The following is a 57,671-nucleotide window of genomic DNA, read 5'->3' as shown; positions in this document are numbered from 1 at the left end:
GGCACTACCATGTCTAACGGCTTAGCCGCTTCCTTCAGGGAACCGACTGCAGAGGCCGAAATCAGATACTCAACTCCAACCGATTTCATTGCGTAGATGTTGGCACGGAAAGGCAACTCGGAAGGCATCAGCGTATGATTGCGCCCATGACGGGCTAGAAACGCCACCCGTGTCCCTTCTAAAGTGCCCATAATCAAGGCATCCGAAGGACTGCCAAAGGGAGTCTCTATCTGAACTTCTTCAATATCAGTGAGTGCCTCCATTTTGTAGAGACCACTGCCACCGATAATGCCGATCTTCGCCTGTTCTGTCATAGATGGTGATGTTGTTCAACCCCGTCGATTGTAGCGATATTTCTCATTCATAAAAGCAAGACATGAGAAATATCGCACAGTCGTCCTTCTAATATTGACTGCCCGATTTACGATGCTGCAGGGCTGGCATGCCGTCCGCTTCTAGCAGGTTGCCTGTGAGAACTTTGGCATAGATGAGTTGATGATCTCCAGTGGATGTGACCGATTCAACCGTACATTCCAGATAGGCGAGGGCATCGGCGATAATCAGACCGCCGTTTTCAGATGTTTGAGTCGCTAATGGGCAGTCAGTGAATTGAGTCGCTTGCTGGTGCGTAAAATGACGTCGAACAGTGCGTCCTTCTTTCAGAATGTTGAGGACCAAGGATTGACCTGGCTGCAAATTGCCAAATGCGGATTCGTGAGATGGTAGCGCTAGCATCAGACCCGGTGGGCTAAAGCTGGCTTGAGAAATCCAGGTGGTTAAGATGCCGCTGTAAATATTGTCCTGCTGAACTGTTGCGACACAAAGCGATCCGATAATGCGCCCTATTGCCTGAGCAGTCCGATCAGCTTGCGCGGTGGTTATCGCTTGGCGAGAGACCTGCTGTTTTAATCGCTTACGAAGTCGTTGAGCAAATTGCGTTCCAGCAGTTTCGCAGTCTGTTAAAGCAGTTTGATTTGGGGTAAAGCGCACACGGATAGGCTCAAACCCGAATCGATAGCCCGCATCTCGCAATTTCTGTTCCAACAGGTCGATCGCTTCTCCACTCCAACCATAGGAACCGAACACACCAGCGGGTTTTGTCTTGGAAACATTCGCCAAAATAGTACCTAAAGCCGTTTGAATTTGCACCGGAGCATGTCCTCCCAATGTAGGTGAACCGATGATGAAGCCATCGCAGGCTTTAACCGTTTGGGCAATTTCGTCAGGACTGGTGAATTCGCAGTTGATCGATTCGACTGCTAGATCAGCTGCAATCAGACCTTTCGCGATCGCATCAGCAACTTTAGCGGTGTTGCCATAAGCTGAGGTGTACAACAGCGCCACTCGCAGCGTCCGATGAATTTGCTGCTGGCACCATTGGCGATAATCCTGACACAACCGACTGAGGCTGTAGCGTACCAGTGGCCCATGACCAGGGGCAATACACTGTAGAGAAAACGGCTCTAAGCGATTCAACATCGTTTCAACTTGGCGAGCCTGAAGCGCGTGCAGACAATCAAAATAGTAGCGGCGATCTGCCTCTAGCTGACGCCAACTCTCATCCCACAGGGCTTCACTACAGATATGGGCACCAAACAGTTTATCGCTGTAGAGAATTTTTGTTGCTGCATCGTAAGTGCACAATCCATCTGGCCAGCGAGGTGTCGGGACGGTGATAAACTCCAGCCGATGGCCTTGTCCCAACTCTAAACTGTCGCCAGAGCGCACTGGGTATAGAGATTCCTCTGGGACGATCGCAGTATTTTTAAGCGTATTAGCAGCTGGCCGCGAACAGACAAAGATGGCCTGGGGAGCAAGTTCTCGCAATTGCTTCAGGGTCGCCATGCGGTTGGAATTGACATGGCTGGTGATGATGTAGCTGATGTCCTTGGGGTCGATTTGCTGTTGTAGTGCTTCTAGGTAAATCGTCGTGAAGGATTCGCCAGGCGGATCGAGAAGGGCCGTTTTGTTTCCACGAATGAGATAGGAGTTAGCCGTAGTGCCGTGGCGACGAGCATATTCAACTTCAAACTTGAGGCGTTCCCAGGCTCGCGATCGCAAGACCTGAGTCTGCTGTCCGATGTCAGCAACTTGAACATCTCGCGGGCGGGGTGCGGTAGGCAGAGAGACGGGGTTTGGCGCTGTGGAGTAAGTCATAGAATTGTCACGTGATGGGCAAAGAAGACAGGACGGCTGGCTGAATCAAGGCACTAAAAGCGAGCGGAAGCTATTGGAGACAAGCGTGAGGTCACTGGTCCGACCTGCTACTCACTTCATTCAAATCTTGAGCAAATCGCATTCGATGACGGCGAGAAATTTGTTGCTCTGGGTCGATACCATCAAAAGTTGGTGGAATCCACACACGAATCACCAATAAGGCTCCCAAAACCAGCAGAAAGGAACAGGCAGCAAGGACTTGAACCCAAGGAGTTTCAAGAATGCCGTGCACAATGATTTCTCGGAGCACAGAGACGATGGAGACTTCTACAGCGACTCCGATCGATACGCGATGCTCCTTCAAATAAATAATCAGCAAGCGAAAGAGCTCCACCATGATTAGCAGAAATAAGATATCTGCGGTGACATGAGGAAAGTTCAGAGGCGGTAGCAGCGATAGAAACATTTCTCGCAGCTGCATCACCATAAAGCTAAACAGACCAATGCAGAGCGAAATGACAATTAGATCTTGTACCAGTTCCAAAATACGAACGACGTGAGCGCCATTGAGCCAGTTGGTCCAACGGGAAGAAGGTGATGAGATGGGTTGCATGATATCAGTGGCTTAAACAGCGATAGGGTTAGCAGGTGAATGCCGCCGAAGTCCTAACGGCGTAACTGGTTATTCGCAGCGCTTCGACGAATTGATGGGTTGGGACTTATGCTGACTATCTACAGGCAACGTGGAGCAATGCCTACTCCTTGACGTTGGCTATACAGTCGAATAGCTTGCATCAGTCCTGTGGGTTCTAATAATGGCTTCCGACTCTGCGATGATGGACAGCAGTCAATCCATCCACGTTGGCGACTCGTCCAGCCTTAGCTGTGCAACATACAATCCAGTGGTCACTAGCGTCCAAACGATGGTTGACAGTGCATTCTAGATAGGCTAGAGCTTCAGCCAAGATAGGAGAGCCATTAGCGGCAGCATGAGTATCAATGCCAGCGAAACGGTCAGCACCGGGGGGAAATCGCTTGAGGAAATGTTTCATCAGATGCTGATAGTTACCTTCCTCCAAAGTGTTGAGGACGAAGGTGTCACCAACTTGTAGAAGCGATTCAATGGCTCGGTCTTTGGCGGCCGCGATCGCAACGCCCAAAGGTTGAAAACTAGCCTGCATGACCCAGGACGCTAGCATCGCCCCTGTAACATCTCCCTTGCGAACGGTTAACAGATACAGTCCGCTACTAAGGCGTCCTAAAGCTTGATCCATGCCAGCCTCAAGTGACTTACCCTGCTGCTTCGCGCGGCTTCGGTTCAGCCGTTGACCTAAATCAGTGCCAGATTCCTCACAGAGTTTGTCGGTCACTTCTGAGGGAATTGATTTGATGACGATAGGCGCAAAAGCTTCCGTTAGACCTAGTTCTCGGAATCGATTTCGCAAGGGATAAATCGGCTCGTCCTGTCCGCCACCTGTTTCAAACAGACCAATGACTTGCTTCTTGTTGGCGATCGCCAGCACAGAACTGAGGATAGTCTGTGAATGAGCGCTTGATTCTGTTTGGGGTGGCATTCCCACAACCAAACCAGCCGCCTCACTCACCAGTTCCCGGACTTCATGGGAATCCGCTTCCTGAATATCCATTAATTCGACGTCCGTACCCGTTTTGCGAATACCCTGGGCAATGGCACGACCCAGGCGATCACTATAGCCATAGCCACTTGCGTATAACACAGCAACGAAGGGGGCCGCTTTTGATTGGGCCTCACTCCACGTCCGATAACGGTGCAGCCAGTCTTCGCGATGGTGCTGCAATAGAGGGCCATGACCTGTGGCGACCAAACCAATGGTGAGTGGAGCCATACGCTTGAGTGCTCCTAGCACCGAGCGAGCATTAGGCTTCATCAAACAATCGTAGTAGTACTGAAAATCAGGCTCTAGCAGCTGAGGGACTTCATCGTAGAGAGCATCATCACAGTAATGCATGCCGAAGACATCACAGGTATAGAGAACTTGCGTGCCGTGGTCGTAGGTCAGGATAGTATCAGGCCAATGCAGATTGGGCGCTGAGATAAATTCCAACTCGTGACCTTGACCGAGATCTAGGCGATCGCCACTTTTCACTCGACGGGCATTGAAATCACAATGCACCTGAGTTTCTAAAAACTGAATGGCCACTTTGGATCCCACAACAGTTAAGTGAGGCGCTTGCTCCAGCAGCGATTGAATTAATCCACTGTGGTCAGGTTCGGTGTGGTTAACGACTAGATAATCAATATCGGCAAGATCAATTAGCCCCTTGAGGCGATCAAAATAGAGATTTTCGAACTTGCGATGAGACGTGTCGATCAATGCCGTTTGGCTGCCTTGAATTAGGAATGAATTGTAAGTGGTACCGTTCTGCAGCTCAAATTCAACATCGAAGCGGTCTCGGTCCCAGTCGAGGCAGCGAATTGCGGTGGAATTTTTGGCGATCGCTCCAGTCTGAAGCGTCAATCGGCTCTGCAAAGAAGCAGCTTGGGGTGAACTAATGAGTGCAACCATAAGTTTTATCTATCCTAAGCGGATGTTCGATAAGCATGCTCCTATGATTACTTCAAGGTTGGAATTCGTAAAATGCCAATCTTAAAACGAATTCATAAGCAAAATATATAGAAAGTTATTTTTTGTATTTGCTGTACAAATAAAAAATCAGTGTGAATACTGAGAGAAAAGTACGAATAGGACTTACATCAACTATTCATGGAAAAGGCTACGCCAAAGCTGAGAGTCAAATAGCCCGCTACATAAGTCGCTCGGAATGGGTAGCAATACTGCTGTAGATAGCTGCTGCAAATACACGACAAATTTCGACCCGTATCAACGCAATCCGCTAAGTCGTTTGCCACAAATCAGAACCAGGCATGTCTAGCTATCGTGCACCTCGCTCCAACGCTGATAGTCTCTCTTCGTGACTCAATGTTTGACCAACAAAACGTTCCACAAGTTGAGTCAATCTAGCTAGTCGTCTGTCGATCTCAGCCATGCGGCGATCATGGTCATCCATGCGGCGGTCATGCTCTTGAGTAGAAATGGTTAACTGCTCAGCAAAGGCAGCAATGGCTTGGGTGTTGGCTTCCTGCTGTGCTTCGATGCGGTCTAGTCTTTCGCTCATGCTCAAGTTACGTCAATCAAGTTATCGGTGGATAGGAAGGCAAAACAGATTTTATGCACAATCACAAAGAGGTTAGTCTGTTCGTCGTCTTTCCTTGCTAGCCTTCGATCCATAATACCCCCAGACTCCACTAACCTTCCGTTGCAATCAGCTTTGACTATTCCAGTCGACCCATCTTCTGTAATGCTCTGTGGCAATCACTTTTGGAGGCTCAGCCTTGATAGTGTTCGTTGCCCTTGCAGATTACTTCATGCGCTGAAAGAAACTGAATCCAACAAGCTGATATTGTTTTGGCAGCCAAAAGTTCAGGGGTCAAATCAACCTCACTCACTTCACAATGCCCTCCATACAGACTTTTATTGAATCGCTTCACCAGCAATATCGCGACCTGGATGCTGGTCAGCTTGCTTCATACATTCCTGAGTTAGCGAAGGTTGATCCTCACTATTTTGCGATCAGCGTCGTCACAACAGACGGCCAGGTCTTTCAGGTAGGAGACGTCGGGCAACCATTCACGATTCAGTCTATTTCAAAGGTGTTTGTGTATGGAATGGCCCTGGAAGACTGGGGTCGCGATCGCCTCCTTGAAAAAGTCGGCGTAGAACCCACAGGGGATCCCTTTAACTCCCTAATCCGGCTGGACGAAGATTCGCATCGGCCTGATAACCCCATGATTAATGCTGGGGCGATCGCAACCACAGGTCTCATCAAAGGGGACAATCCAACGGAGCGGTTAAATCGCCTACTCGCGATGTTTCGCCGCTATGTGGGGAAAGAAGTCTATGTGGATATCTCCACGTTTCTGTCAGAACGGGCAACTGGGCACCGCAACCGAGCAATGGCGCACCTCATGCTCAACTTCGGCATGATTGGCGACAACCTCGAAGAAGTCCTCGATCTGTATTTTCAGCAATGTGCCTTATTCGTCACCTGTCAAGATTTGGCAACAATGGCCGCAGCATTGGCAAATCAAGGCCGACATCCTTTAACCGGAGAACAGGTTGTTAAGCCAGAATATGTTCGCGACATCCTCAGCGTGATGTACACCTGCGGCATGTACAACTTTGCTGGGGAATGGGCTTACCGAGTCGGAATTCCGGCAAAGAGCGGTGTCTCGGGTGGCATTCTGGCAGTGGTTCCTAATCAAGCGGGCATTGCCGTCTTTTCGCCACCACTCGATCAGAATGGCAACAGCGTTCGTGGCCTCAAAGTATTTGAAGCGCTTTCCCAGGAATATGGGTTTCATCTCTTTGATCTATCTATGGGGCACTGTCGATTGAAGGACAGTTTATCCTCATGAAGGGACTCGAAATTCCGCAACAAAAAAGGGTGGGCAACTGCCCACCCTAGAAGACCTCTGACTAAACAAAGTGATCTCGCCCTTAGGGTAGAAGCAGCACTTCTCCAAGACCGTAGAAGGCTGCTTCAATGAGATCGATGAAAAAATCTACATCAGACCTAGCTGAGACAGGATGCCCTGACCAGTGACGTACTCAGTTGCTAGGCCAATGACGAAACCTAGCATAGCCAAGCGACCATTCCAGTTTTCTGCGAACCGAGTAAAACCAAACTTGCCTTGCTCTTCAGTCATGTCTAAACCTCTATCTAAGTTCAAGGGGACTACAATATTTGTGCTCTCCTCTGTAAATAAATATTAACCACTCTCTACAGGAATTGCAACATTTATTTAGACTTTGCAGCGCATGATACTAAAGTGCCCTATTTCAAAGCCATAGCGCTACCTCCACCTCGTCTATTGGGTTCAGCTACCGCTGTCAAAACGCCATCGGACTTGACAAAAATTCCTGTTGCGGCCCCAATCTCGGTGGCACTCAACAATAGATGGTCTTTAGCTAATAGAGCTTTGCCAATATCAGATTCTTCGAAACCTTGATCAACCAGTGTCGCCCCGCCGTTGCGCTGAGAGATACGAGGAGCCGCGATCGCCGCCTCTAAATCCATCTCGAAGTCAATTATGTTGACCGCAATGCCTAACACTGTGGTGATGATGGTTGACCCACCAGGAGAACCCCATGCAATGAATCCGCCATCTGGCGCAACGGCCATGGTCGGGGCCATACTGCTGCGAGGACGCTTACCTGGTTCTGGCACATTGGGATGAGGCACTTCAGTATTGAAATCGGTTAGCTCGTTGTTGAGAATAAACCCGTATCCAGGCACCACAATGCCAGATCCTCCAGTCGATTCCAGTGTCAAGGTGTAGGACACAGCCATCCCCGCATCATCGATAACGGTCAAATGGGTTGTTGATCTCCCTTCCAACTCCTCAACATTGGAGACCGTCGGCATCGTATTCAGGCTGGGACTAGGGTCTTGCTGGTAGGGTAGCGGATTTCCCGGTGTAGCTCGGTAATCTGCTGTTTCAGGAGGCTGAGACAGTAGATCAGCTCGCCGACTCGTCGCATAATCAGTACTCAACAGTCCTGGTGTTGGCACATCGACGTACTCTAAATCACCGAGATAGGCATTGCGATCGCTAAACGCTAGCCTCTCAGCCTCGATTAGCCAATGTAGCGCTGCCGCCCGCTCCATCGCGCTTAAGTTGTAGCCTGCCAACAAATTCAGCGTTTGCGCTACGGTGATGCCACCGCTGCTGGGCAATCCCATACCATAAAACCGATAGCCCCGATAGGTGCTTTCAACTGGAGGACGAATGCGGACTTCATAACGATCCAGATCGGCAGCGGTCAAGCGTCCAGGCCAAACCTTGAACGGGGGGTCAACTATGACGGGAGGAGCTTGAACAGTTTGAGCGATCGCCTGACCGATTTCGCCTCGGTAAAAAGCATTCACACCCTTCTCTGCCAGGAGGCGATAGGTCTTTGCAATATCTGGATTACGAAACAGACTGCCAACTTCAGGGACATCACCGTTTGGCAAATAGAGTGGCTGAGTACTTGTGAAAGCGGTAAAACGACCTTGATTTTGCGTAATTTGGTCTGCAAAAGTTTGATCTACTGTAAAACCGTCTTCGGCCAAAGCGATCGCAGGCTGTAAGACCTCCGACAGCGATAGCGTGCCATAACGCTCTAGCGCTGTCGCCCAGTTGAGCGGCGTTCCCGGAACGCCAACGGCCAGTCCACTGCTGATGCGATTTGGGAAAAAGGGTAGGGAATCACCTGTGGTACTGTCGGGATCGCGGAAGAGATCAGGAATCGTAGCAGCAGGGGCTTCTTCACGGCCATCCAAAGTAATTACGGTGTCACCTTCAGGCTGATAAATCATCATGAAGCCACCGCCGCCAATTCCCGCAGAAAAGGGATCGGTTACACCCAGCGCTGCCGCCGTTGCGATCGCGGCATCCACCGCATTACCCCCTGCCCTAAGAATATCAATGCCAATTTGAGTAGCGTCAACATCGACACTCGCTACTGCACCGCTTGTGCCTGTAGCGATATGGCTGGGCTGTTGCGATCGCGCGGGAAGGCTCAACCATACGCCCACAGTAATCCACACACAGAGACCCACGCCAACGAGAGCAGTCCTAATCGAACGACGATTCATTTTTTCTAATGGGATGATGATTGGAAAGCTGCTTCCGGTATGCCCGAGAATCACTGCCCATGAGAAGACCGCAATCCTCTATTCCGAAGCAACTCGTCTAACCATACTGCTTCTTCTTGAGCTAAAGCAGGCACGGGGTCTGGTCGGTAATCAAGCTTCAGGTCATAGCCGGAGCGATCATAAATCTCATTCAGCAAAGACTGCAAAAACACTAAAGGCTCCTCATCTTGAGGTCTCAGTGGTAAGGGGAAAACAGGTATTTCATCCGACAAGTTAAACGTGTAGAGATCAGCCTGAGGTCTGAGATGACTTCGGCTCACCAAAATTCTGTAGTGACTTTGGAAGTCCCCAAACATTGGCATAGGGTCTAAGGCTCTCAACAGATCAATTTCTACTAAATGAGTCGCACTGTTGAGGACTTGCACTCGCTTCGTTTCATAGGATTGTCGGCCCCGACCAGGACGCTTGTTAGCAATAGGTGAACACCCGGCCAAATCTCCGGATGCTCTAGATAGGGATCCACACCGGGAAAAGGCGACATTACCAGGTGGTGTCCTAAAAACCTTGAAATAATGATAAGTCCATGCGCTGAATCTGAAATCAGAACTGATCGCCTAAACTTAAAACTTCTTCATACCAAATACGGTTAGTTTTTCTTCGGCAATCCCATTGGTGGTTTCCCCTTACCCTTGCCGGCGATCGCTAACAATAGCCGAGTCATAATTCGTCCGTCGTCCAGCTTCTGCATACTAAATTGACCACCCAACTGATGGATAAGCGTTCGGCAAATGCTGAAATGTAGACCTGGTGGACCATCGAGTGGAGAAGGGACCAAAATGTCGTCAGGTCTGCCGTGCTTCAAATCTTTGAGTAGCTGACGCGGAACATCACCATCATCCGTAATCGAAAGTTCCATGAAGGAACGATCCAAGGGACGACACCAAATATCCAAACGGCCTTGTTCAGGCGATCGCTCACAGGCAGCAACGACTAGTTCAAACAAAACGAACTCAATTTTCTCCAAATCACCCGCAATGATGACGTTGCTGTCATTGTGAACCTTTGCCCACAAATGCCGTGCCTGAATGAGCGGATTGACACGCTCCATCAGACGATTCAATAAGCTAATGAGTGGTGTTGTCTGTTGGTGACTTTGTAGTTCCCAGGCTTCTTTGTGCAGTATCTCTTTCAAACCGTGGGTCAGCGTCCCTAATTGCCGGACGAGCTGCAGTTGTTGCTGATGGGTCAGATCTTTTTCTCCTGTCATTGGGTCGCTCAGCCGTTGCAAGTTGGCATCTAAGTGGCGATAGACCTCCGCCAACCGCTTGTGCTTGTACCAATTGAGCATTTCCAGGGACTCTTGGCGTGAAAGCAGTAGATTCACTACGCTTAGATGACGACGTGACCACGCTAACTGACTTGATAGCAGCGAGATAAGACTGAAGTCATGATCGGTCCATTTGCGATCAGGCCCTGCGGCTACAATCCAGACGCCATTAGGAACATGCCGATCTGCCGTCTTTAGAACCATCAGCAAGAACTTGCTTTCAGGGGGTGCAGAAATCCACTGACGGGTTTCAGGCGGAAAATCTTCCCAAGTAACTGACAGAGGTCCATCGGTCTGTTGTGCCCAGTTAATAATGGCGTCAGAGCCAATTGGAATATCGACCTCTTGATTGACTGTGAAATCCATACTGTGAGAAATGAGATGACTCACACGAGCAATGGGATCGCCTACGTGCCAGGTCACCAGCACAACTAGGGAAGCATGCAGCAAATCAATCAAATTCTGGCAGGCAGATTCTTCTAACTGTTCAAGCTGCGACGTTTGCTGTAGGGTTCTCAAGCCCCACTGAATCGAACCATACAGGTCTTCTTGCTGATCAGTCTGGCGCTGAAGTTGCCACTGCCGCAAAATGAGTCCGATCTGGTGTCCGATCTTCTGCAACAGTTGAGAATCTGCTGGAGACCATTGACGTGGTGCCCGACTAGCTAAGACAACAATGCCTTCTGGAGCATTGCCCGGAGCGACATTGCAGGCCAGCAAAGATTGAGCCTCCAATGTCTGAAAGTTTTCTCGCCAAGCCAGCAACTTGAGATCATTAGTGAGATCGTTGATCGCGATCGCCGATTCACTGCTCTCCAGCATTTGCCAATCCACCTCATCCAATGTCGGCCAGGTCAACGATAGCCGATTACGTAGAGGTCCCGTTTTGCGAAAAACGATGTTGTATCCGCCTCGCTCGGCATCATGCAAGAGCACTAAAAAATGCTGCGCGTCCGTGGCCTGACAAATATCTTCACCACACTTCTCTAGCGTTTGATGCCAATCGCTGTCGTTTTGAATACTGTGGACTAGCCCAGTCAGCAGTTGAACTTCTGCATCGGATTGTTGCCGAACTTCTTCAACCGACAAGCTCGGCATCATCAGTCCCGTTAAGCTAGCAACCGTTGTCAAGTAATCTCGATTGGCCTCATTCCAAACCTGAGGTTTCTTATTCTCAACGCTGATAAATCCCAACAGCATTTGATGCTCAAAAATAGGAGTAACCATCAAAGCACTAGCTTTCAACAGTTTCATGAACTGGTCAGGAACGCTGGCAGTGTGAGAACTTTGAGCTTCCCCCACAACCAAGAGCTGTTGATTGTGTAGAACTTGATAGACCCCTTTGATTTTGCTTGCGCTAATGGTTAATCCCGGTGCATCAGACGTGTACCGTTTTTGGTTTTTCGATGAGGGCGCTTGAATCGTCAACCGCTCCCAAAACTCAAAGTCTGTTGAATTAAGCCAAAAAATACGAACGCGGTCAGCATCAACAAACTGAAAAATGGACTGAGCCACGATTGAGAGTTGTTCGTCTCGATCAACTACCGTTCTGAGCTGTTCAATCAGACTGAAGACAGCCGTACCCGGATCTTTTCGCTTTTGAGTTTGAAGCGCCTGCTCACGTTTGTGGAGAACATCTGCTAGCGCGCCGCAAATAGTAGAGATGAAGGTGCGATCGCTATTGCTGATTGTCTGCCCCCACTGGTTGGATCCCATCAGCAGGACTCCGTAGCAAACCTCTCGCCGTCGCACAGGAAACATGAGAGCGCCCTGAATGTCCAGCTGTTCCGCCAAAGTGTTCCAGGCAGCAATACGAGATTCCACTTGCAAATCGTTGATAATGAGAGGCCGTTGCTGAACAACGACCTGCTCCATCAGATCGCCGGGTTCCAGCGAAAAGTTGCTCTTCAGCAGACGATGAGGTTTTGAAGCTACATAGCCCTGACTAACAACCTGTTGCTGAGTCCGCTGGTAGATTCCAAACCAGAGCAGCGTGTAGCCCAGTTCCTCCTTCAAATTCTCAAGCAAGGAGGAGACTAAATATTCAAAATCCTCAGTATCGCGTAACAGCTTTAGGATGCGTGCGAGTGCAACAAGACGTCTTTCAGGATTGGGATTAGGTAATGTCGAAACCATAGCGAGTCTGTGATTTTCTAAGCAGAAATCGAATTTCGCAGGAGTTCGTATAGGAAGTTATCAGCAGCATGTCGAATGCAATGCCGAAAATAGTTAACGAGAAGCACTAGATGGTTTGGAGGCAACTTTATAGCTGTTCGTGATTCATGAAATCAGCGAACAGCCCGATTTGAACAAGGTATAAGTACCCACAAGTCTATAACTCTTGTACCTTAAACGGTCATACAAACTTTTAGGCGTGTTGATACCAGAAAATCTTTGTGTGGGGTTCATGCAGAATGAGTAATACAGATGGGGGGTTATCCTGCGACTGCCTGTATCGTCGGACACTGAGTCCTCAAGTCCGTTGACAATTTTAGAAAGAAGCAAGATCGTTAGGTGTGATGAGCAGCAGCTTCAATGAGCAGTCTACCCAAACTTTACAGATGATCTGTGTTTGCCTTTTAGACAAAAGGCTTTGACGATTTTAGAGACGAAAAAATCGTTGATTTGTTCAATTGAAGACCATTACAATTTCCCAGCTACAGCAAACTCATCACCAGTAAGTGAACAAAAGCGCGATCGCACCGCCTTCATTCAATAGACTCAAGATAGGCGATCGCAAGGTTAAAGATCATGGTGGATTGGTATCAGCATGGGGTCAGGCCGCTGCTGTTTCAAGGTTTTAGAACAGATCCCGAATGGCTGCATCAGCAGACGCTGAACCTGCTCAAAATGCTGACAAATACTGCTGACGATACAAGCAACGCTCCCCAATGGATATCCACGGCCACTCGGAATTGGCTGCGCGATCGCTGTCAATTTTCTCATCCCTGCCTATCTCAATCTCTTTGGGGCTGTACGTTCCCAAATCCGCTAGGACTTGCCGCCGGATTTGATAAAGATGGCCTTGCAGCCCCTGCTTGGTCACTCTTGGGCTTCGGATTTGCTGAACTTGGGACAGTAACCTTTCATCCGCAATCCGGCAATCCTCAACCGCGCCTCTTTCGACTCCCCCGCGATCGTGCTGTAATCAACCGTATGGGGTTTAACAACCAGGGTGCAGCACAGCTTTCGCAACGGCTTAAGCTTTATTGGCAAGAGCAACCGTCGCTCATTCCCATCGGCATTAATTTGGGAAAATCAAAAGTTACGCCCTTAGATCAGGCTGTTGATGACTATGTCCAGAGTTTTCGACTGCTCAAAACGCTGGGTGATTATTTTGTCGTCAACGTCTCGTCCCCTAACACACCAGGCTTGCGATCGCTCCAGGCCAGCGAGAACCTTGCCCCTATCTTGGCTGCCCTACAAGTTGAGAATACGGACGGTAAGCTGCTGCTGGTCAAAATTGCTCCCGATTTGGATTGGGCAGCGATCGCTGACGTCCTAGAGTTAGCTCATGCACACAACCTAGCGGGCATCATCGCTACGAATACGACGATTCGTCGTGAAGGACTGCGAACGGATCGAATTTGGCCTACTGGGAATCGAGCTGCGGAGGAGACGGGTGGACTCAGCGGTGCACCTTTGCGCGATCGGGCCACAGAGGTCATTCAATTTCTCTATCGAAAAAGCCAAGGGCAAATTCCCATCTTGGGTGTTGGCGGCATCTTTACCGCCCAAGATGCTTGGAACAAGATCGGTGCTGGGGCAACGCTTTTACAGGTTTATACAGGCTGGGTCTATGGGGGACCTGAAATGGTGCGCCACGTTCTCACCGGATTAGCACAACAGCTAGAGCGACATCAAATTAAGCGAATAGACGAGGCGATCGGGCAGCAGCTACCGTTTATTGATTAATCGTTTTTGTACACGGTTTCGTCTTCAGCTCGCCAAGCCGGGTCGACGATACACACGAAAACGAGCGGTTCAGTCCCTATATTTTGAATAAACTGACGAGCATTGGGAGGAATGTAAATCGCATCCCCTGGCCCAACAGCCTGAGTCTCATCGTTGATGTGCATTTTGCCCTGCCCGCTGAGAATGTAGTACACCTCAGAGGTCGTTAGCGAGTGATCGACTGAGGTTTGCCCAACGGGAACGATCGCGTGGGCCAAACTGTATCTCAGATCAATGGGTTGCTTATCCGGGTGCAGAAGTTCTCGAAGCTGAGTGTTGTCTCCGGCGATAAACATCTCACAATCTTGCAAGGTCTTAACAAGCATGGCAACGGGGTCTCCAATAAGGCTGTAGACGTCATAGCGATTTCCCGTAGAGGCAGCAGAAAAGAAGAGTGAACGAACGTCTACCACCGCTTGCTATGACCAGCTAGCTCTCAGAAAGGGGACGTTCTAACCCAACGGATTCAAAATCTCGACAGGAAATAGCGGCTTCTGAAAGCGCTTCCCTTGGATGCAGCGGACATTTTAGTAAGTAGTTGCCTGAGAAGTATTGGCACCGAGAGCAAGGAATCTGGTGCATAAGCTTTGCTCGCTGCACACCATCTCGCAGCATTGCCCACAAACTCCACAGCATAAAGGCAAGCGTCGTCCACGCCAGCACGAAACAAATGGGGACTAAGAAAGGCTGTATTGCTTGGACTAAACGATAAGCAACAGCAAAAACGAGTTGCAGAAATACGGACATAACCTTGGCATCTAAATTGGAGCAGCAGTTCTTTTACTATACGGCAGTTCAATTACATCAATAGATTTAGTTCTATAACAAGCCGTACTACACACTTGTATTGACTACTATGCATGGGTCAGTCAGCTATCGGACAGTTTCCAAGATTTGGAAATTATCCTTCGTTTATCAATGCTTGGGCAAGGAAATACGAACAAGGCAAAACAAGCCCTTAAGCAAAAACTGATTGCCTGAGGAGACAGACAATCAGCTCTTTAAGTCATGTTAAACGTATCTAGTAGGCCAGACCCATGCTACGAGAAGTCTCAGCACCTAGATAAACTCGAATGCTAAGGAAATCAGTAGGACAGGCAGTTTCGCACCGCTTACAACCAACACAGTCTTCGGTGCGGGGGGAAGCAGCAATTTGACCAGCTTTGCAGCCGTCCCAAGGCACCATTTCTAGAACGTCAGTGGGGCAAGCTCGCACGCACTGAGTACAGCCGATACAAGTATCGTAAATTTTGACAGAGTGAGACATTGAAATGAAGGCTCCAATGTTAACGGGACATTCAAATATCGTTACAAAGACGCCACTGGTGTGAATACGCTCTGAAACGAACAAACGCTAAGGGTTCTCCTATCTTTTAGGTAGTCTAAGGGGTCGATTTTCCCGGTCTCAGTAGAACCCTTCAAAAATTTATAGAACGTAATACTACACCGCTTTCCCATAGAGGAAGTCTAGGGTCAGCCATAGTTTTCTTGATTACTGTGCTATCAGCAGCTTACTGGCCGCACTCAAATTATTACCACTTGCATTGCCACTTGTGATCAACTTCAAACAACTCACGATTGAATTGACATATTGCTAAGGCTTCAAAGTCGTTCAAAAATCCCCACGAAGCCAAGGCACGCTTTCCGATAAACTTTAGAAATGTCTAAAACCAAACTGTGTGGTGTTTGAAGCTGTATTGCGTTTCAATTTCCCACATCCCACTTGTGGTCTAGGGGTTTGGTGATGTTTATTGTGATAGCCGAGAAGGGTTTGAATTATGAGCCAGGAAGTGGTTTTTGAGAAAGTTCAAAAGATTGTCGCTGAGCAACTGGGTGTAGACGAAGCAGAAGTCAAACCAGAAGCAAGTTTTGCGAATGATTTGGGTGCGGATTCCTTGGATACTGTTGAGCTAGTCATGGCTTTGGAAGAGGAGTTTGATATCGAAATTCCAGATGAAGCTGCTGAAGGGATTGGTACTGTACAGGCAGCCGTCGATTTCATCAAAGATAAGAAGGCGGCATAGCGATCGCTTAGCCCGTGCAATGTTGTTATCGCAGATACTCAATAATTAATGACGTGTATCTGCTGCGTAGGTGAGCTATGAGAGAGTTGGAAAAAAAGCGAGTTGTCATTACCGGTTTAGGTGCAATAACGCCACTGGGTAATGATTTGGAAAGCTATTGGCAAGGTTTGCTAGCTGGGAAATCGGGAATTGGCCCTATTACCCATTTCGATGCTTCCCAGCACGTCACTCGAATTGCGGCTGAGGTAAAGGGTTTTGATCCCCACGACTACATGGATCGCAAAGATGCCAAGCGCATGGATCGCTTCGCCCAATTCGCTGTGGCAACCAGTCGGCAAGCGTTAGCAGACGCTCGATTAGAAATTACAGCGCTCAATGCTGAGCAAGTTGGCGTCATGATTGGGACCGGGGTCGGTGGTTTGAAGGTCATGGAGGAACAACAAACGGTCTTCCTGAATCGAGGCCCCAGTCGCTGCAGCCCATTCATGGTCCCCATGATGATTGCCAACATGGCTGCTGGTCTAACGGCCATTCATACCGGCGCGAAGGGTCCCAATTCTTGTCCTGTAACTGCCTGTGCTGCTGGCTCCAACGCGATTGGGGATGCTTTCCGGCTAGTGCAGCAGGGCTATGCCCAAGCCATGATCTGCGGAGGAACAGAAGCTGCTGTGACACCTCTATCAGTAGCCGGGTTTGCTTCTGCCCGGGCCTTATCGACCCGCAATGACGAGCCACAATTGGCCAGTCGGCCTTTTGACCGCGATCGCGATGGCTTTGTTATCGGCGAAGGCTGCGGCATCCTGATCTTGGAATCATTGGAGCATGCCCTAAGTCGGGGTGCCAAAATCTATGCTGAAATTGTTGGCTATGGCATGACCTGTGATGCTTACCACATGACAGCTCCCGTTCCAGGTGGTGAAGGTGCAGCTCGATGCATTCAACTGGCCTTGAAAGATGCCGACATCACGGCTGACAAGGTGAGCTACGTCAACGCCCATGGCACTAGTACGCCGGCCAATGATCCCACTGAAACTCAGGCAATCAAAACTGCTCTAGGGGATGTCGCGCAAAAAATTGCCGTCAGCTCAACCAAGTCCATGACGGGGCACTTACTGGGCGGCTCGGGGGGAATTGAAGGGGTGGCCTCAGCGATGGTTGTCAATCAGGACCACGTGCCGCCTACAATCAATCTCCAAAATCCAGATACGGGCTGCGATTTGGACTACGTTCCTAATCAATCGCGAAAACTGTCCGCAGATGTGGTGCTCTCTAACTCATTCGGGTTTGGCGGTCACAATGTCACCTTAGTTTTTCAGAAATACCGTAGTTGAGGCTACAAACTAATAGGTATAATGACTTACTACAAGGTGTTCAACGCTTAAATCCTGATACACATTCTGCAACTCATCCCGTTCTGTGCAGCCAACGCTTTGAATGGCCCCCTTTGACAGCTTGTTAGACGGCAGTGTCGATGGGATGATTAAGATCACCGGGCAGTCGTGCGATCGCGACTAGCCCGAGCAGGCACGAGTGTCAGGTATCTGCTGTCCCATCATTGAGTATTTAGGTCTATGGTTGTCGCATCCCAATCCTTAGAGGCGCTTTGCGTCAATTCGATTCGTTTTTTGGCTATTGATGCTGTTCAGAAGGCAAATTCTGGTCACCCTGGTCTACCGATGGGGGCGGCTCCCATGGCCTATGTGTTGTGGGATAAGTTTATGCGCTTCAATCCCAAAAATCCCAATTGGTTCAATCGCGATCGCTTCGTCTTGTCAGCAGGGCATGGTTGCATGTTGCAGTATGCGTTGCTTTATCTGACCGGATACGACAGCGTTTCTCTAGACGACATCAAACAGTTTCGTCAGTGGGGATCCACTACACCGGGTCACCCCGAAAACTTTGAAACCCCTGGTATTGAAGTCACAACTGGCCCTCTTGGGCAGGGCATCTGCAACGGCGTTGGTTTGGCGATGGCTGAAGCTCATCTAGCGGCTCGTTTCAACAAGCCCGACACTACGATTGTGGACCATTACACCTACGTCATTTTAGGTGATGGCTGCAATATGGAAGGCGTCTCTGGCGAAGCCTGTTCTCTAGCAGGACACCTAGGGCTAGGTAAGCTCATCGCACTGTATGACGACAACCATATCTCCATCGACGGCTCTACTGACATCGCTTTCACTGAGGACGTCTCGAAGCGCTTCGAGGCTTATGGCTGGCACGTTCTACACGTTGAGAACGGAAACACAGACTTGGATGCCGTTGCTCAGGCGATCGAAGAGGCTAAAGCCGTCACCGACAAGCCGACCATGATTAAGGTCACGACCACCATTGGCTATGGGTCTCCTAACATGGCAGATACGGCTGGTGTTCACGGCTCTCCCTTAGGCGGCGACGAAATCAATCTCACTCGTGAATCTTTGGGCTGGGGTTATGGCGATTTTGAAGTCCCTGAGGATGCGCTAAACCACATGAGAAAAGCTGTGGAGCGAGGCGCCAGCTATCAAGCTGAGTGGGAGGAGACGCTGGCAACCTACCGGACACAATATCCTGAAGAGTCTGCGCTGTTTGAGCGGATGCTGTCGGGCAAGCTGCCTGAGAACTGGGCCGAAGCGTTGCCCACTTACTCAACGGATGACAAGGCGATCGCGACCCGGAAAACCTCTGAAGCCACATTGAATGCTTTAGCACCCGCTTTGCCTGAGCTGATTGGGGGGTCTGCCGACCTCACCAAGTCCAACAATACCTTTATGAAGGTCTCCGGTGATTTCCAAAAAGGGGCTTACGAAAACCGCAACATTCGTTTTGGGGTCCGTGAGCACGGCATGGGTGCCATTTGTAACGGCATTGCACTGCATAGTTCAGGGCTTATTCCCTACTGCGCTACCTTCCTGGTATTTGCCGACTATATGCGGGCAGCAATTCGCCTATCAGCGCTGTCTCAAGCCGGTGTGATCTATGTTCTAACCCATGACTCTATTGGTTTGGGCGAAGATGGACCCACCCACCAGCCGGTAGAAACCATTGCCTCCCTGCGCGCTATTCCTAATTTGACGGTTATTCGCCCCGCAGATGGTAACGAGACTTCGGGAGCTTATAAGGTTGCCGTTGAAAATCGCCAGACGCCGACTCTGTTAGCCATGTCTCGCCAGGCGCTGCCTCAATTGGCAGGATCTTCGATTGAAGGAACCGCTAAGGGGGCGTATGCGGTTGTGGACTGCGACGGCACGCCTGACCTGATCCTGATTGGTACCGGTAGCGAAGTCCAGCTCTGTGTAGACGCCGCTGAGCAACTCACCACATCAGGTCAGAAAGTTCGCGTTGTTTCGATGCCGTCTTGGGAGCTTTTCGACGCCCAAGATGCCGACTATCAAGAGTCTGTTCTTCCCAAAGCGGTAACCAAACGTTTAGCTGTGGAAGCCGGTATTGGCATGGGCTGGTGCCGCTATGTGGGTGCTGAAGGCGATGTCATCAGCGTCGAGCGATTTGGTGCGTCAGCTCCGGGCAAAACGGTGCTGGAGAAGTTTGGCTATTCCGTTGAAAACGTCGTAGCACGGGCAAACGCGCTCTAATCGGTTTCGGAATCGCTGGAATAGGGTTCTAGCTCTCTAGGCTGAGGCACCAACCAGCACCCGAGTATTGGGTACATCGCCATCTGGATCGCTGTCTTGTTCTAACAGAACTGAACACGATGGCCATATCGGAAAAAGGGAGCTGTGCAGCTCCCTTTTTCCGATATTTTGTTGATATGGCGAGCTAGCTACGGGTAAAGAGACATCTAGAATCCAGGTAAGACAGCTTCACTTGTCCATCTTTTGAAGTGATCAAGCATTTTTCCTGGGGTTCGCTACGGTGATAGAGGCATATCAGATACCTTGTTTGAGAAAGGGAGCGATCGCATGGCAACTTATCTAGTGACCGGGACAAACCGAGGCATCGGTTATGAATACTGCAAGCAGCTCCAGCAGCAAGGTGAGAATGTAATTGCCGTTTGTCGCTCCAGTTCAGATGAGCTAGACAAGCTGGGGGTTCGCGTTGAAACCGATGTCGATATCACCTCTGATGAGTCTATTGCTCAGCTCGTCAGCAAGCTGGAAGGCATTACTCTAGACGTCCTGATTAACAATGCCGGTATCGTCGAGCGAGTGAGCTTGGATAATCTCGATATTGAAAGTATTCGTAAACAATTTGAGGTCAACGCGATCGGACCTCTGCGCCTGACCAAAGCACTGCTCCCGAATCTACAAACAGGTAGCAAAATCATTATGATGACCAGCCGCATGGGATCCATCGATGACAACACATCAGGTGGCTCCTATGGCTACCGTATGTCCAAAGTTGCGATGTCGATGGCAGGTAAATCTTTAGCGCAAGACCTTAAGTCACAGGGAATTGCTGTAGGTATTCTGCATCCTGGGCTGGTGAGTACCCGCATGACAGGATTCACGCAAAACGGCATCACCCCTGAAGAATCTGTGAAAGGGCTATTAATGCGAATCAAAGAGCTGAACTTGGATAACACCGGAACGTTTTGGCACAGCAATGGTGAAGTCCTGCCCTGGTAATCTAAGAAAGTTGCTTAAAGATTAAAGAATAGATGCCACCCGTGCTGTAATCTTGCGTGACTGTTATCTACTGCTGTCTGATTCTGTAGAGGCTTCCAAGAAATCGCAAAATTGCTGAATGTTGTTTGATAAATCCTCGTAGCAGTCAGCAAGCCCGTCCACAAGTTCTTTCAAGCGAGTTGGTTTGAGGTTGAAGGTGTAAACGTTTCTGACTACGTGACGAAAACCTCGATAGTTGTCCAAACATAGGCGAGTGTCATGCTGAATAACTAGCGGGCGGATCGTCTTCACCTCAGCCGACATCTGAATGAGCAAATTTCGATGCCAATCAGGACCTGTTGGAATGACACCATCAATTTCGCGAGCGATATCTTCCAAAATACGTTCAGCTCCTGTATAGAAGCTGTGCAAATTCAGGGCTACTCCATCTAGATAGTCTTCGTCTTGGGCGGCTTTGGCTAAAAGGCGTTGAGCACGTTCGATAATGATTTCGAGATCTGCTAGTTCAGCACGAACGCGAGTAGCTAAGACAATTGCTTCCGGATTCATAACGCTCTGCCTGCTTCAATGGCGCTGACCAAACGGGGTGGAATTGCTTCTCCTTCGATTAAATCAATTGCAAAACGAGAATCCAATCCCTGTAAACGGCCTACCGCGCGGTAATACTCGCTCGGATTGATGCCCCAAGCAACAAGATCAATATCTGAGCGCTCGTGGACAAACTCGTCTGATAGCATGGACCCAAACAATACCACCCTATCCGCTTGAAAGTCTTGCTTCAGCATCTCCGCAGCTTGTTGAGCGACCTGTTGAGCTAATTGATATCTGACCTTTAAGCGATCGCGCTTGTCTTGATGCCTACGCTTGGCAGCCGCTCGATATTCAGCCATTTTTTCCGGCGGGATCGGCAACATTTAGCAAACTCCGTCGGCAAATCCTTAGGTCGATCCTACCGCAAATTGCAGATTGCTCGGATCAGCTCGATTCGCCAGACCCTATATTTAACCGGTATTTCATGCTTCTAGTACCGCTACGCGGAATTCAAAATACCCTCCGGGAAGGGCAAAGCCCTACGAAATTCAAAACTAAGGCAGATAAGTTTTCCGAGCATTTTACAGGGTGAGCCTATTTCTGCCGTAGTGTGCCTAGTCTCCCACAGCTTCTCGTTGATCACGGGACGTATTGTCAATTCTCGATGACAGTTCTTTGAAAAGCTGGGCCAATTTACTTCGATCGCAAGATGAACCCGTCATCAAAATAAACCAGAATTTCACCTGCGACCAAGGGTAAAAGGGTCGTTGAGTAATAGCAGAGAATAGTGTCCGTCTCACCTGCGGCATAGACCTCTTACAGCATCCAGCCTTCTCATTTTCGTTTTTAAAGAATCTGCTTACATGTGTTTTCCATCCAACAAAAGACTATGAACTTTGATACCTATGTGCCCGAAAGTAAGTTCGATGAATACTTTGTGTCACCTGGACAACCGCGTGCTGAAGCAAAACCTATTTTGGAATGGTTTCAACAGCAAACTTCGTACAATCTTCCAGACATCAAAGCTGCTGCTGAAGACGTGTTGAGAGAACTAGGTGCGACGTTCAGTTTTGAAGGTGAAGAGCGAGTTTTGCCGTTTGATCCACTACCTCGACTTATTAGTGCGACAGAATGGCAAACGTTGAATTCAGGACTGCAACAGCGCGTTACTGCACTCAACCAGTTTTGCGCTGACGTTTATGGGGACCAAAAAATCCTACAAGATGGCGTCATTCCTAGAGAGGTGATTGAATCAGCAGTTCGATTTAGAAAAGACTGCATTGGCATGAAGCCTCCCGGAGATATCTGGTGCCACATCAGCGGTATTGACCTAGTTCGCAATGGGGATGGTAAATGGTGTGTTCTGGAAGATAATCTGCGCGTACCCTCCGGTATTGCCTACGTGCTCAAGAATCGTCAGGCCATGGAGCATGTAATACCCGACATGATCAAAACTTTCCGGCCTAGCCCAGTTAATGATTACGCCCAGCAGTTGAAGCAGGTTTTGGACAACGTTGCTCCCTCTGCAAACGAAAACCAAGCGCTAATCACACCGGGTCCTTGCAGTTCAGCCTATTCTGAGCACGCGGAACTAGCAGAGCAAATGGGTATTGCTCTGGTGACCCCTCAGGATCTCGTTCTGCAAGATGACTATTTACATTACCAAAGCGATCGCGGTCTCCATCGCATTGACGTAGCCTATCGCCGGGGTGACACTGAAATGTTTGAAGCTTTCAACGCTGGCGACCCGTATCCTGATGGTGTCGCCGCTATTGTGGACCTGTGCCAGAAAGGACGATTGGCTTTGGCTAATACCATTGGTGCAGGCATTGGCGACGACAAGGTTGTTTATGCTTACGTTCCTGACATCATTCGCTATTACCTGAGTGCAGATCCCATTCTTCCCAATGTTGAGACCTATCTCTGCTGGCGGGAGCAAGATCGGGCCTACGTACTCGACCATCTTGATGAGCTAGTCGTCAAGGCGGCCAGTGCAGAGGGCGGTGAAGGGATGCTGGTAGGTATCAACTCCACAGCAGAAGAGCGAGCTGATTTTGCTGAAAAAATCCGTCAGAATCCTCGGGGTTATATGGCTCAGCCAACAATCTTTCTATCTCAGATTCCCACTGTGATCGACGGTTCTATGCAGGGGCGACATACGGACTTACGCCCTTATGTGTTACACCAAGGCGATCGCATCCATGTTCATCCAGGCGGCTTAACTCGGGTTGCGCTAGAAAAAGGTCAGCTTGTCGTGAATTCGTCTCAAGGCGGCGGCGCAAAAGACACCTGGGTTCTGGCATAGATTAACAAGTCCAGTGCAATCTCCAGCACCACAGCGATAGCCTTCTAAGGCAAGATAGAAACAGCAAAGACAACCTCAAGTCACGGTCACGATGAGCTTACCGCCCCTGATTCCTCGCGTTATTCTTTTCGGAAACCCCCAGCGCAGCCGCCCCCGCCTGTCGCCAGATGGCAAATACCTGGCCTATATCGCCCCGGACGATAACAACGTGCTACAGGTGTGGCTGCGGGATCCGAGTAGCGGCGATCGCCAGCTTACTCAAGACAAAAAGCGCGGTATTCGGGCCTATTTCTGGACATACCAGGACAATCGACTGATCTACCTGCAAGACGCCGATGGAGACGAGAATTTCCATCTGTATTTAGTAGATATTGTGACTGGCATGGTTCGCGATCTCACCCCTTTCCAAGGGGTTAAAGCAAACCCGGTTGAACTTGATCCTGATTTTCCAGACCTGGTTCTGATCAGTCTCAATCTTGAAGACCGTCAGAAGTTTGATGTCTACCGGGTTAACCTCACCACTGGCGCAATCGAACTCGACACTGAAAATCCCGGCAATATTGTCGGTTGGACTGCGGATGCTCAGTTCCAAATCCGTGCTGCCACCGCAGCTACGCCCGATGGCGGCTCCGAACTGCTTTATCGCGCCACGCCCACAGATGATTGGGAAAGCCTACGTCGTTGGGGACCCGATGATGAAGGGGGAGCGGTCAGCTTTTCTAAAGATGGCCAAACCCTCTATTTGGTCGGCACCCACGAGGCCAATGCCCAGCGCTTCATCGCGCTTGATTTAGACGACCGAACCGAAACTGTGATTGCCGAAGACCCACAATACGATATCGGCAATGTCTTAACTCATCCCACTGAGCGCACCATTCAGGCCGTTTCCTTCTACAAAGACAAAGAAGAATGGACGATCCTCGACGAAGCTATCCGTCCAGATTTTGAGGCGCTATCCCAAGTTCGACCCGGTCAATTCGCGATCGGCTCCCGCACCCTCGCTGATGACCAATGGCTGGTCGCTTACCTCACTGATGATGGTCCGGTGTATTACTACGAATACGATCGCGCTAGCAAATCCACGACTTATCTCTTCAGCAATCAGCCGGAATTGGAAGATCTGGCATTGGCCGCTATGACACCGATTGAGTATCAGGCCCGCGACGGTCTCACCATTCACGGCTACCTAACGCTGCCCACTGGCGTTGAAGCCAAGAACTTGCCCACAGTGCTTTTTGTTCACGGTGGTCCTTGGGCACGGGACATGTGGGGCCTGAATCCACCGGTGCAGTGGCTCGCTAATCGGGGTTATGCGGTGCTGCAGGTGAACTTCCGAGGGTCCACAGGCTACGGCAAAGATTTCGTCAATGCGGGCAATCGTCAGTGGGGCAAAACCATGCACGATGACCTCATCGACGCAGTGAACTGGATTTGTGACCAGGGTATTAGCGATCGCGCCAAAATTGCGATTATGGGCGGCTCCTATGGCGGCTATGCCACGCTGGCAGGCTTAACCTTTACCCCAGACGTGTTTGCCTGCGGTGTAGATATTGTCGGCCCGTCGAATTTACTGACGCTCATCCGCAGCGTGCCCCCCTACTGGCAACCAATGATGGCGATGTTTTCTCACCGTGTTGGTGATATTGAAACCGAAGAGGAGATGCTCAAGGAGCGATCGCCCCTATTTTCTGTGGACCGTATCGAGAAGCCGTTGCTCATCGGTCAAGGGGCCAACGACCCTCGCGTCAAAGAAGCAGAAAGTGAGCAAATCGTTGAGGCTATGCAGCAAGCGGGCAAGCCTGTCGAGTATGTGCTTTACACCGACGAAGGTCATGGATTTGCCCGTCCAGAAAATCGCCTGCATTTCTACGGCATTGTCGAGGAGTTTTTGGCGAAATATATCGGCGGTCGTGCCGAGCCTGCTGCTGAAGTTGCTGGACATAGCGGCGTTGTGAGATAAAAGCAATGAATTCACACATCCGGATTCGTCGCTTGGGTTAACCGCATCCACATGGGCAGTTGGGTCTCGCCACCGCCTTCGATGCGCTCTAGAGCTGCCGCCATCTCCACCCGCACGTCAAATTCAGATTCCTGGTCCACAGCTCGTTGCAGAGCGTCAACCACAGTCTGATCACCCAGTTCTGTCATAAATCGAGCCGCCCGCCAGCGCACAAGTTTGGATTCATCCGTCAGTGCCTCAGCCATCGTTGCTAGGGCACTGACATCACCAATATCACTCAGGGCGTCACCAGCAATCCGACGCACCATTGCCGAAGGATCGTGACACACCACATGACACAGAGGAGCAACTGCAATTTCTAAAGTACTGGCTCCCAACAGGGCTGCTGCCCAGCGGCGGAGAGTACTTTTCTCATCGTTGAGCAGCGAAACTACAGCTGCAAAGTTGTCAGCAGTAACATCAAGCTGCTGTAGTGCTTTGAGCCGATGTTTCCAATTAGGGTGGCTCAATTCCGCTACCAGCCTCTGTTGCTGCGTCCCATCGTCAGGAAGATTGTCGGCAGTTCCCTTAGCTATAGCAGCAGTTTCAATCCGGGCTAGTTCTTCCGAGTCGACTAAACTATCGATTTCATCGGCCACTACTTGAGCCACCGTATCTGGTGTACCAACCGGGGCCTGATACGGTTCCCAGCGTCGTTCTGCCACATAGTCAGCCCCCGTTGCGCTGATAGCCCGCTGAAGTGCCTGGCTAAATCGCTCCGGGAGGGAAACGCGGGCCTGCTGCCCGTCAGCTGCAGTGGCCTTGACCTGCACCGGAATGCCGCGAAACGTCTGGATTACCACCTCTACCATGCCCAAAATCTGAGCCGGGCATACGGGCCTCGTTTTCAACGGACTGGACAGGTTTGGCGACTTGGGTCAGGAGCTTATCATCTGCATTGTCCGCTATTCCAATGGTCTCAGCCGCTTTGATGAGAATGGGCTGCCAGTCTGAACTACCTTGACGAATTAGGGTAATAAAGTCTTGGACCGCAAAGACAGACTGTACGCCCTCAATGGTCAGCAGCTGTTGGACCACTTCAGGAGTATCTGGTGCACTGCTGCCTTTTTGGACGGTTAGCGCTTTGAGGCTAATAATTTCGTCTAGGTTGAGCTTGATGCAATTGGGGCTGGGGGTGGTTTCGATGGAGAGCAGTTGCATGATGTGATGAAAATTTAGGATATGCCCACCCTAACTCTCCGTGTGTGTACTGGGGCATTGCTTACCTTACAGGCCTCGTGATTCAGTTTCCCGGTATCAAGACCCATTGGCAGGAGCGACGGTAGACCCGGGTTCGTAGGTCATGTGAGTTTGGGATAAGCAATGAAAGGCATGATTGATATAGCTGTAGCCATCTAGGTTTGTGCATTCCCAATAGCATCCGGGTGCTTGGCATAGGCCAGATGGCTCACCGTCTTGTCCTAAGGGAACTGGCGACGGCTATATTTCGCGTCTGCCAAAAGCAATTGAACTGGTGCTGATGGATGCTGACTATTCAGAGCGAGCAACGAGAGTTCATCATCTCGAAAGTTGGATTCAACAGGGTCACGAAGGCTCAAATTAAAGAGAGTAAGGTCGTGCGGTGCTGTTTTTGAATCAGATTAATTAAAGTTAGCTTTAGCCATCTAAAATCTTTCGTGTTCTCAAGTTCAACGTTAGCGTTGAAAATCAGAGCTAGCAAATTTAAAGCAATGCGAAGTGTGCAAAGCAAATCCTTTCACCTTGCACACTTCATTCAGCATCAGAAGGTCGCGATCTAGAGCAATTACGGGGTTATGTAGTTACCGTGGACCCAATAGAGGTTACTGCCGATACGGATGCGCATCCATTGATTGCAGTCCATATCCCATCCCTCTCCAGTCACCGTAACCCGATTACCTGAGTCCAACGTGAAGAGAACTTCAGCATCATAACCCAGTCCTGCTCTCACATTGACAGGTCCATCTATGACGAATGCCGTTCGATACTGACTGGGTGAAAGGGGAATCACTTCCCAAATGTTGTAGCCATCTGTCCATGTAGCCTGTGAACAGACCGCGCGCACAGGAACTTCAGCACGAACCTCGCTTACCAAACCAATCAAACTGGCAAAAACAATAGCGCTACCAAACAGCAATTTTTTCATCTGAGATCACCTAAACAACAAAGAAAGGAACGAACAGATGTACTTTTTCCTGCAAGAAAAAGTAGCCTTATCTCTGTTAAAAAGATGACTTTTTATCATAAAAAAGTCATTATCAAAAAAATCAGTTATGTTCAGATAAAACTTCAGAAGAACTATTTATTCCAATTTAGATAAAACTTCAGGAAAAGTCAGTTTGCTAGCTTTTCCAAAATATTTGCTTAAAGATTGTGGCGCTCAAAATAGCGTTTTCGTGACATAGGGGCTGACGTATCGTAGGCTCCGAAAACCCTTCAGCGAGCGGTGTTTGAGTCTAATATCCTCCATCAGGGGGCCGTTTTAGGACACAATATCAGCCTCACTGCACCAGTTAGCCATTCTGTATCGCTGTAGTCCCATAGTTTGGGACCATTTTGAGCGCTAGATTGTTGCTGTAGAAGGGTTTGACTCATCCTGTTGCTGTTTTCGACAAGGGCCTAATAGCAGTCCGTCCGTTCCTCTGTGCAGCTCAGACGGTACTCAAGAAAAAAAGAGCGGAAGTTGGACAAAAGTACAACTTCCACTCTCTAAATGTTCTTTATGACCTGCATCAGCAGTTAAATCGAGAATCTTTGCCAGACGTAACGCAATGTGAGCATTGCTACTTTGATTAAGATTCTCTGCTCCCATTTTTGGAATGGGAGCGATCGCCTTACCTAAAAATCATCTAGATTTTCAGGGGTGAATTGAGGTCTACCTTCAGCTCGGCCAAATCGGATGAAGTGCTCCATACCACTAGAGAAGGCGCCTTCTGCAACAGCATTCGCAATATCCGGGTTAGATCCTAGATAGGCTGCCTCATTGAAGAGGGGGCCTGGATTACGACCTTCTTTCTGCCCCGAAAAGACATAGTGCTCGTAGCCTGATTGGAAGGCACCAATATTAACAGCTTCGGCAACGTCTGGATTTTGGCTCAGATAGAACGCCTCCTCATAGAGCAAGCCAGGCATCCTACCCTCAGCGGCACCATTTTCAACATAGTGTTCAAACCCACTGCCGATTTGCCCCGCCTTGATGGCATCAGAGATATCGGAATGGTTATTGACATAGTCATTGAAGTCAAAGACTTTGCTAGCTGCCCGGAATTCTTTATGCCCAAATTGCAGATAGTGAAGCAGCCCGCTTTCAAAGCTGCCGTCCTCAACTGCCGCCGCAATATCGGCATTTTGATCTAGATAGAACGCTTCGTCATAGTAGTAGCTGGGGTTGCGGCCCTCTGCCAAACCGAAGTTTACGAAGTGCTCAAATCCACTACTGAAGGCTCCCGAGTTAACGGCTGCTGAAACAGACGGGTATTGACTAAGGTAATAGGTCTCATCAAAGATGGCTGATAGGGCAATGCCGCCAACGGACAAGTCCAGTGCAGGCCCTGCGTAGGCAACGCCCTCGTCTAGTAAGTTGAATCGAACATACTGCTGCATGTTGAAGACAACGGGGGGTATTTGATCCGACTTCACCTCAAAGGATTGTTTCGCCGCGAGGCTGCTGACGCCATCGGTGACCTCGTAATTCAGCTCAACAGTGCCGACATAGCCGGCCTCTGGCGTGAAGACAAAGTTGCCGTTTTCGCCGGTGGCGATCGCCCCCGTATCCGCAGTGACATTCTCAATACTCAAGAAGTCACCTTCATCGATATCGAAGAATCCTCCGATCAGAGTAGTAGAACTGATGGTCCGCGCTGAATCCTGAAGTGAGGTGGAAATGACGCCAGTGGCTTCCCCTTCAGGTGCATCATTGAGTCCGTTGATGGTGACCGTTGCGGTCTGAGGCACAGAGTCACCGGCAGCATCAGCGATGCTGTAGTTAAAGGTCAGGATTTTGCTGTCTCCCTCAGCTAACGAATCATAGGCACCTGGATCAATGTCGAGATTGGTACCGTTCAAAGTGACCCCAACACTGTCCTCAGGCAGCGTCAGATTAACGCTCAAGACCTCATCATCAATATCTGCCGCGTTCTGTAGCAGATCCAAAGCAAAGAGCGCGTCATCTTCCGTTACCACACCCTCAATCGGTGCACTGACCGTCGGCGCATCGTTGACGTTGTCAATGTTAAACGTGAGGGACTGATTCTCTAGCTTTTCACCAGCATCATCCTGAACGGCGTACGTCAGTGTCACTGGGCCAGCATAATCAGCATCCGGAGTGAAGACGAAGTTGTCACCATCGGCACTGATCGCTCCGTTGGTCGCCGTGAGATCAGTAACCGATAGCGTTTCATTCCCATCAACATCGACAAATCCTTCCAGCAGATTGGCACTGAGAAGCGTGACAGGTGTGTCTTCGGTGCCTGCCGGAAGCGTCCCAGTGGGGCTGCCAGTGGGGGCATCATTGACATTGCTGATCGCCTGCACGGTTGGCTCACTCTCAACCGTTTCCGAGAAACCAGCATCATCTTGATAGCTGACGATCGCCCGTAGGAAGAAGCCGACTTCAGCATCCCCTGGGGTGAAGGTCTCTCCAACGGCCCCTTCAATATTTTGCCAATCGTCGCCGGGGGCATCGCCGACCGCAGACGCCCTCTGCCACTGGTAGGTATACACAGCGTTCGACAGACCGTCGGCATCTTCCAACCCGCTGGTGTTCACCGTTAGCGTGGTGTCTTCCTCGGGTGAACCGCTGATGCTAACGGTTCCGGTTGGCGCATCATTAACTAGCCCGACCTCGAAGGTTCTCGTGACACCTGCAATCTCAGCTTCGCCATCCGACACGTCATAGGTCAGAGTGACGGTTCCAGTGAATCCATCGGCTGGGGTGAAGCGATAGCCTCCCTCTTGCAGAGTGATAGCCCCAGATCCTGAAGAGACTGTCAGATTTTCTACTGTCAGCTCATCACCATCAATGTCGCTAAAACCATTCAGCAGGTCAGAGGCCACAATATCCAGCGGCACATCCTCATCAGTTCCGGTGATTTCCGCCGTGAGGGGACCGCCTACAGGCGCATCATTCTGAGGCTGGATTGTGAAGGACCGGGTAACTTCTTCGGTGTTGCCGCCGTTGTTGTCGGTGACCCGATAGGTCAGGGTGACTTCGCCGTTGAAGTTCTCAGCAGGGGTATAGGTGAAGGTCCCGTTTTCGTTGTTCTTGATTGTGCCTGTGGGAGCATCGCCGGAGACAGAGGGTTGGACCGCGATCGCGAACAGAGCATCACCATCGGTATCTTCAAAGCCCTCTACCAATACGCTGTTATCGATAGTATGGGGCGTATCTTCCAGGCCATCTGCAATCGTTCCAGTAGGCAAACCTTCAGGGGCATCGTTGGCGGCGATTACGTCGAACGTGAGTCTCTGATTGTTGACCTTGCCGCCGTTACCGTCCGTAATCGAGTACGTCAACTCCACAGGGCCAACATAGTTTTCGATAGGCGTGTAGGTGAACGGTCCTAAGCCATCGCCAACGTCTGAGACCGTACCAATATCAGCAAACAGGCTCGTAATCTTCAGCGTGTCGCCATCAACATCCGTGAAGCCCGCAGTTAAGGCACTCAGATCAATGGTGAATGGCGCATCTTCTGCCGCATCTCCAATCAGCGTTGGATCAGGAGAACCGGTAGGATTGTCGTTAACGGCAGACACCTCAAAGTCTTGTGTGACGCCCGTTACGTTGCCACCTTGTCCATCCGTAACCGTATAGGTGAGGGTTACAGGACCATTGAAGTCTTGCGCGGGTGTAAACGTAATCGTTCCATTCCCGTTATCTACAATGCTGCCGCTGCCGCTGCTAAGGTTCAGGTTGGTGACGCTCAGGCTGTCGCCATCAACATCCGTGAACCCGTTGGTTAGCTTGGTAATATCAAACGTGCTAGCAGTATCTTCATCCGTGTTCGGAACAGTGTCCGTGGGACCATCTTTCGTCACTGGAGCATCGTTCGCCGGGGCAACTGTGAAGGTGCCTGTGATGGGGGCAGAGCTATTCTCTCCATCCGTGACGGCATAGGTGACGGTCACATCTCCACTGAAGTCCTGAGTTGGGGTGAAGGTGAAGGTCCCATTACCGTTATCAACCAGCGTCCCTGCGGCACTATCGATGAATGGATTGCCGCCTACCGGAACAACAGAAATAGGGTCGCCCTCCGGATCAGTAAATCCCTCTGTAAACAACCGCCGAGGAATGTTTTTAAGTTCCTTGTCTTCAACCGCACTGATGTTCAGGAGGGGAGTGAAGGAATCATTGGGAGCAGGCGCATCATTGGCCCCAAAGACACTGATTTTGACAGTTTCACTTGTGCCATCTAACGCAGAAACTTCAAAGATGTCACTGACAGTGTCGTCCTCGGTCAGGGCATCAGTGGCAGCCTTAGCATCATCTAGCGTGTAGGTCCAGCTACCGGATGCGTCAATTTCAAAATTGCCGTAGGTTCCCTGTCCTGCTGAGTCGCCTGAGTTGATGACCTGAAACTCCTGCCCAGCAGAATCAGGATCAGTAATAGTCAAGTTACCCGTGGCGGGAGTTTGCTCGTCCTCAATAACAAAGCCAACCGTATCACCGTCGATAGTGGCGGCATCATCCGTACCGTTGATGGTGATCGTCACATTCGTCTCGGTCCCATCAAAGCTCTTGACGGTAAACACTTCGTCAAGGGTTTCACCCACCGTCAAATTTTGAATCTCGGTGGCGGCATTATCGACAGTGTAGGTCCAAGCCCCATTTGCCTCGATTGTCAGATTACCGATCGCGCTACCCACTTTAGTGGCACTTCCAGCAATGAAGACATCTTCTCCAGAGTCAACATCGGTGATTGTCAGCTGTCCAGTGGTGATCAGGTTACCTTGATCAACTGATTGGTCCTCAGTCACATCACCGCTATTCGTACCACTGACGTTAGACGCATCATCGACCCCAGTGATGGTGACTTGAATATCGGCAGTTGTGCCGTCTACCGTTTCAACCGTGATGGTTTCGACTAATTCGCCAGCGGGGTCTCCTCCCCGTGCCCCCGGCAGGGACTGGATGGCCGTTTGAGTATTGTCGGCACTATATTCCCAGAGGCCGTCTTTAGCGATCGTCAGCGTACCGTAGTTGCCTACATGGGTGTCTGGCTTAAACTCAGCCTCACCCGTATCCGTATCATTGACCGTTAGCTGACCGTTGACCAGCAGCGTGCTCGGAAAGGCATCTTCGGTAATGGTTCCGGTTGAGACACCGCTAACCGATGCTGAGTCACTGGCTCCTTGAATGGTGATGACAATGTCCTGGGTCTCGGTTCCGTCTTTGCTGGTGACGGTAAAGGTGTCCGTTAGAGTATCTTCTGCGCCCAAAGCACTGATGTCGGAGTTGCTGTTCGCAACGGCGTAATTCCAGTTGCCGCTGGCATCAATAGTCAGACTGCCATAGGTACCTCCAGCGACAGTGGTTTGAAACTCGCTTTCACCTGCGTCTGGGTCGCTAATTGTTAGGCTCCCGGAGACCGTCAGATCATCGTTTTTGTCAACAACATCCTCAGTCACGCTGCCGCTAGTGTTACCGCTGATGACGGGAACATCGTTCTCGCCGGAGACCGTTACGGTTGCGGTCAGGTCTTTGACAACTTCAATCCCGTCAGTCACGCGATAGGTGTAGACAATGACTTCACTATCCCCTGCACCCAAATCATCGTAGGCGTTGGGGTTCACCTGTAAAGAACTCCCCGAAACAGAAACCCCTTTGGCATCGCCACTCGTCAGGTTGATAGAGTTTGCAACTAAGGTATCGTTTGTATCAGAGTCAGTGACCACACTAGTGAGATCGACGGTAAAGGCATCGTCTGATTCAGTGACCGTTTTATCAATCAGTGGGCCAGCCACAGGAGCATCATTGACACCCTTGAAGGTGATGGTTGCTGTTTGAGGCGTGCTGCCCCCGTCGCCGTCCACGATGTCGTAGGCGTAGGAAACAACTTTCGTTTCTCCCTCGGCTAAAGCGTCATAGGCCGTAGGAGACACCTTAAGGTCGCTGCCACTGACTTCAATTCCTGGAACCGTCTCGCTAGGAGTCAAGTTGGTTACAGAGATGCCTTTGCTATCAATATCCGAAGCACCTGCGAGGAGATCAACGGTGAAGGGGCCTGCCTCATCTTCGGTGAAGGAAGCCGCGATCGCCTCACTCACAACAGGGGCATCGTTCACGCCTCGAACCGTGATGGTGATGGTCTCACTTTGGGTTCCATCCAGCGAGGTCATCACAAACGAGTCGGTTAACGTGTCGCTTGCTCCCAAATTCTGTACGGCAGCTTGCTGATTGTCGAGAGCGTACGTCCAGTTGCCCGCTGCATCTGCCGAAACGGTGCCATAGCCGCTGTCGCTGCTCTCATCAGTCAGTGCCACAAACCCCGCTTCGCCAGCATCCAGATCGGTGATCGATAAACGCCCTGTTGCCGTTAGCGAGACATCCTCGGTCACCTCTCCAATCTTGCTTTCGCCAGGACCATCGCTACTAATCGTGGCGTCATCATTAACACCGTCAATAGTGATGGTGATCGTTTCAGTCGCCGTGCCGTCCTTGGAATCGATGGTGAAAACTTCGGTTTCTGAAGCACCCGCCGGCAGGCTGTCAACCGCTTGATCGAGTTGGTAAGACCAGTTCCCGCTGGATTCCATGGAGAACGTGCCATAACTTCCAGCAGCATCTTCAACGACTTGGAAAACTGCCTCGTCAGTGTCAGCATCCGAGACAGAAAGGGTTCCTGTGACGGGAGCCGTATCATCTTCGGTAATGGTTTGAGCCTGACTATCGCCGTTCTGTAAGCTGATCGTAGCGCCATCGTTGGTCCCTTCAACCGACACTAAAACGGTTCTGGTGGTACCGTCCGTTGTGGTTACCGTGAAGGAGTCGGTCTTAGTCGTGCCTTCTGGTAGGGCATTGACTGCGGGTGAACTATCCAGCACATAGCTCCAGCCCCCATTGGCGTCAATGGTGAACGTGCCGTAAGTTCCCGTTGCGGCACCATCGCTAGACGTAATGGGCTGGAAGAAGGACTCATTTTCATCCACGTCTTCGACAATCAGAGTCCCTGTTGCGGACAGAACCGTGTCTTCCTTGACCGCACCGCTAAAGTCACCCGTAATGGTAGGGGCATCGTCCGTGCCTTCAATATTCACCGTGAAGGATTGAGCGGTGCCGTCTGCCGTCTTGATCTCAAAAACGTCTTGCTTAATGGCCCCCTCAGCGATCGCTGCCGTGGCGGAACGGCTGTTGTCCAGAATGTAGGTCCACTTTCCGTTGGCAGAGAGGGAGAAAAATCCGTACGTGCCGGGTTCATTGGACTGGGTCATGAAGGCGGATTCAGCTTCGCCATCTGCATCCGTTACCGTTAGCTCTCCGGTTGCAAAGGAGGTGTCATTCTCCTTAATGCCTGAGACATCGGTGTCGCCTGTGATGACCGGGATATCATTAGCACCAGCAACACTGATATCAATCGTTGCGGTCGTACCGTCATCCGTCGTCACGGTGAAGCTATCCGTTGCGGAGGCACCACCAGGCAACTCGTCGTTATAAGTGTATTGCCATTGCCCGTTAGACGTGATGGAAAAAGTACCGTGGTTTCCAGCTTCATTGGTGATGGGCGTGAATGCACCAGATTCGCCATCGTCAATGTCGGAAGCTGACAGTGTTCCAGTCGCCGATTCCTGACTGTCCTCAACAACACTGCCGGAGAAATCACCCGTGATGACTGCCGGGTCATTCACATTTTGAATATCAAACGTGATGGTGTCTTCGTCAGAGAGCTGGGCACTATCGGCAACGCTGACGGTCATCGTCACAGAGCCGACGAAATTAGCTGGAGGCGTGTATTTTGTCCCCTCTAAGGCAGCAGCGACCTGAGACTGAGTGGCGTTGAGGATAGTCACCACGTTCGTGCCATCGTTGATGACGCTGATGCCTTCACTGTTGCCCAACGTAATCACACCCTGATCGCTGGGTACGGACAGCACGACCCTAAACGAGTCGTTGGCATCGGCATCATCAATGGTCAAAGCATTGCCGTTTTGAGCCGAGAAAATATAGTCATGGTCTTCTAAAGAGGGAACGGTGCTGTTCAGCACGCTGCTCTGGTTAGCCGGAATATCATTCCCATCGACGACGTTAATGGTGATGTCTTGAACGCTGCTGGCCCCCAGATCATCAGTAGCCTTGACCTGAATCTCATAGCCGTTGTCTTGGTTGGCATCCTGAGGGGCTTCGAAGTCAGGTGATGCCAGAAACGTCACGGCCCCAGTAGAACCGTCGATATTGAAGAGCGCATTGTCAGCGATCGCTGAATCTAAGGAATACGTGATCGGCGTATCAGAGTCGCTGGCGCTCGCGGTAACAGCTGTGCCCGTGGTGTTTTCTACAAAGTCTTCAGGTGTGACAGCGTTGAAGACGGGCGGGTCATTCGGAACCCCCGTAATCTGTTCGGTCGCCGCGCTCGATAGTTCGTTGTCCGCAAAGCCGCCATCATCGGTATAGCTAACCACGGCACGGACAAATTTGCCCACGTCCGCCGCAGACAACACATAGGTGTTCTGATCGGGAGCATTCAGAGAGGTCCAACCGCTCACGCCGTCTGCTGAAGCTTCCCACTCATAGTTGAAGCTGGCAGTCGTGGTGCCATCCTGATCAGCGATCGAAGGCATCGCAGTCAGCGTATCCCCTGATTGGAAACCGGGAGACCCGTCGCTAGTGACCGTGATACTACCAGAGGGCTGATCATTAGCGTTGACAATTGAAATATTGACGTCTTGGGCAACGTTAGCCTTGCTGTCTGTTGCTGTGATAGTCACCTGGTAGACATCGTCGCCATCGTCACTACTGCCGCCTTCCAAGTCAAACGACGAACCCGGTGTAAGGGTTGCGGTGCCATCTTGGTTATCTGTCAGGATGAACCGGTTGGCGTCTTCTCCGGTCAGCGTCAAAAATGAGATGGGGTCGCTGTCAGCGTCAGTCACCGTGACTGTGATAACTGGATCAGTTGTGTTTTCAGAAAAAGAGACTGGATCAGGAACAGCATTAAAAACGGGGAGTTCGTTAGAGGTATCCGCAGGGGTAATCGTGAGGCGGGCCTGATTAAACGTGCCTGCAATACCAAACGAAGTGTCGAAAATTCTGAGTTTCCAAGTACCCTGTACGGTTTTTCCTTGAAAAGCGGAGAACGGATTGTCGGGTTTAGCTTGGCGATCGTACAGAGGTGCCCCTGTGACATCGTTGGTGTTGTCATCAATGGGGCCAGCGAATGCATCTCCCAACAGAATGTCGAAATTATCGTTACCGTCACTGATTGAATCAATGAGGGTGACCGTTGTGCCATCAGGAGCTTGAAGCTCAACCCTGATTTGTCCCCGGTTTGCATGATCGAGGTTCAGTCCCAGCGTAATGTCTTCGACGGTAAAGCCAGCAGGCTGTCCGGTCAGATCAAAGTCAATCTCTAAACCATTAACGGTGTCATTATCTGGAATGGAGCCAGGAGTAGAAACATCGGTAACAACATCGGCAAAAACACCCGCGTAGGTTTGTTGAGCGCTGGTGGCGATCGCCGCTGGCTGCTTGGCTCCCCCCACAACGGTATCTAAATGCCAGCTCCCCCCCTTTGCTGCGTTCCCGACCGGGGAGGTGCTGGCGGCGATCGCGGCGCCAGTCAGCTTCCGCAACTTAGCCATGAATTCTTCTCCAGCATCTCCCGCAGCAACATGACAACCGTAGAGATAGAGAGCCGAAAAGTGATGGGGTAGTAGAGATGTTGACGAGGGGAACCAAGTCTTGAGGACCGAGGCGTATTGGTCCAGCGTCGAAAGACTGAGGTAGGTATTGCCTAAAGCAAGGCTCCCAGGAGCACCGTGGGAGATGATGTGGATTTCCCGTTGAACAGCAGCAGGTGCAGCGTGAAGGACAGCATTAATTTGGGCGACGCCGTCCTGATCAGAACCGAGTACGTGAATGTGATAACCGGGTTGAACACCGCTAATGAGGTGCTGAATGTCGGAAACATTAGCATCAACAAAAACGAAAGCTTGAACTGTCTGAGACATTATTGGAATCCTAGTCGCGAGTGAAAAGCCGAGCTGAAAGCAACTCAGTAATGGAACGAAAAACGGCAGATAGCAGTGAAATAAAACAGTGGAAATGACTCAGTACTAGTACCGCTACGTGGAATGCAAAATTCAAAATTCAAAATTCAAAATTCAAAACTAAGGCAGATGGGCTTTCCCAATGTTTTGAATGGTGAGTCTATTTCTGCTGTAGGTACTAGACAGGTCGTTGGGAAAGGCAACAAAGCACTTTTGAGGTTTAGTGACTCAAATTCGCAGATCTTTTAGAATGCGCTCAAAGCGAGCTTCATGTTCTTGAAGATCTTAAGCTCGCCAAGTTTTTGTATTAACAATCAGGAAAAGAAGTACGGCAAATGCATTGCTTTCACCGGCCTGATTCCCAATACTGTCAAAATATCAATCTCTAGAGTTTAGCTTTTCAACCATTGAGTCTTGAGGGGGCAGGGTAGAGATTGACACGTTGACTGTTAACCAACAGAATCGGCTAATTCAATAGTTTGCGAATTTAATTCAGTACACCTTTTCCTGTCGCAGTTAAAGAACTGAAACCATTTATTCGGTATTGATAACCTTCAAATGCTATTTGATTATTCAATGTGGCAGGCACAAAGAAACTTACTTAATGAGGCCATGATGCAAATAAGTCATTGGCCCGGTGTTTGCTACCCTTCTCCATCTCTTAAAGGGAGCTATTTGAAATGTCTTGAGAAGATCACCTGCATAACGGCGTTGTTGGACATTAGCCGACATGCAGCCACAGGCAAGACACACCATGGGTAAATGCATTAGAACCTCATTTGCTCTATTAGATAAGGGGAAAACGACATCAAACAACTGAGAAACTGACTTTTAAAATCGCTGCTGCTTTTAGGGTCCAAAAACTAGCCCTAACAATTCAGAATTTTCAACCGGGAACTCAGGAGGGGGCACATGCAGCATATTCTGAGTTACATCATCAAGTCAGCCTCAGCAGTGGGTGATTGTGAATCACAATCTGATACTGCCAAACTGATTTATTCCCAACAAATACGAAAAAATCACGTAATTCAGGCAAATATTGAGACTCGGAACACTGAATTAGACTAAAGTTGGAAATTTTCAGATCGCTTTCTCAAGCCATCAGAATCTATCTCCAAGATCTGGATTTTTCCTAAATCATGTTTTATCCGACATTCCGCAGGTTGACAAAAATTAAATCAGGAGATATTTACCGACAGCAAGGCAGCTCCATAAGCCAGATAATCTTGTTGCATTCTTCAGGGAGGTTGCTGACCTGCTGTCTGCCCGTGCTCATCACCAGATGAATGGCCCGAAACTTCTGCCATATCTACCGCAAAGTTGGTCTGTTGGTCGGTCGTTACTTCTAGTCAAGCACCGTTTCATGTTTCCAGACCTGCTACGAACATCAGGTAGAGCAACCCCATATCGGATAGGAGCTGCATCACTGGATCTTGGGTATTGGGCAGGTTTAGCCCCTAGGCCCAAAGACAGTGCCAGTGGCCAGCAATCCGACCAAACCGGGTAGGTTGATGCGCTCGAATAAGATCAGGACAACCAAAATGACGGCAATCAAGACCGCAAACGCGACGATGGGTTCACCACTTAGGTGTTAAGGCAGGGTGGTCATAAATAAATTGCCGAATGTGAGGTCTAAAACAGTAAAAATTGCATCGTCAGGATGCTTTAGCCATTAATCGCCGGATTTTAGGGAATGCCCTCGGCCTCGATCAATCCATTTCGTAGCGCAATGATGACCGCTTGGGTGCGATCGCGCACCTCTAGCTTTTGCAAGATAGAGTGAACATGGACGCGAACCGTACCCGCTGCAATGTAAAGGGTTTCAGCAATTTCAGAATTACTTTTGCCGTTAGCCATCAGCGCTAATACCTCGCGTTCTCGCTGAGTCAGGGGATTTTCTTGCCCCGAGTCGGGCTGAGCAGCCTCGGCAGTGGGCTGCTGAAACTGAGCGCGAATCTGCTCCGTGGCCTGGGCATCCCACCAGGAGGCTCCTGCCGCCACCGATTGAATCGCTAAAATCAAAGACTCCGCTGCTACTCCTTTTAGGCAATAGCCTTGAGCTTGGACTTCGATGAGACGATTAATTAAGGTGGGCTGAGAATGGGACGTCAATACCAGAACAGGTAGATTGGGCAGCCGCTGCTTGATTTGCCGACAGGTTTCGACCCCGCCAAGCCCCGGTAAACCAACATCCAAAACCACGATGTCAACTCCCTGCTGTGTCAGCAAATCGAGAGCCGTTTCACCGTCTTCGGCTTCAGCGACGATTTCCAGCGTAGATTCTTGCTGTAATCGCGTCGCCAAACCCAACCGAAACAGTTCGTCGTCTTCAACTAGCAAGATCTTGAGAGGTAGGGTCATGCTGTCGATTGACTCGTAGCGGGCAAAGGCAACTCATGCATGTAGGCAGGTAAGCGAAAGGCAAAGACTGCACCGTTGGCGTGAGATTCTGCCCAGATTCTACCACCGTGGGCTTCAACAATTTGACGGCTGAGGTAGAGCCCTAACCCTGTCCCTTTGGCTTGGCGATCGCTCTGACCTTGATAGAAGCGATCAAATAAATGCGGCAGTTCATCGTTGGGAATGCCCTGCCCCTCATCGACGATTCGAACCTGATAGTGGCCGTGGCTAGCCCCCATCACGACTTGAACCGAACTCCCGCGCCGAGAATGATTGACGGCATTTGACAACAAATTGACTAACACGCGCGACAATTGAAGGGCATCACCATTGACACAATAAGCTCGGCGAAAATCAGACTCTTCGTCCCTGACTCGCAAATGAATTTGACGCGACGTTGCCAGGGGCACGACATCAGCCACGGCTTCCTCTGCCAGGATGAACAGATCAAGCCGCTGGCGGTGCAGTCTCAGCCCTTCAGCATCGTTACGGTAGACATCCATTAGGGTTTCAACCAATTGCAGGGTCTTTTGATGACTGCGGGTCATCACGTCGAAAACCCGGCGTTGGGGCGGCGAAACTGAACCGAAGTTTTCACTCCGTAATGCCTTTAATGTCTCCAATGCCCCTAGCAGCGGGGTCTTCAAATCGTGGGTGAGCGTCGAGACAAAATCTTCTCGCATTCGAGAGAGTTGCTCTTGAGCCTGAAGCTGTAAGCGTTGCCGCGTAATCGCCTGCTCGTATGCCTGCAGGCGATCGCCCAGCCAACCTGTGACCGCTAGTGCCAGCACAGCGATCACCCGATTGGCGACGGTTGCAGGAGTCACCACCCCGATTCCTGGCACCAGCAGATTTAGTAGGATACAGGCAATCGCGATCGCCGTTACCCAAATCGTTGCCCGACGGCTGAGGCGAGTACTGGCAATCAGCACCGCCCCAACGTAGAGATATCCAAACACATAGGGCGGCGGTGTGCTGTACTCCAGCAAGATGATTAGCACAAAAATGACACTAATCAGCCAGTGAATGCGATGGCGGGCCTGAATTAACTGTTCAAAGTATGAGGCAAGTCTAGACCAAAGCATAAGGGCCAATTAGTTGACGGACAAAGGGCAGCAAGCGAATCAAACAGTTAGTTCTCTATTTTAAGAGTCAAAATGCCTCAGCAGACCAAATTTATACCAGGTGATATAGGCGTTTAGTTCCCTGTCTAAACATTCATAAATAAGTTGGCTTTCTTGTCTAAATCGCGTCATATAAATTTGATATAAACCTCATTCTATATCTTGTCAAAAACAATCTGAATGAGAAATAGTAATATTGTTAGCTCTAGCTCAATTGATCTTCCAAATTATTGAATTCCTAAGTCTTAATTTTGGAGTACTCAGTTTGGACTTAGTCAATAATTTGCACGATGAATTTGTTTTTTGATCTGATTGCGATCCGACTATTGCTAATATCATCTTGAAGTTGGAGAAATTACACTCATGTTAAAGGTGTTGATTAACGAGATTCGCGAACAAATCCATTTGGGGCGAATGAAACGCCAAATGCGGCAAACGAAGTTGAAACAAATTCGAGAGCGCCATCTTCGTAAGCATTCCGAGAAAGCTGGAAGCCTCTCGGGCTAACATTCCTATTTCAACCAAGCTCTAGAAAGGTGAAAATTTGTGCTTACTCAGCGTGTTAGAAGATCCTGATGCAACAGTGAAAATCACTCTCAAGGGAGGTTTGTGTCAGCTTCTACGCCGCTAGAATTGTTATCTTTCCAATCCATTGCAGACTGCGATTAGATCACGTGAAGCTAAAGGCAAAAATACTGGCAGGCCACAGTGTCAGCTTGGTCTTTGTAGTGCTGGTTGGGCTGTGGGGCATTGTCAATCTGTGGCGACTGGGGCAAGCTAGTGATGCGATTTTGACTGAGAACTATCGCAGCATTCGTGCCGCCGAAGGCATGTTGGATTCGCTTGAGCGGCAAGATAGTGCCACCTTGTTGCTGCTACTTGAGGATGAGCAAACCGGAGTCCGATTGTTTCAAGACAATGAAATAGAATTTTTGCAGTGGCTAGGGCGCGCTAAGGATAATGTCACTATTAATGGGGAAGCGGAGGTTCTCACTGAGATCGAGACGAACTACCGCGACTACTTATTGCAGGTAGACCAGCTACGGCAAGGGGATATTGACACTGCTGCATTTGAGGTTTACCAAGGTGAAGTAGAGCCTGAATTTCAAGCGGTGCGTCAGGCTGCTGTTGAGCTTCGTGACCTGAACCAGCAGAGGATGGAAGAGGCTTCTGATACGGCTCAGACGGCCTCACAACGGGCGATCGCTTCGATGGTTGGGGCTGGTGGTTCTGCAGCAGTATTAGGGCTGGTGCTGAGCTTCATCTTGTCGAAAGCACTAACCCGCCCGCTTGAGCAAATGGCGCAGGCAACCGAGCAGCTTGCCAAAGGCGACTATGACTTGCAGCTCATTGTGAACTCACGTGATGAATTGGGCCAACTGGCTCAAGGTTTTATGGTCATGAGCCGTAAGCTCAAGTCGTTTCATGAACTTAATGTGGGCCGTATTGTTGCAGCCAAGCATCGCAGCGAAGCCATCATCGATAGCCTCACGGATGGACTAATGCTAGTTGACAGCGAATATCGCATCTTGTCCATCAATCCAATGGCGGCGCGGTTGTTTGATACGACGCCAGGTACGGCGATCGGGCGACACTGTGTTGAGATTATCAACGCCGATTACCAGCATCATCCTTCGCGGCCAGCGCGCTCACCTTTAGTGGGGTACCGCGAGCTTTACGAACACATTCAAGCCACGGCGACGGGGACAGTGACTGAGGAAAACCGTCAGAGTGAGCCAGATAGCGACAACTTACTTACGCTCGCAGCCGACCCACCCCAGTATTACCGCTACACTACCACTCCTGTCAAAACGGAACAGGGGCAACGCTTGGGCGTTGTGGTGCTACTGCAAGACATCACCACTTTGAAAAAACTTGACCAGCTTAAAAGCCAGTTTGTCGCAACAGCCTCCCACGAACTGCGGACGCCACTGACCGGGATGGCGATGAGCATTAACCTGCTGATGGAGTCAGCTCAACAAAAGCTATCGGCAAACGAACAAGAATTGCTCAGCGTTGCCCAAGAAGATATCGACCGGCTGCAAAGACTGGTAAACGACCTGTTGGATCTTGCGAAGATCGAGTCGGGCCGCATCGAGATGGAACCTGTTCCAACTCAGCCGATCAAACTGGCCGAAAAGATGGCCTCGCTAATGAAGGTCCAGGTCCAAGAGGCTGCGATTGATTTGCGACTTTCGGTGCCGTCCGACTTACCCCTAGTGCTGGCGGATCCTGGGAAGATCACTTGGGTTCTAACGAATCTGCTGGCGAACGCTCTCCGATATGCCAAAACGACCATTGCGATCGCGGCTGAACCGAGTGGTGAATTTGTCGAATGGTCGATCGTTGATGATGGTCCCGGCATTGACAAGGTTCATCAGGCCAAAATTTTTGACAAGTTTGTTCAAGTCGAGACGGAACAGGATGCCGGCGGTAGCGGCTTAGGGCTCGCCATCTGCAAAGAGGTTGTCCGCGCCCACAGCGGTACTATCTGGGTCGAGTCAACGCCGGGACAAGGGTGTACGTTTCGCTTCACGCTACCGACTCAGTCGGTTCCAGATTCCGTAGCCACATCAGTTTCATTACCTACTGGAATAGCCCATGCCGAATGAATCCATTCTCGTTATCGATGACCAAAAGAATATCCGCCTGACCGTTGTCCAGGCCCTTAACTCTTTGGGCTACGACGTTCGCTCCGCTGTTGATGGGGATGACGCCTTGCGTCAGCTTGAGCAAAGCGATTCAATCGATTTGCTGTTGCTCGATCTTAAGATGCCGGGGATGAGCGGTTTGGAAGTGCTCAAAAAAGCGGTAGAGCACTATCCCCATATTAAAACCATCATTATTTCAGCCCATGGCAGCGTTGATAATGCCGTGGAGGCAATGAAGTTGGGGGCGCGCGACTTTCTACAAAAGCCGTTTACGCCTCAAGAGCTTCGCCAAGCCGTACAGGAAGTTTTAGAAGATGTCGAAGAAGCTGAAGACTTTGAGGGCCTACTCAAAGCAGCTAAATCTTGCGTGCGCGATCGCCAGTTTGATGAAGCGATGCGACTGGTAAAGCAGGCGATCGGTATTGCCCCCCAACGTCCTGAAGCGATGAATCTGCTGGGAGAATTGCAAGAAATCACCGGCCATACCCAAGAAGCGGTGATGGCTTATCGGGCCGCTTGGTCACTGGACCCCAGCTACAAGCGGGCCAGAGAAAACTTGGATCGTGCTGGCAGCCCATCTCAAGGTGGCCCATCTCTGCTGGATTAAGGAGGAAGCAACGACAGGACGTTTACTTTGTTGGCTTATTCTCAGAGTCGGTGAAAGTGCAGCAAATTGACTGTTTACTCAGGACTGTCGTATTTAGCGGCTGAATTCTTTTGCTACAAAGCAATCAGCTCCTAACAAATTAATGGGTGCGGGCGCAGTAATGCCCATCATAAAAGCGTTCTGCACTCAGTCGATGATTCACTCAAACAGTGATGAATGTTGACACATTTAGGTGGATCTAAACGCACCGCATAGACCAAGTTTAGTCTTGTGGCTACGAGTCTATAACCCGCTTGAAGGCAACAATATACGGCTGAGTAGATTTCAAACTGTCAGCAGTTGGTCACAATACTCATCAAGCGCTATTGAACAGCGCTCACAGCTTTTAACAACACAGCAAGTTTTGGCCGTAATAATCTGCGGTCACTTTGTAATCTGCGCCCAGGAGGGCCGATTTTCCAATGATTCAAGGATTTATACAAATTGCCCTGACGCTACTGATTTTGTTGGCGATCGTGCCCTTTTTCGGTAGCTACATGGCCAAGGTTTATCAAAACCAACCAACGTTTTTAGATAAGGTTTTCTCCCCTGTTGACGGACTAATTTATCGACTGACAGGCGTTCGCGCTGACCGAGGCATGACCGGTTGGCAGTACACCAGAGCGGTGCTGTTTAGTAACTTGGCTATGGCCGTGTTGGTCTTCTTGATTTTGATGTTCCAGGGGGTGCTGCCCTTCAACCCAACAGGGCTATCCGCACCCAACTGGGATTTAGCCCTGCATACGGCCATTTCGTTTGTGACCAATACCAACCAGCAGCACTACTCGGGTGAGACTGCCTATACCTACGGCAGTCAGATGTTAGCGCTAGGCTTTTTGATGTTTACCTCAGCTGCGACGGGACTGGCAGTTGCGATCGCTTTCATCCGTGGTCTAACGGGTCAGCCTCTAGGTAACTTCTATGCCGATATGACGCGGTCGATTACGCGGGTGCTGCTGCCGATCTCCATCGTGGGCGGATTGGCGCTGCTGATACTGGGAGTACCCGAAACTCTAGCGGGGCCAGCAGTGGCAACCACCCTAGAGGGGGCGACCCAAACGATTGCGCGCGGCCCGGTGGCTCATTTTGAAATCATCAAAGAGCTGGGTGAGAACGGCGGTGGTTTTTTTGGCATTAATTCAGCCCATCCGTTTGAGAACCCCAACGCCCTAACTAACCTGATTGAAACAGTCGCTTTCCTGAGCATTCCGGCCTCGCTGATTTACACCTACGGCGTCATGACTCGCAACAAAAAGCAGGGCTGGCTAGTGTTTTGGATGGTGTTTATCATCTACGTGGTGCTGATTGTGATCAGCGGCATCGGCGAGTATGCGGGCAACCCGCTGGTGAACGATGTCCTTGGCAATCAGGCTCCCAACTTAGAGAGCAAGGAGATTCGCTTTGGCTGGGCACAGACGGTGCTGTGGGCAATCAGCACTACGGGCACGATGTGCGGCGCGGTCAACGGCCTGCACGATTCGCTGATGCCCCCGGCTGGCTTTGCGACTCTGTTCAATATGTTTTTGCAGATTGTCTGGGGTGGTCAAGGGACAGGAACAGCTTATTTGTTTGTGTTCCTCATTCTCACAGTCTTTCTCACCGGGCTAATGGTGGGGCGCACGCCTGAGTTTCTCGGTCGCAAAATTGAAAAGCAGGAGATTGTTCTCGCCAGCGTGATTTTGCTGGTGCATCCCTTTGCCATTCTGGTGCCTAGCGCCATTACCCTGGCCTTTGCCGACACGCTTTCAGGCATTAGTAATCCGGGTTTTCACGGCGTTTCTCAAGTGGTGTATGAGTACGCTTCGGCGGCGGCCAACAACGGCTCTGGCTTTGAGGGGCTAGGCGACGGCACCCTTTGGTGGAACCTGACCGCTAGCATTAGCCTCATAGTAGGCCGCTACATTCCTCTGATGGCGCTGCTGCTCTTGGCTGATGGCATGTCTCGCAAGCAGCCTGTTCCTGAAACCAAAGGCACCCTGCGCACCGATACCGGCCTGTTCACGGGCATCACTGCGGGCGTAATTGTGATTCTAGGCGCGCTCACTTTCTTTCCAGTGCTGGCCCTTGGCCCCATTGCCGAAGCCTTTGAAATTGCAGCCTTGAAGTAGCCATTCGTTGGCGCTCGATTCATTCGTCCAATCCTTCTTCCCAAAAACCATGACGAACAATACCTTGCAGAAAAAACAGCCCCAACCCCCCCAGCGATCGCCCCACCACCAACAGCAAAATCCGCAAAAGGTGAAGACCAGCGGCCTCTACCAGCGGGCGTTCAAAGACGCCTTTGTCAAACTCAATCCCCGCACCATGCTGGGCAACCCGGTCATGTTTGTGGTCTGGGTAGGGACAGTTATCACGGCGCTGCTAACCGTGAATCCCGCCTTGTTTGGGCCAACTCCTGGTGAGAACCAACGGCTGTTTAATGGCCTGGTGACCGTGATTCTATTCTTGACTGTGGTATTTGCCAATTTTGCTGAAGCGGTCGCTGAGGGGCGCGGCAAGGCCCAGGCCGATTCGCTGCGCTCCACCCAGTCGGAGACCACGGCGCGACGGCTACGAGGGGATAATTCAGAAGAAGAGATTAGCTCGACGGAGCTGCGCAAGGGCGATCGCATCCGCGTTGTTTCCGGTGATATCATCCCCGCCGATGGCGAAGTGTTGGACGGCGTTGCCTCTGTGGATGAATCGGCAATCACGGGCGAGTCGGCTCCAGTCTTGAAAGAACCGGGTTCTGACGTAGCCAGCTCGGTGACCGGCGGCACCCGGATTATTTCGGACGAGCTGATTCTGAAGGTGACTGCCGACCCTGGCAAGGGCTTTCTTGATCGCATGATTGCCCTGGTGGAGGGGGCCGAGCGCACTAAGACGCCAAATGAAATTGCGCTAACGGTGCTGTTGGCGGTACTGACCCAAGTGTTTCTCGTTGTTGTAGCCACAATTCCGCCCGTGGCAAACTATGTCGGTAGTCCTGTGGGCGTGGTGACGCTGGTGGCCCTGCTAGTGGCCCTAATTCCTACTACTATCGGCGGTCTGCTGAGTGCAATCGGCATCGCGGGCATGGATCGAGTAGCCCAGTTTAACGTGGTGGCAACCTCTGGGCGGGCGGTGGAAGCCTGTGGCGACATCAATACCCTGGTGCTGGATAAAACCGGCACGATCACGCTGGGCAACCGACTGGCCGAGGAGTTTATTCCGGTCGACGGTCACAGCGAGGCGGAGGTGGCCCAGGTCGCCCTGGCGGCCAGTGTGTTCGACACCACCCCTGAGGGGAAATCCATTGTCAAACTGGCGAAAGAAATGGGGGCAAAGGCCGACTTTAACTTGGACAACGCTGAGGGGATTGAGTTCTCAGCGAAGACACGCATGAGTGGCACCGACCTGCCGTCCGGCGGTGAGGCGCGCAAGGGCGCAGTGGACGCGGTGAAAGGATTTGTGCGATCGCGCGGTGGCAACTGCGGTCAAGATCTCGAAGCTGCTTACGAAAAGATCTCGAAGCTAGGGGGCACTCCTCTGGGTGTGGCAATGGGCGGCGACCTATACGGCGTGGTGTATCTTAAGGACATTATCAAGCCAGGGATGCGCGATCGCTTTGACCAGCTTCGGCGCATGGGCGTTCGCAGCGTCATGCTGACGGGCGACAACCGGATTACGGCATCAGTGATTGCAGAAGAGGCGGGCGTCGATGACTTCATCGCCGAGGCCACCCCAGAAGACAAAATCCAGGTAATTCAAGAAGAACAGGCCAAGGGAAAGCTGGTAGCTATGACCGGCGACGGTACTAACGACGCCCCCGCTCTAGCCCAGGCCAATGTGGGCCTGGCGATGAATTCCGGCACCCAAGCCGCTCGCGAAGCGGCCAATATGGTGGACCTGGATTCTGACCCAACCAAGCTGATCGACCTAGTCACTATCGGCAAACAGTTGCTGATTACGCGGGGGGCGCTGACCACCTTCTCGCTGGCAAATGACATTGCCAAATACTTTGCGATTATTCCAGCCATGTTTGCCGCTGCGGGCATCGGCAGCCTGAACATCATGGGATTGGCAAGTGCTCAGTCTGCGATCCTCTCAGCACTGATCTACAACGCGATTATCATTCCAATTCTGATTCCCCTGGCGCTGAAGGGCGTCAAGTTTAGGCCACTCAGCGCCAATCAGCTATTGCGGCGCAACATTCTCATTTATGGCTTGGGGGGTATTGTGGCTCCGTTCGTGGGAATCAAGCTGATTGACTTTGCAGTGGCCGCGATTGGGTTTGCGTAACAGGGCTTAGTGTTGCTTCCGGTTTTACGATCGCAATGTTTACACCCAATGGCACTGAATTAAGGCCGGTGGCATTGCCCACCCTACGACATATGTGATTAGAACAATGTTTTTTGGGAAACGCTTGTATATCGATGCTTTTACTCTGCCTTCTGCCACAACACCAGGAACTACGACAATGAAAAACCTTTTCGACGCTTGTTTGGATATCTCACTAGAAACGCTAGAGCTATTACAGGTGCAATGCCGTCGTCAACCGTTAGCGATCGCCCTATTCACCGCACTGTGCTTGAACTTGCTACTGGCACCAACGGTTTTAGCCGCAACCGGATCAGCGCTAACGCGCGGGTCAGCCTATGCAATTGGATTGCTACTGCTGATAATGGTCGGGCTGTCAGTTTATCTGTTCGCAGTAATTTTTCAGCCAGAGCGATTCTAGCCTCCATGCCTCAACGTTTCGGGTTTTACACCCACTCTGTCCTGACTACTCCACTCCTAGCTTGCTCAACGAGGAAACATCATGTTCAAAGAACTACTCATCGGCATCCGCAGCACGGTTACGCTCTGGCTGCTGGCAGCCATTATCTATCCGGCATTCTTTCTCATAGTCGGTCAGGTAATTTTTCCCAACCAGGCTAACGGCAGCCTGCTCACCACTACTCAAGGTGAAATAGTGGGGTCGGCCTTGATTGGTCAAACCTTCACCTCGGCTGAGTATTTCCGTAGCCGTCCCAGCGCGGTGGCCTATAGCGAGGGCGAAGAGGCTCAACCCACGGGGACCTCTGGGGCTAGCAACCTCGCGCCCAGCAATCCCGACCTGATGACGCGAATCGGAGAGACTGCCACCGAGCTAGAACAAGCGGGCATTACCCCCACGGCTGATCTGCTCTATGCTTCGGGTTCTGGTTTAGATCCCCACATTAGCCCAGCGGCAGCGGCAGCCCAGATTGCAACAGTGGCCGATGCGCGGGGGCTCGATGCTGCGACGTTAGAACAACTGGTGGCGGAACATACCGAAGGTCGCTTTTTGGGACTGTTCGGCGAACCGGGAGTGAATACGACTACCCTCAATCTGGCCGTCGACAACCTGGCAGCGAGCTAGTCGCTAAACTTGTCAAAGAACAACCCAGTATCTGCTTTCTTACAAATTGCCAGCAAACCGCCTGCTAACTGTCATGATTCGCAAAGACGAGATTGCTGCTGAAGCAACGATCCTCCGGCACGAAGCACAACAACCAAACAGGCTTAGTCAGCCTACTCCAGCGTCCTCGATCGCCCCGCGCTCTACTTATGAGGGCACCCAGCAGCGGCGCGGCAGGCACCGCATTTACATTGGCATGGCTCCCGGTGTGGGCAAAACCTACCGCATGTTGCAAGAGGCCAAGGCGCTGCGGACTGAAGGGGTGGATGTGGTGATTGGGCTGTTGGAAACCCACGGTCGCGAGGAGACGGCAGCTCAGATGGAAGGGCTGGAAAAGGTGCCGTTGCGGCAGATGCAGCATCGCGATCGCACTCTCAAAGAAATGGACACCGATGCCATTCTCGCCCGTCAGCCCCAGTTGGTCCTAGTAGATGAGTTGGCCCACACCAACGTCCCGGGCTCGGTTCGCAATAAGCGCTATGAGGATGTCGAAATTCTCTTAGAGGCGGGCATTGATGTCTTCTCGACGCTCAATATTCAACACATCGAGAGCCTAAATGACTTGGTGGTTAAGCTTACGGGCGTGGCCGTGCGGGAACGCGTCCCTGATCGACTGCTGGACGAGGCCGACGAGGTAATTGTCGTTGACGTGACGCCTGAAACCCTGCAAGAGCGGTTGCAGGAAGGCAAAATCTATGCGCCCAACAAGATCGAACAGTCTCTGCACAGCTTTTTTAAGCGACAGAACTTAGTGGCGCTGCGGGAACTAGCCTTTCGTGAAGTGGCTGACAACCTGGAGGAGAGCACCGACGGTAGCTCCGATCGCCGCTTTAGTATTCACGAACGGGTATTAGTCTGTGTCTCGACTCAAGGCGACTCTTCTCAACTGCTGCGACGGGGTGCCCGCATCTCCAGTCAGATAAAGGCCCGCTTATATGCGGTGTTTGTTGAGCACCCTGAACGCTTTTTAACTAAGGACGAGGCCCTTTACATAGAGCTTTGCGAACACTTTTGCAAAGAGTTTGGCGGCGAATTTCTGCGGGTCAAGGGGGCCGATGTAGCGCGGGCGATCGCTGACACTGCCAGCGAAAAGCTGATTACCCAAGTCGTTTTAGGGCACTCTCAAAAAACTCGTTGGGAACTTCTGCTGCGGGGTTCCACCGTACAACAGTTAATGCGTTATTTGAAGGGCATTGATTTACACATCATTGCTACAGATAAAACACCTTGATTTGAGCCGATTAATTGCCGTAAACTTCACTAGGAGCAGGTCACTTTCTTGAGAAAAGCTAGAGTGAGTCTGTAGCTATAAGTTTGATGGGCTATCCTTTAATCTTCCCAAATAGTATCTTTGGACTCACTGAGGACTGAGGCAAAAGGGCGGTATACACTGTGACATGAGGACATAATCCTCAGTGTTTTGCCTGTTGCATAGCACCGTTTAACGGTCTTGGATACAGGAATACTCGTAAAAATCGTATATATCTACAGTTACGTGGGCTATCCCACTTACGCCAGCGATAGGGGTGAGATAGGCCTCCTCGGTCAGCCTTGTCATAGAAACCTCCTTCTCTAGCGGGAGGCCAGTGTTGTTATAGTCAATTATCTTCGCGGGAGATTAGTTTAAAGAGCCGTGACTAACCTACAAAATTCATCTCTGGGAAACGATCCTCTCTGGTTTAAGCAAGCTGTTATTTATGAAGTACCTGTTCGAGCCTTCGCTGATAGCAATGCAGATGGGATTGGTGATTTAGCTGGGCTAACGAGTAAGCTGGACTATTTGCAAGACCTGGGCGTTACGGCATTGTGGCTACTGCCCTTTTTTCCTTCGCCCCTAAAGGATGACGGCTACGACATTTCAGACTACACCACCGTCAATCCAATCTATGGGGATTTGGGTGATTTCAAGACCTTCTTGGATGAGGCTCATCAGCGGGGTATTCGGGTCATTGTCGAGCTGATTGTGAACCATACGTCAGATCAGCACGAGTGGTTTCAGCGATCGCGGCGATCGCCCAAGGACAGTGTTGAACGAGATTTCTATGTCTGGAGCGACACGCCTAAGAAATATGAAGAAGCTCGCATCATCTTCCAGGATTTCGAAACGTCAAACTGGTCTTGGGATCCTGTAGCTCAGGCCTACTATTGGCATCGTTTCTATTCCCACCAGCCCGACATTAACTACGACAATCCCGCCGTTCAAGAAGCCGTCTTCAAGGTACTCGACTTTTGGCTAGACATGGGCGTGGATGGATTACGCATGGACGCTGTCCCCTATCTCTATGAACGCGAGGGCACCAATTGCGAGAATCTACCTGAAACTCATGCGTTTCTCAAAGCATTGCGCAAACGGGTAGACGATCGCTATCCCGACCGCATGCTGCTGGCCGAAGCCAATCAGTGGCCGGAAGATGCCGCCGCTTACTATGGCGACGGCGACGAATGCCACATGAACTTTCACTTTCCGCTAATGCCGCGACTGTTCATGGCCCTGCGGATGGAAGACAATTTCCCCATTGTCGATATCCTGAACCAGACACCTGACATCCCCGATAACTGTCAGTGGGGTATTTTTCTCCGCAATCATGATGAGCTGACCCTAGAGATGGTCACAGACGAAGACCGCGACTATATGTATCGGGTTTATGCCCAGGATCCTGATATGCGGCTCAATCTGGGAATTCGACGACGATTAGCACCGTTATTGGGGAACGATCGCCGCCAAATCGAATTGCTCAACAGCCTACTGCTGTCTCTACCCGGCACGCCCGTACTGTATTATGGCGACGAGATTGGCATGGGTGAGAACGTCTATTTGGGCGATCGCAACGGCGTCCGTACCCCCATGCAGTGGAGTCCTGATCGCAATGCTGGATTCAGTAAGGCGTCTCCTCAAAAGCTATTCCTGCCCCTAGTTATCGACTCTGAATATCACTATGAAGCGATCAATGTGGAGGCCCAGCGAGCTAATCCCAATTCGCTTTGGTACAGCATCAAGCGTCTAATTGCGACCCGTAAGCGCTTCAAAGCTTTTGGCGATGGCACCTTTGAGCTTCTCCATCCAGAAAATCGAAAAGTTCTGGCCTTTATTCGTCGCTATAAAGACGAGCAAATTTTAGTCATTGCTAACTTGTCACGCTTTTTGCAAACGGTGGACCTGAATCTTGCTGATTTTGCTGGTCAAGTTCCGACCGAAATTTTTGGCAGCACTGAATTTCCGCCTATTACTGAAAATCCCTACTTTTTGAGTATTGGACCTTATGCCTGCCATTGGTTCACGCTGCAATATCCTTTAAATCGTCAGCAGGAACTCCGCCGTCGTGAAACGCCCACGATTCGACTGTCACAATTATGGCAGCAGGCACTACGAGAACGAGAGTTGGATACGGCTTTGGAAGGAGCGTTGGTTGAGTATTTGCAGACCTACCGTGGCTTCACAGGCAAAATCCAAACGTTGCGAATTGAGGAAGTTCTTTCTGTGCCTGGGGATACCTCTACAGCACTGATGGTGTGGTTGCAAGTTGATCCAATTGAGGGAGAATCTCGGACCTATCTAACCATTCTGGATGAGGCCCACGGCGATGAGGCCATGCACATACTGACCGAAGTTCCTCAGATGGCGATCGCTCGCCTGCATTCACCTGGAGCCGAAAATGGCAACAACAAGAACGGTGTCAAGGTTATCTTTGATGCGATGGCCCCAGATGGCGGTCGCAGCGAACCCTCTCTGCGGACGATCTTCACGTCTCTCTTGGGGGCGATCGCCCATCGGCGTGACTCTCAGGGAACGGCAGGAAAGTTGCTCACAACGACGACTAGCCAGTTTTCGGCATTAACCGACGAGGAAATCACCTCAATGATGCCCATTCCGCTGAGGGAAACCCAGCGAAACACCTGCATTGTCTACGACGAAAAGCTGATGCTCAAGCTCTTCCGGCGTCAAGAAGAGGGCATCAATCCTGATCTTGAAATTCGTCGCTTCTTAACCGAAAAGCAATATTCTCAGCACGTCGATTTACTGGCAGGGGCACTGGAATATCATCGTCCAGATCGGGGAACGATCGCGGTAGGTCTGCTACAAACTTTTGTCACGGACGTTCGTATCTTTTGGGAATACACCCTGGATAGTTTGCGAGACTTCTTTGAACATGCTTTAGCGCGACAGGAAACCTTAGAAGACATTCCCGTCCCTACGGAAACCTTGCTAGAGCTTCAAACTATGGAAACCTCTCCATTGGCAAGCCAGCTGTTCGGCACCTATTTAGCCAACGTTGAACTGTTGGGCCAAAGCACGGCGGATCTCCATCTGACGCTAGCGTCTGACACTGAAGATCCAAACTTCAATCCAGAGCCTTTTACGTCGCTTTATCAGCGTTCCGTTTATCAATCCGCCCGCAACTTAACGGGGCAAACCTTCCGACAACTCCATTCTCAGACAGACTCCTTACCCGAGGCGTTACAATCGACAGCCCGAGCAGTAGTTGACCAACAAGCTGAGATTATGCGTCAGTTCCAGACCATTCTGGACATCAAGGTCACCGCGCAGCGAATTCGCTGTCACGGCGACTATCACTTAGGACAGGTCTTGCACACAGGCAAGAATTTCATCATTATTGACTTTGAGGGAGATCCTGCCTTGACCTTGAACGAGCGCCGGTTGAAGCGATCGCCCCTCCGAGATGTTGCTGAAATGCTGCAATCTTTAGGATTTGCTGCCGAAACCGCCTTCCAACGAGAGGCTGATAGCGGAATGTTGGCGCCAGAGCAAGTTTCCAACCTACAGCAGTGGAAGGAATTTTGGCGACGTTGGGTCAGTGCGACTTTCCTGAAAGGCTATTTGGACAAAGCCATCAGCGGCACTTTCCTACCCAGCAATGAACCGGAACTTAATACGCTGCTTAAGGTGTATCTGCTAGAGCGAAAGGTTTACAGCCTCTCTCGCCAACTTGAGATGCGTAAACAAAATGGTCCCGCCGAGCAGAAGGGCATAGATGTTGCCCTCCATGAAATTCTGCAAACGATGCAGTTTCCTGAGTTCACTCACTAGTGGTCTGTCAGGTTTGAAATTGTGATTGGGTTATCCCTACAAGTGTTGCGACAGACATACATTACTCTGATCTCTCGGTTCAGCAAATAGCGTGCATTCGCCCCCTTAAATCCCCCATCCTTGGGGGACTTCCAGGGATTGGTTCCCCCAGAATAGGGGCTAGGGGGCCACAGCAGTCAGCATCAACTCAACTGCAAGATCTGGATTTATTCACAATTTCAATCTTGATGCTGCACTAGTGGGTTAATAGTGCTACAGATGTCGGACCTTCATCCATTCGTAATCCTTCACGGGAGATAATGATGGCCGCATAGAATAGGAAGATCAATCTCATAACAGAGGGAGATACGTAGCCAAGTCATTAGACTTTGATAACCGACTTTTACATTTCTCAACCTAATATGGACATCGTACAGTTACCAGGAACAGCGAACGTTCTGGGGGCCAGTTGGGATGGCAAAGGAACAAACTTTGCACTGTTTTCAGAGAATGCAACCAAGGTCGAACTCTGTTTGTTTGACGCAGCAGGTCACGAAACTGCCATTGAGCTGCAAGAGTATTACAACTTCACTTGGCATGGTTACTTTCCAGACGTTAAACCAGGTCAGTACTATGGTTACCGAGTTCACGGTCCCTATGATCCCCATAACGGACATCGCTTTAATCCCAGCAAACTGTTAATTGATCCATACGCCTATGCGATCGCCGGCAATGTTGAGCACGGACAGGCACTGTTTGGATACGACTGGGATCAGGAAGCAGCCGACTTGTCTTACTACGATGCCGACAGCGCTGCCCTAATGCCTAAGTGTGTCGTTGTCGATACGCAGTTTGACTGGGAAGGAGATCATCGTCTCGAAATTCCCTGGAACAAAACAATCATCTATGAGATGCACGTCAAAGGCTATACCCAGCAGCATCCAGGTATTCCTAAAAAGCTGAGGGGAACCTATGCGGGACTAGCGCATCCAGAAGCGATCGCCCATCTCCAATCATTGGGTATCACCGCAGTCGAGCTGATGCCTATTCACCATTTCTACAAGCATCCCGGCTATTTGGTTGAGAAAGGGCTTTCCAACTACTGGGGCTATGACTCTATCAGCTACTTTGCGCCGTATTCCGGCTACAGCGCCAGTGGTATCGATGGCGAACAGGTCAGAGAGTTCAAAGAAATGGTCAAAGCTCTCCACAAAGCAGGCATTGAGGTCATTCTCGACGTCGTATACAACCACACAGGCGAGGGCAATCACCTGGGTCCAACTCTGACCTTTAGGGGCGTCGATAACGCTTCTTATTACCGCTTAGTTGGAGACGATCGCCGTTATTACATGGACTACACGGGGTGTGGCAACTCCCTCAACGTCAGCAATCCCCAAGTACTGAAGTTGATTATGGACAGCCTACGCTACTGGGTGCTGGAAATGCATGTCGATGGCTTCCGGTTTGACTTAGCCTCAGCTCTGGCTCGCGAACTGTATGAGCAGGGCACCCTAGCGTCCTTCTTCGACATCATTCACCAAGATCCTGTGCTGTCTAAAGTGAAACTAATTGCAGAGCCGTGGGATGTTGGTCCAGGGGGTTATCAAGTCGGTAAGTTTCCATTGCTGTGGTCAGAGTGGAATGGTCGCTATCGAGATACTGCGCGGGACTTCTGGCGCGGGGAAGACAGTACCCTGGCAGAGTTTGCCTATCGCTTTACAGGAAGTTCGGACCTCTATGAATACAGTGGTCGCCGTCCTCATGCCAGCATCAACTTCATCACCGCTCACGATGGTTTTACACTACTAGATTTGGTGAGCTACAACCATAAGCACAATGAGGCCAATGGTGAAGACAATCGCGATGGCGAAGACCATAATCGGTCCTGGAACTGCGGGGCAGAAGGAAAGACGAAAAAACGCGATGTTTTACAGCTTCGAGAACAACAGCGACGTAATTTAATGACAACGCTGATGTTCTCCCAGGGAGTGCCCATGCTGGTAGCTGGGGATGAAATGGGTCGAACCCAACGAGGCAATAACAACGCCTACTGTCACGACGATAAGATCTCTTGGCTGAACTGGAAACTCAGCAAATCTGATCAGGCTTTTTTGGATTACACCCGTCAGCTCATTCATTTTGTGCTTGAGCATCCAGTCTTTCGTCGTCGTCAGTGGTTTCAAGGACGAGCTATTTATGGCTCTGAAGTCAGCGATATCGGCTGGTTCAACGTGGATGGCAGCCTGATGATGGCAGAACAGTGGAATGCAGGATTCATCAAAAGCCTTGCGGTCTTTCTTAATGGACAGGAAATTGCTACCCCCAATCATCGAGGGGAGCGTATCACGGACGATAGCTTCCTGATATTCTTTAATGCTCACTATGAGATGCTGGAGTTTACGCTTCCAGAGCCGCTTAAGGAATATACTTGGCACTTGACGTTAGATACTAAGGCTGGTGGGTTCGCCGACTCGTCGGAATGTTTTGAGCAAGGGCAACAGATTCCAGTCTCTGGGAGGTCTATTGTAGTGCTGCAATGTCAACGAGAAGATATTCAGCTGAATAAGTAGCTTGAACTAGAACTTATAGCGGCATGCACTTGCATCAAACACACCCCATTCCCTGCTCCCTTGAGACACTGAGATGGACTTGACCAAGCTGCACAGGGCTATATCAAGACTCCATATAACAAAACAGTGG

Annotated in this window: 37 protein-coding genes (1 of these 37 running past the window's edge); 17 read left to right on the top strand and 20 right to left on the bottom strand. The window is 50.6% G+C overall.

Translation table 11 applies throughout. The annotated features are described in order from the left end of the window. The 5 genes from PN498_RS03885 to PN498_RS03865 all read right to left on the bottom strand — a co-directional run. Window positions 1-314 carry the 5' end (the start) of an S-methyl-5'-thioadenosine phosphorylase gene (locus PN498_RS03885; RefSeq protein WP_272061368.1) on the bottom strand. The gene continues 562 nt to the left of window position 1, outside the view, so 314 of the gene's 876 nt are visible here — the first part of the coding sequence; its start codon is at window positions 312-314; its stop codon lies off the left edge, out of view. A gap of 88 nt (window positions 315-402) precedes the next feature. Then, window positions 403-2,157 carry a diflavin flavoprotein gene (locus PN498_RS03880; protein WP_272061367.1) on the bottom strand — a complete coding sequence of 585 codons (1,755 nt, stop codon included), beginning with the start codon at window positions 2,155-2,157 and terminating at the stop codon, window positions 403-405. A 91-nt stretch (window positions 2,158-2,248) separates the two neighbouring features. Beyond that, a complete protein-coding gene (locus PN498_RS03875) occupies window positions 2,249-2,770 on the bottom strand; it encodes a phosphate-starvation-inducible PsiE family protein (protein WP_272061366.1) in 522 nt (173 codons plus the stop codon). A 196-nt stretch (window positions 2,771-2,966) separates the two neighbouring features. Then, window positions 2,967-4,703, bottom strand: a complete 1,737-nt coding sequence (locus PN498_RS03870) for a diflavin flavoprotein (RefSeq protein ID WP_272061365.1) — start codon at window positions 4,701-4,703, stop codon at window positions 2,967-2,969. 367 nt (window positions 4,704-5,070) lie between these two features. Further along, complete coding sequence (locus PN498_RS03865; RefSeq protein WP_272061364.1) at window positions 5,071-5,313, bottom strand: hypothetical protein; 243 nt, start codon at window positions 5,311-5,313, stop codon at window positions 5,071-5,073. A gap of 337 nt (window positions 5,314-5,650) precedes the next feature. Here PN498_RS03865 and glsA point away from each other — a divergent pair, with 337 nt between their 5' ends. Then, entirely contained in the window at window positions 5,651-6,613 is a 963-nt protein-coding gene (gene glsA / locus PN498_RS03860) for a glutaminase A (RefSeq protein ID WP_272061363.1), read from the top strand. A 147-nt stretch (window positions 6,614-6,760) separates the two neighbouring features. On the opposite strand, the gene PN498_RS03855 is transcribed toward glsA, so the two are convergent. The 4 genes from PN498_RS03855 to PN498_RS03840 form a co-directional block, all read right to left on the bottom strand. Continuing rightward, window positions 6,761-6,904: a chlorophyll a/b-binding protein gene (locus PN498_RS03855; protein ID WP_272061362.1), complete on the bottom strand. Its 144-nt coding sequence runs from the start codon at window positions 6,902-6,904 to the stop codon at window positions 6,761-6,763. A 128-nt stretch (window positions 6,905-7,032) separates the two neighbouring features. Beyond that, complete coding sequence (gene ggt, locus PN498_RS03850) at window positions 7,033-8,838, bottom strand: gamma-glutamyltransferase (RefSeq protein ID WP_272061361.1); 1,806 nt, start codon at window positions 8,836-8,838, stop codon at window positions 7,033-7,035. 50 nt (window positions 8,839-8,888) lie between these two features. Continuing rightward, on the bottom strand, window positions 8,889-9,332 hold the full coding sequence (locus tag PN498_RS03845) for a DUF4058 family protein (protein WP_272061360.1): 444 nt from the start codon (window positions 9,330-9,332) through the stop codon (window positions 8,889-8,891). 152 nt (window positions 9,333-9,484) lie between these two features. Then, the gene (locus tag PN498_RS03840) at window positions 9,485-12,301 is read right to left on the bottom strand and encodes a sensor histidine kinase (RefSeq protein ID WP_272061359.1); all 2,817 of its coding nucleotides are present in this window, start codon (window positions 12,299-12,301) and stop codon (window positions 9,485-9,487) included. A gap of 618 nt (window positions 12,302-12,919) precedes the next feature. On the opposite strand from PN498_RS03840, the gene PN498_RS03835 reads away from it, so the two are divergent. Next, window positions 12,920-14,080, top strand: a complete 1,161-nt coding sequence (locus PN498_RS03835) for a quinone-dependent dihydroorotate dehydrogenase (protein WP_272061395.1) — start codon at window positions 12,920-12,922, stop codon at window positions 14,078-14,080. Here the strand turns inward: PN498_RS03835 and PN498_RS03830 are convergent. From PN498_RS03830 to psaC, 3 genes are all read right to left on the bottom strand, one after another. Next, window positions 14,077-14,445, bottom strand: coding sequence for a cupin domain-containing protein (locus tag PN498_RS03830; protein ID WP_272061358.1), 369 nt, complete (start codon window positions 14,443-14,445; stop codon window positions 14,077-14,079). The two genes, PN498_RS03835 and PN498_RS03830, sit on opposite strands and share 4 nt — an antisense overlap. 103 nt (window positions 14,446-14,548) lie before the next feature. Continuing rightward, window positions 14,549-14,866, bottom strand: coding sequence for a hypothetical protein (locus PN498_RS03825; protein ID WP_272061357.1), 318 nt, complete (start codon window positions 14,864-14,866; stop codon window positions 14,549-14,551). A 274-nt stretch (window positions 14,867-15,140) separates the two neighbouring features. Further along, window positions 15,141-15,386, bottom strand: a complete 246-nt coding sequence (psaC, locus tag PN498_RS03820; RefSeq protein ID WP_272061356.1) for a photosystem I iron-sulfur center protein PsaC — start codon at window positions 15,384-15,386, stop codon at window positions 15,141-15,143. A 511-nt stretch (window positions 15,387-15,897) separates the two neighbouring features. Here psaC and acpP point away from each other — a divergent pair. The 4 genes from acpP (at window position 15,898) to PN498_RS03800 (ending at window position 20,708) form a co-directional block, all read left to right on the top strand. Next, window positions 15,898-16,143, top strand: a complete 246-nt coding sequence (gene acpP, locus PN498_RS03815; protein ID WP_272061355.1) for an acyl carrier protein — start codon at window positions 15,898-15,900, stop codon at window positions 16,141-16,143. 77 nt (window positions 16,144-16,220) lie between these two features. Further along, window positions 16,221-17,474 carry a beta-ketoacyl-ACP synthase II gene (gene fabF, locus PN498_RS03810; RefSeq protein WP_272061354.1) on the top strand — a complete coding sequence of 418 codons (1,254 nt, stop codon included), beginning with the start codon at window positions 16,221-16,223 and terminating at the stop codon, window positions 17,472-17,474. A 240-nt stretch (window positions 17,475-17,714) separates the two neighbouring features. Further along, on the top strand, window positions 17,715-19,715 hold the full coding sequence (tkt, locus tag PN498_RS03805; RefSeq protein WP_272061353.1) for a transketolase: 2,001 nt from the start codon (window positions 17,715-17,717) through the stop codon (window positions 19,713-19,715). Window positions 19,716-20,042: 327 nt separating this feature from the next. Further along, window positions 20,043-20,708 carry an SDR family oxidoreductase gene (locus tag PN498_RS03800; protein ID WP_272061352.1) on the top strand — a complete coding sequence of 222 codons (666 nt, stop codon included), beginning with the start codon at window positions 20,043-20,045 and terminating at the stop codon, window positions 20,706-20,708. Between the two features lie 63 nt (window positions 20,709-20,771). On the opposite strand, the gene PN498_RS03795 is transcribed toward PN498_RS03800, so the two are convergent. Together PN498_RS03795 and PN498_RS03790 are read right to left on the bottom strand one after the other, a co-directional pair. Next, window positions 20,772-21,257, bottom strand: coding sequence for a hypothetical protein (locus tag PN498_RS03795; protein ID WP_272061351.1), 486 nt, complete (start codon window positions 21,255-21,257; stop codon window positions 20,772-20,774). Continuing rightward, window positions 21,254-21,622, bottom strand: a complete 369-nt coding sequence (locus PN498_RS03790) for a nucleotidyltransferase domain-containing protein (RefSeq protein WP_272061350.1) — start codon at window positions 21,620-21,622, stop codon at window positions 21,254-21,256. Before PN498_RS03790 ends, PN498_RS03795 begins: the two co-directional genes overlap by 4 nt. 506 nt (window positions 21,623-22,128) lie before the next feature. Here PN498_RS03790 and PN498_RS03785 point away from each other — a divergent pair. Together PN498_RS03785 and PN498_RS03780 are read left to right on the top strand one after the other, a co-directional pair. Then, entirely contained in the window at window positions 22,129-23,544 is a 1,416-nt protein-coding gene (locus tag PN498_RS03785) for a circularly permuted type 2 ATP-grasp protein (RefSeq protein ID WP_272061349.1), read from the top strand. A gap of 91 nt (window positions 23,545-23,635) precedes the next feature. Beyond that, entirely contained in the window at window positions 23,636-25,504 is a 1,869-nt protein-coding gene (locus PN498_RS03780; protein ID WP_272061348.1) for a S9 family peptidase, read from the top strand. Between the two features lie 11 nt (window positions 25,505-25,515). On the opposite strand, the gene PN498_RS03775 is transcribed toward PN498_RS03780, so the two are convergent. The 6 genes from PN498_RS03775 to PN498_RS03750 form a co-directional block, all read right to left on the bottom strand. Next, window positions 25,516-26,355: a virulence factor gene (locus PN498_RS03775; RefSeq protein WP_272061347.1), complete on the bottom strand. Its 840-nt coding sequence runs from the start codon at window positions 26,353-26,355 to the stop codon at window positions 25,516-25,518. Then, window positions 26,291-26,704: a NifU N-terminal domain-containing protein gene (locus PN498_RS03770; protein WP_272061346.1), complete on the bottom strand. Its 414-nt coding sequence runs from the start codon at window positions 26,702-26,704 to the stop codon at window positions 26,291-26,293. The genes PN498_RS03775 and PN498_RS03770 overlap by 65 nt, the downstream gene beginning before the upstream one ends. Before the next feature lie 604 nt (window positions 26,705-27,308). Continuing rightward, window positions 27,309-27,668 carry an SH3 domain-containing protein gene (locus PN498_RS03765; RefSeq protein ID WP_272061345.1) on the bottom strand — a complete coding sequence of 120 codons (360 nt, stop codon included), beginning with the start codon at window positions 27,666-27,668 and terminating at the stop codon, window positions 27,309-27,311. A 692-nt stretch (window positions 27,669-28,360) separates the two neighbouring features. Continuing rightward, on the bottom strand, window positions 28,361-37,684 hold the full coding sequence (locus PN498_RS03760) for a VCBS domain-containing protein (protein ID WP_272061344.1): 9,324 nt from the start codon (window positions 37,682-37,684) through the stop codon (window positions 28,361-28,363). Window positions 37,685-39,409: 1,725 nt separating this feature from the next. Beyond that, on the bottom strand, window positions 39,410-40,084 hold the full coding sequence (locus tag PN498_RS03755) for a response regulator transcription factor (protein WP_272061343.1): 675 nt from the start codon (window positions 40,082-40,084) through the stop codon (window positions 39,410-39,412). Next, entirely contained in the window at window positions 40,081-41,208 is a 1,128-nt protein-coding gene (locus PN498_RS03750; protein WP_272061342.1) for a sensor histidine kinase, read from the bottom strand. Before PN498_RS03750 ends, PN498_RS03755 begins: the two co-directional genes overlap by 4 nt. 713 nt (window positions 41,209-41,921) lie before the next feature. On the opposite strand from PN498_RS03750, the gene PN498_RS03745 reads away from it, so the two are divergent. From PN498_RS03745 to glgX, 9 genes are all read left to right on the top strand, one after another. Next, window positions 41,922-43,859 (top strand): sensor histidine kinase, encoded by a 1,938-nt coding sequence (locus tag PN498_RS03745; protein ID WP_272061341.1) that lies wholly within the window; start codon window positions 41,922-41,924, stop codon window positions 43,857-43,859. Next, complete coding sequence (locus PN498_RS03740; RefSeq protein ID WP_272061340.1) at window positions 43,849-44,505, top strand: response regulator; 657 nt, start codon at window positions 43,849-43,851, stop codon at window positions 44,503-44,505. The genes PN498_RS03745 and PN498_RS03740 overlap by 11 nt, the downstream gene beginning before the upstream one ends. A gap of 461 nt (window positions 44,506-44,966) precedes the next feature. Then, window positions 44,967-46,652: a potassium-transporting ATPase subunit KdpA gene (gene kdpA, locus PN498_RS03735; protein ID WP_272061339.1), complete on the top strand. Its 1,686-nt coding sequence runs from the start codon at window positions 44,967-44,969 to the stop codon at window positions 46,650-46,652. Window positions 46,653-46,701: 49 nt separating this feature from the next. Next, window positions 46,702-48,804 carry a potassium-transporting ATPase subunit KdpB gene (gene kdpB, locus PN498_RS03730; protein ID WP_272061338.1) on the top strand — a complete coding sequence of 701 codons (2,103 nt, stop codon included), beginning with the start codon at window positions 46,702-46,704 and terminating at the stop codon, window positions 48,802-48,804. Between the two features lie 178 nt (window positions 48,805-48,982). Further along, on the top strand, window positions 48,983-49,243 hold the full coding sequence (gene kdpF, locus PN498_RS03725) for a K(+)-transporting ATPase subunit F (protein ID WP_272061337.1): 261 nt from the start codon (window positions 48,983-48,985) through the stop codon (window positions 49,241-49,243). 81 nt (window positions 49,244-49,324) lie between these two features. Further along, window positions 49,325-49,906 carry a K(+)-transporting ATPase subunit C gene (gene kdpC / locus PN498_RS03720; RefSeq protein ID WP_272061336.1) on the top strand — a complete coding sequence of 194 codons (582 nt, stop codon included), beginning with the start codon at window positions 49,325-49,327 and terminating at the stop codon, window positions 49,904-49,906. 73 nt (window positions 49,907-49,979) lie between these two features. Continuing rightward, on the top strand, window positions 49,980-51,176 hold the full coding sequence (locus PN498_RS03715; protein WP_272061335.1) for a sensor histidine kinase KdpD: 1,197 nt from the start codon (window positions 49,980-49,982) through the stop codon (window positions 51,174-51,176). A 402-nt stretch (window positions 51,177-51,578) separates the two neighbouring features. After that, on the top strand, window positions 51,579-54,992 hold the full coding sequence (treS, locus tag PN498_RS03710; protein WP_272061334.1) for a maltose alpha-D-glucosyltransferase: 3,414 nt from the start codon (window positions 51,579-51,581) through the stop codon (window positions 54,990-54,992). A gap of 401 nt (window positions 54,993-55,393) precedes the next feature. Next, entirely contained in the window at window positions 55,394-57,541 is a 2,148-nt protein-coding gene (gene glgX, locus PN498_RS03705) for a glycogen debranching protein GlgX (RefSeq protein ID WP_272061333.1), read from the top strand. The last annotated feature ends 130 nt before the right edge of the window (window positions 57,542-57,671 follow it).

Origin of the sequence: Oscillatoria sp. CS-180, assembly GCF_028330965.1 — a bacterium.
Taxonomy (GTDB): Bacteria; Cyanobacteriota; Cyanobacteriia; order Phormidesmidales; family Phormidesmidaceae; genus Halomicronema.
The sequence above is the reverse complement of the archived record's forward strand: the minus strand, read 5'-3'. Positions and strand labels throughout refer to the sequence as shown.

Bases quoted from the DNA above. Each gene is read 5' to 3' on its own strand.
- PN498_RS03880 (WP_272061367.1), bottom strand. From the start codon at position 2,157: ATGACTTACTCCACAGCGCCAAACCCCGTCTCTCTGCCTACCGCACCC.
- PN498_RS03875 (WP_272061366.1), bottom strand. From the start codon at position 2,770: ATGCAACCCATCTCATCACCTTCTTCCCGTTGGACCAACTGGCTCAAT.
- PN498_RS03870 (WP_272061365.1), bottom strand. From the start codon at position 4,703: ATGGTTGCACTCATTAGTTCACCCCAAGCTGCTTCTTTGCAGAGCCGA.
- PN498_RS03865 (WP_272061364.1), bottom strand. From the start codon at position 5,313: ATGAGCGAAAGACTAGACCGCATCGAAGCACAGCAGGAAGCCAACACC.
- glsA (WP_272061363.1), top strand. From the start codon at position 5,651: ATGCCCTCCATACAGACTTTTATTGAATCGCTTCACCAGCAATATCGC.
- PN498_RS03855 (WP_272061362.1), bottom strand. From the start codon at position 6,904: ATGACTGAAGAGCAAGGCAAGTTTGGTTTTACTCGGTTCGCAGAAAAC.
- ggt (WP_272061361.1), bottom strand. From the start codon at position 8,838: ATGAATCGTCGTTCGATTAGGACTGCTCTCGTTGGCGTGGGTCTCTGT.
- PN498_RS03840 (WP_272061359.1), bottom strand. From the start codon at position 12,301: ATGGTTTCGACATTACCTAATCCCAATCCTGAAAGACGTCTTGTTGCA.
- PN498_RS03830 (WP_272061358.1), bottom strand. From the start codon at position 14,445: ATGCTTGTTAAGACCTTGCAAGATTGTGAGATGTTTATCGCCGGAGAC.
- PN498_RS03825 (WP_272061357.1), bottom strand. From the start codon at position 14,866: ATGTCCGTATTTCTGCAACTCGTTTTTGCTGTTGCTTATCGTTTAGTC.
- psaC (WP_272061356.1), bottom strand. From the start codon at position 15,386: ATGTCTCACTCTGTCAAAATTTACGATACTTGTATCGGCTGTACTCAG.
- acpP (WP_272061355.1), top strand. From the start codon at position 15,898: ATGAGCCAGGAAGTGGTTTTTGAGAAAGTTCAAAAGATTGTCGCTGAG.
- fabF (WP_272061354.1), top strand. From the start codon at position 16,221: ATGAGAGAGTTGGAAAAAAAGCGAGTTGTCATTACCGGTTTAGGTGCA.
- tkt (WP_272061353.1), top strand. From the start codon at position 17,715: ATGGTTGTCGCATCCCAATCCTTAGAGGCGCTTTGCGTCAATTCGATT.
- PN498_RS03800 (WP_272061352.1), top strand. From the start codon at position 20,043: ATGGCAACTTATCTAGTGACCGGGACAAACCGAGGCATCGGTTATGAA.
- PN498_RS03795 (WP_272061351.1), bottom strand. From the start codon at position 21,257: ATGAATCCGGAAGCAATTGTCTTAGCTACTCGCGTTCGTGCTGAACTA.
- PN498_RS03790 (WP_272061350.1), bottom strand. From the start codon at position 21,622: ATGTTGCCGATCCCGCCGGAAAAAATGGCTGAATATCGAGCGGCTGCC.
- PN498_RS03785 (WP_272061349.1), top strand. From the start codon at position 22,129: ATGAACTTTGATACCTATGTGCCCGAAAGTAAGTTCGATGAATACTTT.
- PN498_RS03780 (WP_272061348.1), top strand. From the start codon at position 23,636: ATGAGCTTACCGCCCCTGATTCCTCGCGTTATTCTTTTCGGAAACCCC.
- PN498_RS03775 (WP_272061347.1), bottom strand. From the start codon at position 26,355: ATGGTAGAGGTGGTAATCCAGACGTTTCGCGGCATTCCGGTGCAGGTC.
- PN498_RS03770 (WP_272061346.1), bottom strand. From the start codon at position 26,704: ATGCAACTGCTCTCCATCGAAACCACCCCCAGCCCCAATTGCATCAAG.
- PN498_RS03765 (WP_272061345.1), bottom strand. From the start codon at position 27,668: ATGAAAAAATTGCTGTTTGGTAGCGCTATTGTTTTTGCCAGTTTGATT.
- PN498_RS03760 (WP_272061344.1), bottom strand. From the start codon at position 37,684: ATGTCTCAGACAGTTCAAGCTTTCGTTTTTGTTGATGCTAATGTTTCC.
- PN498_RS03755 (WP_272061343.1), bottom strand. From the start codon at position 40,084: ATGACCCTACCTCTCAAGATCTTGCTAGTTGAAGACGACGAACTGTTT.
- PN498_RS03750 (WP_272061342.1), bottom strand. From the start codon at position 41,208: ATGCTTTGGTCTAGACTTGCCTCATACTTTGAACAGTTAATTCAGGCC.
- PN498_RS03740 (WP_272061340.1), top strand. From the start codon at position 43,849: ATGCCGAATGAATCCATTCTCGTTATCGATGACCAAAAGAATATCCGC.
- kdpA (WP_272061339.1), top strand. From the start codon at position 44,967: ATGATTCAAGGATTTATACAAATTGCCCTGACGCTACTGATTTTGTTG.
- kdpB (WP_272061338.1), top strand. From the start codon at position 46,702: ATGACGAACAATACCTTGCAGAAAAAACAGCCCCAACCCCCCCAGCGA.
- kdpF (WP_272061337.1), top strand. From the start codon at position 48,983: ATGAAAAACCTTTTCGACGCTTGTTTGGATATCTCACTAGAAACGCTA.
- kdpC (WP_272061336.1), top strand. From the start codon at position 49,325: ATGTTCAAAGAACTACTCATCGGCATCCGCAGCACGGTTACGCTCTGG.
- PN498_RS03715 (WP_272061335.1), top strand. From the start codon at position 49,980: ATGATTCGCAAAGACGAGATTGCTGCTGAAGCAACGATCCTCCGGCAC.
- glgX (WP_272061333.1), top strand. From the start codon at position 55,394: ATGGACATCGTACAGTTACCAGGAACAGCGAACGTTCTGGGGGCCAGT.